The sequence below is a fragment of the Cyclobacterium sp. L-R genome (genome assembly GCF_056859355.1).
This window is the reverse complement of record NZ_JBSXOH010000086.1, coordinates 1-52,718: the sequence shown is the minus strand read 5'-3', so window position 1 is coordinate 52,718 and position 52,718 is coordinate 1. Positions and strand designations below refer to the sequence as shown.

48 protein-coding genes are annotated in these 52,718 nt (G+C 36.4%); 12 read left to right on the top strand and 36 right to left on the bottom strand.

From position 1 onward, the window contains the following. Nucleotides 1–319: 319 nt before the first annotated feature. From AC13EX_RS17370 to AC13EX_RS17290, 17 genes are all read right to left on the bottom strand, one after another. Nucleotides 320–1,288: a polysaccharide deacetylase family protein gene (locus tag AC13EX_RS17370; RefSeq protein ID WP_482893679.1), complete on the bottom strand. Its 969-nt coding sequence runs from the start codon at nt 1,286–1,288 to the stop codon at nt 320–322. Next, nucleotides 1,285–2,232, bottom strand: coding sequence for a hypothetical protein (locus tag AC13EX_RS17365; RefSeq protein ID WP_482893678.1), 948 nt, complete (start codon nt 2,230–2,232; stop codon nt 1,285–1,287). Before AC13EX_RS17365 ends, AC13EX_RS17370 begins: the two co-directional genes overlap by 4 nt. Nucleotides 2,233–2,450: 218 nt before the next feature. Then, nucleotides 2,451–3,653: a glycosyltransferase family protein gene (locus AC13EX_RS17360; protein ID WP_482893677.1), complete on the bottom strand. Its 1,203-nt coding sequence runs from the start codon at nt 3,651–3,653 to the stop codon at nt 2,451–2,453. Between the two features lie 51 nt (nt 3,654–3,704). Then, on the bottom strand, nt 3,705–4,778 hold the full coding sequence (locus AC13EX_RS17355) for a glycosyltransferase family 4 protein (protein WP_482893676.1): 1,074 nt from the start codon (nt 4,776–4,778) through the stop codon (nt 3,705–3,707). A 26-nt stretch (nt 4,779–4,804) separates the two neighbouring features. Beyond that, the gene (locus AC13EX_RS17350) at nt 4,805–6,040 is read right to left on the bottom strand and encodes a hypothetical protein (RefSeq protein WP_482893675.1); all 1,236 of its coding nucleotides are present in this window, start codon (nt 6,038–6,040) and stop codon (nt 4,805–4,807) included. A gap of 11 nt (nt 6,041–6,051) precedes the next feature. After that, on the bottom strand, nt 6,052–7,164 hold the full coding sequence (locus AC13EX_RS17345; protein WP_482893674.1) for a glycosyltransferase family 4 protein: 1,113 nt from the start codon (nt 7,162–7,164) through the stop codon (nt 6,052–6,054). Nucleotides 7,165–7,191: 27 nt separating this feature from the next. Then, entirely contained in the window at nt 7,192–8,271 is a 1,080-nt protein-coding gene (locus AC13EX_RS17340; RefSeq protein ID WP_482893673.1) for a glycosyltransferase family 4 protein, read from the bottom strand. Further along, entirely contained in the window at nt 8,268–9,392 is a 1,125-nt protein-coding gene (locus AC13EX_RS17335; protein WP_482893672.1) for a glycosyltransferase family 4 protein, read from the bottom strand. Before AC13EX_RS17335 ends, AC13EX_RS17340 begins: the two co-directional genes overlap by 4 nt. Before the next feature lie 92 nt (nt 9,393–9,484). Continuing rightward, complete coding sequence (locus tag AC13EX_RS17330; RefSeq protein ID WP_482893671.1) at nt 9,485–10,000, bottom strand: acyltransferase; 516 nt, start codon at nt 9,998–10,000, stop codon at nt 9,485–9,487. Continuing rightward, nucleotides 9,981–11,192 (bottom strand): hypothetical protein, encoded by a 1,212-nt coding sequence (locus AC13EX_RS17325; RefSeq protein ID WP_482893670.1) that lies wholly within the window; start codon nt 11,190–11,192, stop codon nt 9,981–9,983. Before AC13EX_RS17325 ends, AC13EX_RS17330 begins: the two co-directional genes overlap by 20 nt. A 165-nt stretch (nt 11,193–11,357) precedes the next feature. Beyond that, entirely contained in the window at nt 11,358–13,151 is a 1,794-nt protein-coding gene (locus tag AC13EX_RS17320; RefSeq protein WP_482893669.1) for an ABC transporter ATP-binding protein, read from the bottom strand. 22 nt (nt 13,152–13,173) lie between these two features. After that, nucleotides 13,174–14,403: a hypothetical protein gene (locus AC13EX_RS17315; protein ID WP_482893668.1), complete on the bottom strand. Its 1,230-nt coding sequence runs from the start codon at nt 14,401–14,403 to the stop codon at nt 13,174–13,176. Between the two features lie 3 nt (nt 14,404–14,406). Continuing rightward, a complete protein-coding gene (locus tag AC13EX_RS17310; protein WP_482893667.1) occupies nt 14,407–15,327 on the bottom strand; it encodes an O-fucosyltransferase family protein in 921 nt (306 codons plus the stop codon). Between the two features lie 4 nt (nt 15,328–15,331). Beyond that, entirely contained in the window at nt 15,332–16,324 is a 993-nt protein-coding gene (locus AC13EX_RS17305; protein WP_482893666.1) for a hypothetical protein, read from the bottom strand. 3 nt (nt 16,325–16,327) lie between these two features. Next, on the bottom strand, nt 16,328–17,059 hold the full coding sequence (locus AC13EX_RS17300; protein WP_482893665.1) for a GNAT family N-acetyltransferase: 732 nt from the start codon (nt 17,057–17,059) through the stop codon (nt 16,328–16,330). Nucleotide 17,060: 1 nt separating this feature from the next. Beyond that, nucleotides 17,061–17,990 (bottom strand): glycosyltransferase family 2 protein, encoded by a 930-nt coding sequence (locus AC13EX_RS17295; protein ID WP_482893664.1) that lies wholly within the window; start codon nt 17,988–17,990, stop codon nt 17,061–17,063. Next, on the bottom strand, nt 17,987–18,463 hold the full coding sequence (locus AC13EX_RS17290) for an ArsR family transcriptional regulator (RefSeq protein ID WP_482893663.1): 477 nt from the start codon (nt 18,461–18,463) through the stop codon (nt 17,987–17,989). Before AC13EX_RS17290 ends, AC13EX_RS17295 begins: the two co-directional genes overlap by 4 nt. 389 nt (nt 18,464–18,852) lie before the next feature. Between AC13EX_RS17290 and AC13EX_RS17285 the strand changes: the two genes are divergently transcribed. The 6 genes from AC13EX_RS17285 to AC13EX_RS17260 all read left to right on the top strand — a co-directional run bounded on the left by AC13EX_RS17285 (nt 18,853) and on the right by AC13EX_RS17260 (nt 26,657). Next, complete coding sequence (locus AC13EX_RS17285) at nt 18,853–19,998, top strand: Gfo/Idh/MocA family protein (protein WP_048643159.1); 1,146 nt, start codon at nt 18,853–18,855, stop codon at nt 19,996–19,998. Between the two features lie 77 nt (nt 19,999–20,075). After that, the gene (locus AC13EX_RS17280; RefSeq protein ID WP_482893662.1) at nt 20,076–20,585 is read left to right on the top strand and encodes a DUF2911 domain-containing protein; all 510 of its coding nucleotides are present in this window, start codon (nt 20,076–20,078) and stop codon (nt 20,583–20,585) included. A gap of 162 nt (nt 20,586–20,747) precedes the next feature. Continuing rightward, the gene (gene hrpB, locus AC13EX_RS17275; RefSeq protein ID WP_482893661.1) at nt 20,748–23,225 is read left to right on the top strand and encodes an ATP-dependent helicase HrpB; all 2,478 of its coding nucleotides are present in this window, start codon (nt 20,748–20,750) and stop codon (nt 23,223–23,225) included. A 198-nt stretch (nt 23,226–23,423) separates the two neighbouring features. Then, on the top strand, nt 23,424–24,986 hold the full coding sequence (locus tag AC13EX_RS17270) for a purple acid phosphatase family protein (RefSeq protein ID WP_482893660.1): 1,563 nt from the start codon (nt 23,424–23,426) through the stop codon (nt 24,984–24,986). 327 nt (nt 24,987–25,313) lie between these two features. Next, a complete protein-coding gene (locus AC13EX_RS17265) occupies nt 25,314–25,895 on the top strand; it encodes a DUF1572 family protein (protein WP_482893659.1) in 582 nt (193 codons plus the stop codon). Between the two features lie 9 nt (nt 25,896–25,904). Further along, nucleotides 25,905–26,657, top strand: a complete 753-nt coding sequence (locus tag AC13EX_RS17260; RefSeq protein ID WP_482893658.1) for an EcsC family protein — start codon at nt 25,905–25,907, stop codon at nt 26,655–26,657. Nucleotides 26,658–26,664: 7 nt separating this feature from the next. On the opposite strand, the gene AC13EX_RS17255 is transcribed toward AC13EX_RS17260, so the two are convergent. Both AC13EX_RS17255 and AC13EX_RS17250 read right to left on the bottom strand, forming a co-directional pair. Further along, nucleotides 26,665–27,759: a Gfo/Idh/MocA family protein gene (locus tag AC13EX_RS17255; RefSeq protein ID WP_048641271.1), complete on the bottom strand. Its 1,095-nt coding sequence runs from the start codon at nt 27,757–27,759 to the stop codon at nt 26,665–26,667. 2 nt (nt 27,760–27,761) lie between these two features. Beyond that, nucleotides 27,762–28,373, bottom strand: coding sequence for a hypothetical protein (locus tag AC13EX_RS17250; RefSeq protein WP_482893657.1), 612 nt, complete (start codon nt 28,371–28,373; stop codon nt 27,762–27,764). A gap of 518 nt (nt 28,374–28,891) precedes the next feature. Here AC13EX_RS17250 and AC13EX_RS17245 point away from each other — a divergent pair. Next, complete coding sequence (locus AC13EX_RS17245; RefSeq protein WP_339718097.1) at nt 28,892–29,638, top strand: hypothetical protein; 747 nt, start codon at nt 28,892–28,894, stop codon at nt 29,636–29,638. A gap of 163 nt (nt 29,639–29,801) precedes the next feature. Here AC13EX_RS17245 and AC13EX_RS17240 read toward each other — a convergent pair whose 3' ends face one another. Then, nucleotides 29,802–31,382, bottom strand: a complete 1,581-nt coding sequence (locus tag AC13EX_RS17240; protein WP_339718096.1) for an FG-GAP repeat domain-containing protein — start codon at nt 31,380–31,382, stop codon at nt 29,802–29,804. A 387-nt stretch (nt 31,383–31,769) separates the two neighbouring features. Further along, nucleotides 31,770–32,210: a response regulator gene (locus AC13EX_RS17235; RefSeq protein WP_339718095.1), complete on the bottom strand. Its 441-nt coding sequence runs from the start codon at nt 32,208–32,210 to the stop codon at nt 31,770–31,772. A gap of 281 nt (nt 32,211–32,491) precedes the next feature. Here AC13EX_RS17235 and AC13EX_RS17230 point away from each other — a divergent pair, with 281 nt between their 5' ends. The 3 genes from AC13EX_RS17230 to AC13EX_RS17220 all read left to right on the top strand — a co-directional run bounded on the left by AC13EX_RS17230 (nt 32,492) and on the right by AC13EX_RS17220 (nt 35,028). After that, nucleotides 32,492–33,256 carry a 4'-phosphopantetheinyl transferase family protein gene (locus tag AC13EX_RS17230; RefSeq protein WP_423779120.1) on the top strand — a complete coding sequence of 255 codons (765 nt, stop codon included), beginning with the start codon at nt 32,492–32,494 and terminating at the stop codon, nt 33,254–33,256. Nucleotides 33,257–33,415: 159 nt separating this feature from the next. Beyond that, a complete protein-coding gene (locus AC13EX_RS17225) occupies nt 33,416–33,787 on the top strand; it encodes a BlaI/MecI/CopY family transcriptional regulator (protein WP_048641276.1) in 372 nt (123 codons plus the stop codon). Continuing rightward, on the top strand, nt 33,784–35,028 hold the full coding sequence (locus tag AC13EX_RS17220) for a TonB family protein (RefSeq protein WP_482893656.1): 1,245 nt from the start codon (nt 33,784–33,786) through the stop codon (nt 35,026–35,028). Before AC13EX_RS17225 ends, AC13EX_RS17220 begins: the two co-directional genes overlap by 4 nt. Before the next feature lie 306 nt (nt 35,029–35,334). On the opposite strand, the gene AC13EX_RS17215 is transcribed toward AC13EX_RS17220, so the two are convergent. Together AC13EX_RS17215 and AC13EX_RS17210 are read right to left on the bottom strand one after the other, a co-directional pair. After that, nucleotides 35,335–36,168 (bottom strand): alpha/beta fold hydrolase, encoded by an 834-nt coding sequence (locus AC13EX_RS17215; RefSeq protein WP_048641278.1) that lies wholly within the window; start codon nt 36,166–36,168, stop codon nt 35,335–35,337. 150 nt (nt 36,169–36,318) lie between these two features. Then, nucleotides 36,319–37,521 (bottom strand): MFS transporter, encoded by a 1,203-nt coding sequence (locus AC13EX_RS17210; protein WP_482893655.1) that lies wholly within the window; start codon nt 37,519–37,521, stop codon nt 36,319–36,321. Nucleotides 37,522–38,225: 704 nt separating this feature from the next. Between AC13EX_RS17210 and AC13EX_RS17205 the strand changes: the two genes are divergently transcribed. Next, nucleotides 38,226–39,458 carry a DEAD/DEAH box helicase gene (locus tag AC13EX_RS17205; protein WP_482893654.1) on the top strand — a complete coding sequence of 411 codons (1,233 nt, stop codon included), beginning with the start codon at nt 38,226–38,228 and terminating at the stop codon, nt 39,456–39,458. A 275-nt stretch (nt 39,459–39,733) separates the two neighbouring features. On the opposite strand, the gene AC13EX_RS17200 is transcribed toward AC13EX_RS17205, so the two are convergent. From AC13EX_RS17200 to AC13EX_RS17185, 4 genes are all read right to left on the bottom strand, one after another. Beyond that, the gene (locus tag AC13EX_RS17200; protein ID WP_048641279.1) at nt 39,734–40,408 is read right to left on the bottom strand and encodes an ABC transporter ATP-binding protein; all 675 of its coding nucleotides are present in this window, start codon (nt 40,406–40,408) and stop codon (nt 39,734–39,736) included. Next, a complete protein-coding gene (gene modB, locus AC13EX_RS17195) occupies nt 40,401–41,075 on the bottom strand; it encodes a molybdate ABC transporter permease subunit (RefSeq protein ID WP_048644403.1) in 675 nt (224 codons plus the stop codon). The genes AC13EX_RS17200 and modB overlap by 8 nt, the downstream gene beginning before the upstream one ends. Beyond that, nucleotides 41,075–41,845 carry a molybdate ABC transporter substrate-binding protein gene (gene modA / locus AC13EX_RS17190; RefSeq protein WP_482893653.1) on the bottom strand — a complete coding sequence of 257 codons (771 nt, stop codon included), beginning with the start codon at nt 41,843–41,845 and terminating at the stop codon, nt 41,075–41,077. The genes modB and modA overlap by 1 nt, the downstream gene beginning before the upstream one ends. Before the next feature lie 200 nt (nt 41,846–42,045). After that, nucleotides 42,046–43,053 (bottom strand): helix-turn-helix transcriptional regulator, encoded by a 1,008-nt coding sequence (locus AC13EX_RS17185; RefSeq protein ID WP_048641281.1) that lies wholly within the window; start codon nt 43,051–43,053, stop codon nt 42,046–42,048. An 86-nt stretch (nt 43,054–43,139) separates the two neighbouring features. Here AC13EX_RS17185 and AC13EX_RS17180 point away from each other — a divergent pair, with 86 nt between their 5' ends. Beyond that, nucleotides 43,140–44,546, top strand: a complete 1,407-nt coding sequence (locus AC13EX_RS17180) for an RtcB family protein (RefSeq protein WP_482893652.1) — start codon at nt 43,140–43,142, stop codon at nt 44,544–44,546. 112 nt (nt 44,547–44,658) lie between these two features. Here AC13EX_RS17180 and AC13EX_RS17175 read toward each other — a convergent pair whose 3' ends face one another. From AC13EX_RS17175 to AC13EX_RS17135, 9 genes are all read right to left on the bottom strand, one after another. Further along, a complete protein-coding gene (locus tag AC13EX_RS17175; protein WP_482893651.1) occupies nt 44,659–45,765 on the bottom strand; it encodes a serine hydrolase domain-containing protein in 1,107 nt (368 codons plus the stop codon). 19 nt (nt 45,766–45,784) lie between these two features. After that, nucleotides 45,785–46,276, bottom strand: a complete 492-nt coding sequence (locus AC13EX_RS17170) for a MepB family protein (RefSeq protein WP_048641282.1) — start codon at nt 46,274–46,276, stop codon at nt 45,785–45,787. 18 nt (nt 46,277–46,294) lie between these two features. Further along, the gene (locus AC13EX_RS17165; protein WP_482893650.1) at nt 46,295–46,807 is read right to left on the bottom strand and encodes a GNAT family N-acetyltransferase; all 513 of its coding nucleotides are present in this window, start codon (nt 46,805–46,807) and stop codon (nt 46,295–46,297) included. Between the two features lie 312 nt (nt 46,808–47,119). Next, nucleotides 47,120–48,412, bottom strand: a complete 1,293-nt coding sequence (locus AC13EX_RS17160; RefSeq protein WP_048641284.1) for an alkaline phosphatase family protein — start codon at nt 48,410–48,412, stop codon at nt 47,120–47,122. A gap of 156 nt (nt 48,413–48,568) precedes the next feature. Further along, nucleotides 48,569–49,195 (bottom strand): hypothetical protein, encoded by a 627-nt coding sequence (locus tag AC13EX_RS17155; RefSeq protein ID WP_048641285.1) that lies wholly within the window; start codon nt 49,193–49,195, stop codon nt 48,569–48,571. A 388-nt stretch (nt 49,196–49,583) separates the two neighbouring features. Next, nucleotides 49,584–50,231, bottom strand: coding sequence for a DsbA family oxidoreductase (locus tag AC13EX_RS17150; RefSeq protein WP_048641286.1), 648 nt, complete (start codon nt 50,229–50,231; stop codon nt 49,584–49,586). A 41-nt stretch (nt 50,232–50,272) separates the two neighbouring features. Continuing rightward, nucleotides 50,273–51,079 carry an SDR family NAD(P)-dependent oxidoreductase gene (locus AC13EX_RS17145; protein WP_048641287.1) on the bottom strand — a complete coding sequence of 269 codons (807 nt, stop codon included), beginning with the start codon at nt 51,077–51,079 and terminating at the stop codon, nt 50,273–50,275. 69 nt (nt 51,080–51,148) lie between these two features. Further along, nucleotides 51,149–51,718 (bottom strand): carboxymuconolactone decarboxylase family protein, encoded by a 570-nt coding sequence (locus AC13EX_RS17140; RefSeq protein ID WP_048641288.1) that lies wholly within the window; start codon nt 51,716–51,718, stop codon nt 51,149–51,151. 62 nt (nt 51,719–51,780) lie between these two features. Next, entirely contained in the window at nt 51,781–52,344 is a 564-nt protein-coding gene (locus AC13EX_RS17135; RefSeq protein ID WP_048641289.1) for a TetR/AcrR family transcriptional regulator, read from the bottom strand. Nucleotides 52,345–52,718: the final 374 nt, after the last annotated feature.

Genomic DNA, 52,718 nt, shown 5'->3' with positions numbered 1-52,718 from the left:
CTATATTGTTTTTTAATAGTTTTAAAAAGTCCTTCGAAAAGGAAAAGGACTTGATTGTTGTTAGATTATTTTCAAAAAAACTACGCTCCCTTTTCTTTCCTAAAAATAATAAAAATTCCTTAACTAAACGACATTGATATTTCGGGTTAAAATCAGCTTGTTTAGAAGATGGACATAGCTCTGCTATGGTAAAACTGTCTAACCGTTAAGTAGAGACTAAAACAGTAATAAATCACTCATTTTGAACATGAACTGATTCATGTCCTAATAGAAAATCCATTGCCTAATACTTGCAAAGTTATTCTAAATAATAAAGGAATTATTGGGAAGGAATTAAGCTATGAGCAATGCCCTTCATGGATAGGGACTGCATGCCATATTGGTCTCTGCAGGCAGAAAAATGTTCCAGAATTTGTTTTACCTCATTTAAGCTTTGGTCGGGATAGTGACCATGATTGTGCGGATGCCACCATATATGGTATACTTCATCATTCTTAGCAGCCGTGGTAATTTCATCCTTTATACGATTAATTTTCAACTGGTTGAACCTTGCCAACTTTGGATTGAAAGGCCTCAAAAATCGAGAGCTTGGTATTAAAACTGGACTTGAAACCACCTTATTATCAAATTGATAAGAAGTACGTTTAGCCAAAGAAAGAACTGAATCCGAAGTTCTCCATATTTTTTTCAATAATTCACCTTTTTCAGGATCTTTCCAAAACCAATCACTGGGGTTAGTACGTAATGCGGAAAAACCCAAGGCACCTGCAAGTTTTATTGACTCAGCATTGTATTGATTCCTAGGAAAAACCAGTGAAGAAAGTTTTTTACCAAATTTCTCCTGTGCAATCCTTTTGGAGGCCATCAAATCCTCTCTAAATGCCCGGTCTTCATGCCCATTCTCCATAGTATAATAATGAGAGAATGTATGGCTAGCTAATTCTTGTCCAGGGGTATCAATAATATTATGAACCAATTCAGGTGCAAACAGACAACTATTATTTTTGGAGGAGGCATTAAACCAATCATAAGCGGAAAGCTTAATGTTTTTATAGATAGGCCTTAAAGTAGGACTGTAGTGTTCCCATTCTTCAACATTTTCGGCCATTAGCATCCCTACAGTTGCCCAAGTAACCTCAACCTCGTATTGTTTAAATAAGGATAGTAATTTAGGAACAACTTCCCTTGCTGTTCGGTAATAAGTTTCTCTATTCTGAATAGATACCTTATCAAAGCGTCCCCAATGCAACTCAAAATCCAATGATATGACTAAAGTCGGACGATTCATTTCTCTACCTTTATCTTGGCTACTTTATAAAATAAATGAAGGGCAATAATACTAAAAAAAGGAAAGTAAATACTCTTCATTCTCATAATGATACCTAAATTATTCAAGGTAAGACTAAATAGTAGGGATATTATTATTCCATAAATCAATACGGTCCAAAGGTACAATGAGATTTTAAATTGGCCTCTTAACTGAAAAAAGCTCCACACTCCTAGTAAAAAAACACTTAAAACAACCGCATTTTCCATCGCTGCAGCTAGGCTCCAAAACCCTTCAACTTCCCAAACAAAGGGTCTGAAAAATATTGTTATTAACTTTTCATACCAATTATAATCATTCATATTTATTGAACTAGCCCCACCAAAGGATGCCAGGAAATTTCTTTGCCAGTCTAACAGATCAGTTATCCATTTGAGATTAAACCCATAAATTAAACTTCCCTTTATATACCGGTAGGCAAATATCGAAAGAATTAATAAAATTGAAACAGGAAATACCTTATTACGGTAAGGTTTAAGTTTTTCGTGAAAAGGAATTACCATCAATACAGAAATACTTAATGCCAATCCTTGGATAGGTCTGGTCATTAAAGAAAGTAGTAATCCTAAAAGAATTAAATAAAATTTATTGGGAAACCTGTAATTACCGGCCAAAACTAAAACCAATCCCAGCCATAAAAAGGACTCCTTTCCTACTCCCACAGACCAAAAATGTACATTTGGTAATAGTAAGGTAAGAAATGCAGGATGTGCGTAAGTTTTTTTTGAAAATTGGGGAAATGATTTTTTAAGCAGATCAAAGGCGAGTAGAAAACCAAAGTAAGATAAGGAAGCGTAAAGAATTGTACCTGATAAATACCCTAGGCCTGCTATTTGAGAAAAAGGATAATTAAACCAATAAATAAATGCTGTTCCATTGCCAAATAAATGAAACCAATTTCCCATTGAAGTTTCTCCACTTTCAACAATATTCCAATATCGCCAACTATCCCCTCCATGAACCAAAATATATTGGTAAAAAACCAGGCTAATTGAAAGGTGGTAAAACCATAAAAAAAATAAACAGTTGGTTTGTATAGCAGTATAATTATGAGATTTAGCCCATTTTAGATTTATATAGAAAATGGCTGTCAATAAAAAACCGATAAAAGCTATATCCGCTATCAATCAACTATAGAATTAGATGCCAATATGGCTGTTTCATACTCCTTAAGGCTATTTTCTAATGCAAAACAAGCCACTGCTTTTTCACGAATTGATACTTTAGAAATGTGTTTCAACTCAGCAAGCCAATTATAGAACTTTTCTTCGTCTAGCACTGGATGCATAAAACAAAAATCTTCATGCCCTACTGTGTTTTCCAAATCCCCTATCCCTTTAGAAAGTAACAAGGGTAAACCTGAAAGCAAATACTCACCCACTTTTATAGGTGATATTCCAGAAAGGCTACTTGCAGTCTTTCTAAGGCTTACACCCAGATCAGCGGCAGCATAATAACCTGGGATTAAACTAAAATCAACAGATTTAATTACAATACTGGATTTCAAGTGATCTGGTATAGCTTGGGCAACCGCTGATTTATCTCTAACAAGGAAGAGAAACTTGCTATCCTTATTTTGATTGTGATAGTTTTCAAACAAATTTAACATTTCACTTAAAAGGTACTGTGGACCAACACTACCTGAATACAACCACAGCATACTTGATGAAGGTATCGAAAGCTCTTTTCTTATCTTTTCACGTAAAACTAAATCAGGTTTAAAAAAGTCTTCATTTCGTCCATTACTTACTTTGAAAAACTTATCTCTATATCGTAAACCAATGGTTTTCAGGTGGATATTTATAGATAAAAAAGTACGGACTAAGACAATATTTGAATGTTTTAGTATTTTAGTTTCTGCCTTTTTAAGGTATTTGTATTGGAAGCTATTTTTATTTAACCCCGAATAATCAATCCTTTCCTGCAAAGGAAAACCATCTGCATCAAAAATTAATTTAACATCTCGTTTTTTCAACCATGTTAGGAGAGGATTAACCATTATAGCCGGCATGGTAGAGCGGGGCATCAAATGTGTAATTTCAAATTTCTCTATTAAGTTTTTTATGACTTTTACAGCCTTTTTCGTTGTCAAAAAGCTTCCTATCACTGGGTGAGGTTTTCTCCATACAAGATGGTGCTGATAGACAATAGTCAATTGCCGAGCGAGAATTGAAATTCTTTCCACTTCCGTAGGATCTGCCCAGGAAAACTGCAAAACATAAAACTGGCATTCCATTCTATCCTGCAAACCTTTAAAAATTGGGAAAAAAAGATTTTCAAGATAATTTGTTTGATCAGAGTCCCAAGATATAAAAAGAATTTTCATAGGTCTAAAGTACATTGATAATGTAGAGAAGTTTTACCAACCCCAAAATGATTAATCTCCCAGTTCAAGTTCAACCAATTTTTTATACCTATAAAAATTACCATCCATAGTAAACTCCTTTAACACCTTCTCCCTTCCTTTATATCCAAACTCCTTCCTAAGCTGAGGGTCAGTTATTAGCTTTCCCAATGCGCTTATCCATTCTTCTTTTGAATTGGCCAAAAACCCATTTTCTCCGTGAATTACCACATCTTTGTTCATTCCTATAGGAGAAGCAACAACAGGTAAGCCACAGGCCATGTATTGAATTAATTTATAGGCACATTTGCCCCTTTCCCAGGGATTATCAGGCAATGGCATGATACCAATATCCATTTTTATAATGGCATCAACCTCTCCATCTTCTGTCCATGGAATTGATTCAATCCTACCTTTAAATTTCATTTTACTTTTCCCATTGACCAATAAAAACTTAATGGGGTAATGCTCGTGAATCCAGTTTAAAATAGGCACCATAGGATCCAGGTATTTTAGCGTACTTGGAGAGCCTATCCACCCTATGGTAATGGTATCTCTAGGTGAATAATCCTCCTTAACCTTATACTTTTTTGGATCAATGACTGTTGGAAAGATCTCAATCTTTTTGGCTCCTGCCGCTTTTGCTCTTTTTTTTAAGTAGTCATTCCCAACAATTACTCTATTAGCCATTTTCATTACATGATCAATTTTTTTTGGCATTAAAAGACTTACCATAAAATTGTCTTTTTGATCATAATTATGAAAAACAGCATCATCATAATCTACCCAGTAACTATTCACTTTGGATAAAAACCATTCAGCAAATGCCGGTAAATAAGGAAAGATTTCTTTCTCAATAATTATCAAATCATACTTTTGGACAGAAAAAAGTAGAGAAAACCTACGGAAATAACATTTTAAAACATGCCAATAACCGGGAGATTGATGCTTATAAATGGAATTCAAATATTCCTCTGTAAAAAAAGGGCTAACAGAAACAGCATATCCTTCCTTTTCCCACAGCGGTAAAAACTGAAAAGTCCTCAGACGACTACTTGCTCCTTTTCTGGGGTATTTTGGTAAAAATAAAAGTTTCTTTTTACTCAATTTAAAAATGCTTAGCCTTTATCATCTTATTCAACATTTTTCTTTTTCGCATCAATAATCGCTTGTCTTCTCTGAAAGAATTTTTTCCTGTCCAAACTTCTTAGATGAAGCGTATATTTTTTATGAACAATTAAATACAAACAAAAAAGCAAGAAATAAATCATCAGCATGTTTTTCATACGCATAGCTATTCCCAAGTTGCTTAAAGCATTCATAAAGGCAAAAGTCACCGGAATAAAAGTAACCATGCCCGCTTTTAAGAATAGAGGCATATCCCTCAATGCTTCAACAGACCAATTTTTATAAATAAAGAGACTTAACCACAAATAAAGTAAGTTCTCAAAAGAACTGATAAAACTAACAATATTATGTGCATCAAAAAACAAGGGTCTAAATAGGTAGGTAAACAACTTATATGGCCATGAATAGGCTGAAATATTAACACTCGACCCTACGTAAGCTTTATTCAATAAACCGGATTTTAGGGTAGAATAGGATTCCAAGGTTGATATATTAAAATCTTCCATTCTCAACGCATCAAGAGTAAATGTACTCATGTAAATTGAACCAATTAGTGCCAAAGCTGCCAAACCAAATTTGTAGGTTCTTTTAATATCCGTCCCCATAAGTATAGCAATCGCCGCACCCCCAATAAGTGCTTGCCCCATATGGGGTCTAGCCATGTAAACAAAAAAGAAGGCAATAGAAGCTTGCCACCATTTTTCCTTGTACTGCTGAATAGAAAATAAAAACCAAGAAATCGCCCAAAAAGCAATGGCATCTTTCCCTACTCCCGAAGTCCAAAAGTGTAAATTACTTATATAAAAAACGGTAGGGAAAAGTGGAACTCCAAGAATTTCATGATTTGTTGGGAAGTGTTTATAAACCAATAAGAAAATATAACGGATTCCAATAAACCCCAAAAACCCAAATAAAAGATTCCCAGTAGGATAGGATAATCCAAGTATCTTACTAGGGAAATAAGTTAACCACAATATAAAGGTTGTTCCCTCTCCAAAATACTTCATCCAAGTAGGATTTAATATATTGACCTGCTCCATTGTGAATAACCAGTATCCACGTGAATCACCTCCAAAATTAATGATGTACCAGCCATAAAACAGACTAAAAAACATATGGTAAAACAACAAATAATTAAGGTGATTGGCATATTTGGATGGCAATCCATATTTTCTAGAAAAAGAATCATTGGAATTAACCAATAAAACAACTATTAAAATTATAAAAAATAGATCTAACAAAAGTCGGTATTTTAAACTAAAATCTCGTTGTAAAGTTGCTTTACCTCGTCTGTATATCTTTTCACAGAATAATACATCGAAGCTTTTAGGAACCCCTTAATTCCCATACTAACTCTTAATTCTTCTTCCTGTTTAAGAATGGAAATTAAATCAGCTATTCCCTTTGGATTCTGCGGATCAACTAAAAATCCGGTTTCCTTATCATCAATAATGTTGACTATTCCGCCAACTTTGGTACCAATTACAGGTAATTTATGAAACATAGCTTCAACAACTACCAACCCAAACCCTTCCATATAAGAGGCCAAACAAAAGACATCCATAAGTTGAAAATATGGAGCTGTATCCATTTGGAGTCCAGCCATAATTAAATTATCCCCCAATCCCAAACCCTCAGCTGATTCCTGCAAAAAATCTTTATCTGGTCCATCTCCTACAATTAAAATCTTGGCATTAACGGTCGAAGACATTAAACTTACTGCCTTTATAATATCTGAAAAACGTTTATGAAAATCTCTAAGTCTACCTACACTACCTATAACAAAATCTCCATCTTTAATTCCTAATTCTTCCTTTAATCCTTGAACTTCATTTGCATCAACTTTTCTTGGAAAAGGAACGCCATTGGTGATTAATGCAACTTTGGAAACTGAAACCTTCAATCTATTTATTAGATAATCTTCAACTGAAGGTGAAATGGCAATAAACTTATCAGCTAAAATTGAATAAATCTTTAATAAAAAATGTGCTTTGCTTGATCTATTACGTGGATCAGAGGTTTCCTCTATAATAATTTTCATTTTTGGTATGAAAAGACTTGACAGAACAGCCATGGTATTCCCTTCAAATACCCCTCCATGTATTATTGTAGGATGAAACTTTTTAATTATGCTTCTAACATACTTAAGTTTTTGAAATTCAAAAGCACTTTTAAATTCTCCTACTTCATAAATTTCAATTCCTAGATCATTAAATTTTGTTTTATAAACCCCTAATGCCTTGGTGCAGATAATTTTGATCTCAAATTTATTTAAATCTAAAGATTGAGCAATTGAAAATCTACGACTCTCCACACCTCCCCAACCGATGGTTTCAAGACAATATAAAATTTTAATTTTCTCCATTTATATCGTAAAGTAGGAAGGAAATATTTAACATTTTTTTAATATTTTTAAATAAAGCTTTTCTATATTTTCAATATAGCGCTCTTCTGTAAAACACTCACTAACAGACTCTTTACCTCGCTCCCCAATTTCATTCCTCAATCTTTTATTCATTTTAAGAATGAATTTAAGTTTGTTTTGAAATTCGGTTTTATTATTTGGATCAAATAACCATCCATTTATACCGTCAAACATAAATTCAGGAATGCCCCCAACATTCGTACAAAGACAAGGAATACCTAGTTGCATTGCTTCAATTACAGCTATTCCAAAACCTTCAGAAATAGAGGGAAGGACAAAGAGATCTGCCTTGGCTAAATAATGTTCAGGATTTGAAACAAAACCAGTAATTTGAATTTGACTTTTTAATCCTAAACGAGAAATATGACTTTCTAAAAATTGACGATCATTACCATCTCCCACCAAAATCAACTTAAGGTTTATATCCTTAAGATTAGCCAAAGCTTCTATTAACAAATATTGATTTTTAACTCTGTCAAGTCGCCCAACAGAAACAATGGTGAAAACAGATTGGGGAATACGATTGATTTCTCCAACTTTTGAGACAGGATTATAAACTACATAACCTTTACTTTCAGTAATTTCACCAATTCTAATTAAATACTCTTTAACTGCCTTAGATACACATACTACAACATTAACAAACCTATACAAAAAGGAAAAAAGAAATTTCGCTTTTACAGAATGGTTTGGAAATCCAATTTCTTCAGAAACAATATATTTGACGCCAGCCAATTTTGCAGCTATTATTCCGTGAAAATTAGCTTCTCCTGCAGCAGAGTGTATTAAATCGGGATTTACTTCTTTAAGCCATTTATAAAAAATAAAGGTGAATTTCAAGTTTAAAAAGGAAGGATTTTCATTAAAAACCTTTACCTCAAATCCTTTGTGTCTTAAATTCCTTTCCGCATACCCACCCTTACCTATAGAAGCAAACACATAGCTAAAATTGTAATTACCTTTAGAATTAGTAAAGGAAATGTATTGCTTTTCCTGACCACCAAAATCAAGAAAAGTAGTGATTCTTAAAACTTTAATAGATTTCAAATACTACTATAAAATTGGTGCCACTGTAACATGATTTTTTCCTCAGAATAATCATCAGCTTTAATTCTTGAATTAATCCCCATTTCTTTCCTCAATTCAACATCTTCAATTAATAAATTTATTTTCTCTGCCAAAAGGTGAACATTTCTGTTCTCTACTAAAAAACCATTAATTGAATCATCTACTAATATTTTAACCCCTCCTACGGATTTAAAAGCTACTATTGGTAAACCATGTGCCATAGCTTCTAATATAGAATTACCAAAACCTTCATAAAAAGAGGTATGAACGTATATGGATGAATTTTGAAACTTTTCAAAAATATTACTTACAGCACCCTTTAGGAATACATTTTCAGTAAGATTTAAAGAAATAATCAAATCATTTAGGACACTCCTTAATGAACCTTCACCATAAATTTCTAATTTCCAATTGTTATGGTTTTTTGATACTAACTGGAAGGATTTAATTAAAGAAGCGAAATCTTTTTCTTTTTCTAACCTACCAACAGCAATTACAACTTTAGATTGAAGATTTGAACTTGATATTCCATTAAAATTGATAAAATTAGGCATAATGTGAACCTTCTTATGAAACATTCGCCAAAATCCTCCATCTTCCTCAGTAAGCGATATCACATAATCCATTTGCCTTAAAACATGAATTGAACTTGCTAATCTCACCAATCTCCATACTAATTTGGGAACATTAAAAATATTATCAGGTAAAAATCTTTTATATGTAAATCTACTTTCTTTAATTTTAATAAATGGATGATCCAAATTTGATTTATACAAGAAATTCATTGATCCCAGCGAAGAACAAATATCAAATCTATTTTTTATAATAAACTCTTTCAATTCCTTTTCTTGTACATGGGTGTTGTGAAAAATAGACTTAACTGTATTCCAAACTGTGCTTTTTTTTAATAAAACAGGTATATTTACAACTTTTATTTTAGGATGTATTTTATAAAAACTAGAGATAGCCCCTTTGTCAGTAGTGACAATTGTAATGTCATAATCAAATTCTTCAAGGAGATAATTTACACGATAAATTAGAGACCGTTCACTTCCACCGGAATTTTCTAGAGATGAAATAGTAAATAATAGTTTTTTCATAGTTATTAGTGGAGAAAAATTAACCAAATGAGTAAAAACAACATAAAATTGAACATAATATTTTTTTCATTCTTTAAATAAAATTACGATAGTTAAAGAAATTTCTTTTTTTTCTTAAGTTCTTGATAGTGTTGTTTATCTCTATATTTAAAAACTTTTGCAGGATGACCTCCTGCTATTCCAAAATCTGGAATATCCTTAACAACGACTGAACCAGCTTGAACTATTGCTCCTTCACCTATTGTTGTCCCACCTAAAATAATGACCCCATGTCCTATCCAAACATTGTCTTTTATAACTACATCTTGAACAATATAGGTCTCGTCATATGGAATTTTTTTTCCCTCGAAATTATGATTATCTGTTATCACAATACACTCCGCTCCAGAATGAAAATTATCACCAATCGTAACCTTACCTTTTCCAATAATTTTAAACCCATTAAAATTAACATTTTGGCCTAAAAAAGTATTTTTGGTAACAAAGGATGGTCCATTCACAGTTAGTGGAAGTATATAAGAATTTGCTACTTTCATTATATTCTGTCTATAATGATCCTTACGAATTTCTTTTATATATTTTATTATTTTAAAAATTATTGACCTCATTTACTATCTTTTTTGTGGATTTATTTTGATAATCTGTACCTATTGATTCACAAAATTCCTTAGCTCTGTAATAGACGTCATCTCGATCAGAATAATTTTCAATTATTGAAACAATTTCATTTTCATCAGTAGAAGCATATGATATAAGCCCCATTTTAAGAAATCCATAGTAATCCCATAAATGAGAAGTTGAAAAATATATGGATGGGACATTGGTAATAGCAGCTTCAAGATGAACATTGGAATCCCCACCTATCATAAGGTCTATCCCATTCAAAGTTTCCATAAAGGTATTTTGATTAAGCAATTCTACTTTATCTTCATTTAAAAAATTATAATTTACATAAGGGTGTTTTCTTAAATATATTTCATACTTTCTTTGTAACAATAAATCAATTAATTTATCAAACTTTTGAAAATCATCAATATTATTTACACAGATCAATATTTTAAGAATTGGAATATCAGGTGTATATCTATTAATCCACCCATCCATTTTTGGAATTCCATATAAAAACACTTTTGTTCCACAAATCCCTATTTTTTTATAAGTATTATATGCAATCCTTCCATCAAGAAATGCATAATCAAATCTTAGACTGGGAAATATAGGAGATACGGAAGCATGCTGAATATAAACTGATGGTATAAGTAGCTCTTTTGAAGCAAATAAAAATGCTACATTGTTATAAGAGTGATCATTTGATAGCCATAAATATTTAGGATTTGAAAGGCTTAAAATAATTTTATTTAAATAATAATGCCCTAAAATAATGGAACTAACATACTTAATAGAAGTATTTCTATTCTGAAAAAATAATTTCTTATTAATATTCGATATTAATTGATAGTCATAAAAATAGGCTACCAAGCTGAAAAAGTATGAAATCCAAAAAGGGTACTTTCTTAAATATTTATTGGAATCAAGGCTTAAGTCATATCCATGATAATAAGCAATAGAACTTATATTTAGCTCATTATATATATATTTTAAAGCTTCAAATTGATTTTTTGTGTTAAAGAAAAAAAAATGTTTTTGCTTATAAAAAGCTAAACTATATAGCTTTAATGAAAATATTGATTTAAGGAGTTTAATTAAAATTGTTAAAAAGTTTCTCTTATCATATATCATATCACGCTTAAGGTCCACATGCATACCATGATAGATCATTTTTACTTTGTTAATTCTCATAAAATCTGATCATATAATTGATTGTTCAATATCAAATTTTCATTTTTAGCACTATGAAAATATTCGTTTACACTTCATATAAAAAACTGATAAACAGTTGAATTAAGTTTAATGAAAAGTTCAGAATTGGTATTTTATTAAATTTGAATAAAACAACTTTTCAATTCAAAAACCTTGAAGAGCTACCATTTTTTTAAAGTCTATTGATTTAGCCACAAGTTCTTTAAAATTTCCAGAGGCTTGTACATTACCATTTTTCAATAAAATAATTCTGTCAGCATTTTTTATTGTAGAAAGTCTATGAGCTATAATTACAATGGTAACCTGACCTCTCAATTCCTCTATATTTTCCTGAATACCTAACTCAGTCTCAGAGTCCAGTGCTGAAGTTGCTTCATCCATCAGTAATAAATCAATTCCCTTATAAAGTTCTCTAGCAATGGATAATCTTTGTTTTTGACCTCCACTCACCATAACACCATTAATACCCAGTCTACTATCCTCTTTATTCTCCAAAGTCTCCACAAAATCCAAAACAGCTGCCTTATTTAGTGCTCGTTTACATTTTTCTCGATTTTCTATAGTATCTTCATCCCAAAAACTAACATTATTGAAAATGGTATCGTCAAAAATTACTGGTTCTTGAGTAATATATCCTATCATTTTTTGAAAATGATTACGGTCTATTTCATTCATATCAATTCCATCAACTCTTATGGAACCACTATCCGGCAAAAATAACCCTGCCATAATATTCATCAAGGTTGACTTTCCTGCCCCACTATCACCAACAATGGCAATAACTTGATTTTTTCTAATTTCAAATGAAATGTTTTTTAAAATCTTAGTTTCTCCAAATCCAAAATTCACCTTTTCAATGGTAATTCCTTTCTGTATGGAATCAACCTTATAGGTTCCCTGAATTTCTTTTCCCTCCCTTAGTTCCTTTGAGAAGTCCCTGATGTTTTCTATGGAACCATAATTAGCCATAACCGCATTCCAAAAAGCTTGCAAAGACAGCAAATAGGTAAGTGACCTATAAAAAAACAATAAACTTAAGATAATACCTGAAATACTTCCTCCAATAACATTGACTTCAAAAAGAATAACCGTGACTATGATAATAATAATAATAGGCTCTCTTAATGCCGTGATTATTGAAGACAATAAGCCAAGTTTCTTGTAATGATATTCAATTCTATTGATTTGATTCCTCAGCTTATCTCCAAAGGTTACTAGAAGCCCACTTGCTTTTAAATATTTAAAATATGCTATTTTTTGAATCAATAGGCTTTGGAAATAATGGTTGTCTTTTGCCACATCCATAGAATGCCTTTTGGTTTTTTTGTATATGGCCGAATATAGAAAATTTGAAAGGATGCCTCCAATCATAACAAAAAGTGAAAACCTTACATTCACACTAAAGGCCATTGCTACATATACAAATATCATAGAGAATGACTGCAAAACGTACATATAACTATTAAAGGCAATCACAATTTTATCTATTTCACCTGTTGCCGTATTTTGAATTCTTCCAGAATCTTGTTTAATGAAATTTTTATAGGAGTAATTTTCAAATAAATCTATGATAGACAGCCTCGCTTTTTTAATAAAAAACCTTCTTAACAGCAAACTGTAGTACTGCTCAATAAATTTCATAACTCCTTTAAGGGAAAAAAAGAAACCCATCAAAAGAAGTATTGCTGTTACTGTTATTGGAATACCTATCTTTAGCAATCCATTTAAGACTATTTCAAGCTTGCCTAATCCGTCTCCACTAGCATTCCCACCATCTACCATTTCCAATAATGGTAAAAACATAGTAATACCCAAGCCATCCATTAAGGCCACTAGCATACTTAATCCAAATGCTATAAAAATTCTTCCTCGAACCGCCTGATAGAAATAGGAAAAATAGTAAAAATATTTTTTTATAAATGCCTTTATTGTCTTCATTAAAAATTCATTCTTTTAAGCATTATACTGATTCCATATTTCGCTTCACAAAATCAAATTTCTTCACCAGGCTAACAACATGTCTGGAAATCAATCCTGCACCGGCATATTCATCTACAAACCGCCCTAGGAAATGGCTTAACCTACTGTTATGTGATTGTGCGATATCCTCCGTCAAATGATCAATTTTATACCTTGGTAATATTTCAATAAATCCTGCTGCTAAAGTAGAAGGTATCAGCATATGGGACCCATGCACACCAATTATAACATGCGTTTTACTGAAAATTTGATTCCATTTATGCTCAACTTTCAGGTCTATAAACTCATGTCTTTCGTCCTTAATTATTGATGGCAAATTCCCAAGCTTCCCTTTCCCTGTAATGGTAAAACTAGAGCTAGGAAGGTTGCGCTTGATTAATTTAACTACCCTCTTTATTAATTGCTCTTGCCTCCAAATGAAAAATGGTGAGAAAAGGGTCTCCAGTTTATATTTTTTTGAAACTTTACTTAAGAAATAAAGGAATCGGTTACTTAACCAAAACCTATCCTCTCTCCATACAAAAGTAATTTGCGGAGATAAATTTGTAAATTGTTTTAAGTCAAATGGCGCAACACCTAAAATTTGTTTAAAATCCAAACTCTGGTGGTTTAGGTGAATATATGTAGGATGCAGTAAAACTTTATTGAACCTTTGAAACTGATTCCTTATCCATTCATCAAGCCCTTTAATGCCTTGTTTGATTTGTCCTAACGCTAAATTTACAGACCAAATTTCAATTCCTGTTGAAGGCAATAGCCATAGGCATTGTGCTGGAATTAATACAGCTATCGTCTTATTTTGACGATTTTGTAGCTCCAAGTAAACATTCCAAACTTTAGTAAATACATGTCCAAAGCAATCATCCAAACAGTTAATCAAAATTAACTCTTTCTCCCCCCCTAGGTTATAGCGTTTAAAAACCCCTTCAACACTTAATCCCTCACAGACCGAGCTAATGAGAGGTAATGCCATCCAACTCCCTGATTCTTTATCAAACCTTTGGTGTCTTTTGTCTAAGGTAAAGGAAACAGGAAAAAAGGTGGAATGCCCTGTAGGAATTGTTGATATATATTCGGTACCACATGCATTGCAAACATTTTTTCCCAACACATGTATCCCTTGAAAATACACTTCAGATTCAAAATTTGCCTTATTCAAACACTTAGGACAAATGCTTTTAATATCAACTATTTTTGGGATCTCAATCATTACCTACCATTTTCTAATCCCTAACCTGTCCAAATGAAAAGCCGATAAGGTTTTTAACCGGTTCCATTTGGCAGCATGACTTTCGACTATTGTATAGTTTACTTCCGGATTGAATACCAACGCAGCATAAGAAAGGTTGGAAGGGGATAAAATAAGTTCATCACAGTTAGAAAGCGTAATGCAGTCAATTAAGGCCTCCTTCGCTAGTAATAATCCATCTTTTTGTCCCTCTTTATGATGGATGGGTTGAGATCCTACGGACCTAACACAGTCATTAGCCATGATTTTATCGGGAAATTTACCCTTTAATATTGCTAACATTTCACTGTCATCTGTGGCTACAAATAACCTGTCATAATCCGTTATTTTTTTTTCTATCTGACGAAAAAAAACTTTATCCTTGACTGGAGTGACTTCTTGAAAATGATCAGTTTTCCGAATATGAACTCCAAGGGTCTTTAGCTTAGCCATTCTAATTTTGACCTCATTTATATCCGCTCTTAGTTCTTTTCTAAACTTGATACCCGAAAGCATTAACTGATGTAAGTAACGGTAGTGATTTCTGTTCCAAATTCGTAAAGGGTAAACTTCATATTCCTTATTTGGAACAGGTACATCCTTTGATGTAAGTGGTGGCTGATCTACTAGCTTTTCCCAAAAATTGTTCGGTTCAATACTTACCTCACATTTAGAATAAGGGTAAGTAACATTCCCAAAATCAACATATAATGGCAGACCGTGTTCTTTGGCAAACCCTATTCCATAAACAGCTTGTAAAAACAAAGAAAAGAAACCACGAGTACATTTTCCTTTTGGATGATTTTCACAAAAAAATTCATTCTGGTAACAGGTTACAATATATTTTACATTTTTTTGCTTCAGAAGCTTTAACCTATCAAAAGATGGCAATGACCTTTTAGGCATACTATTAATTAGAGGGCTTGGTATATACTGTATCTAAAGCATGCCAGGCATTGGTTGGGACAAGTAAATGCTTATGGACATAAGGCTTAGCCCCAAAACTCTCTTTCCATCGAAAAAGGGACTTATTAATACTCAATCCGTTATTTTCATTTGAATGGCCAAAGTCCAACAACTTCCTTTGGTCTGAAAAATTTTCACTTAGGTATTTAATTAAAAAGTCGAGTGCATGTAACTTTCTTCCTTGCTGGTTACTCGCCAAATATTGGGTATGTAAACAATTAGATGTGAGGTATACTGTTGCTCCTGCAATAATATTTTTATCCTTGTAGACATTGAATTGTCGAATATTATGAGGAAAGCACTTCATTAAATAACCCATTTCCTCTTTAGTATGGGTTGGTTTCTTATTGTATCTATTGGCAAGGTTTGGCAAGAGCAATTCTTCCCAAAAAAGATCAGGTTCGCTTGACTCAATGATTTGCAACCCAACAAATTCAGCCTGTTTAATATTGGCTTTCCTACCTTTATGGGTAACCCTCAATGGTAAATTAATTGCCAAAGAGAGCTCCATCTGAATAATTTTAGCTTGGGCAAGGTGCATTATATAAGCTGTAGACTCCTCCTTAATCAGCTCGTAAATGGAAGGTGTTTCTTTTATTTCAAGGCTTTCTATTCCCAATGAATCATAGAACTTCAACAAAACTTTAAACTGTTCCAACTTCTGATTGATAGAACAAGGTATGTGAATTAGTCCGCCATAACTTAAGCCCTTATGCGAATAAACCACGCTACCTTCCTTATGGGCAGCAAACACTGCTTTCGGCAAACTGTTTTTGTATAATATTACTGAAAAATCTTGAAACTTTGCTGAAGGATGATAAGCCAAAAAATCTCTATCATGCATTAAGGTGGCATTCGTAGCCCCATGAAGCACCTTTTTCCAATCTCCACTTAGCTCTGGAGAATAAAGCCTTACCTCATAATTATCCGAAACCAAAGATCAATTGATATTTTGTGGCTTTAAACCGGGGCGCCAATGCGCTATCAAGGTTTCCTTTATAGGTTGAAATCCAATTTTTTTATAAAATTCCATGGCTCTTTTATTGGCCTTTTGTGTGGAAAGCCCTATTAGGTCAAAACCTAATGAATTAAGTTTCACAAAGACTTTATACATCAATTCCCTTCCTATTCCCCTTCCTTGTTCGCTACCTTTAACGGCAAAAAGATCAACATGCCCTCGACCACGCAGTAGCTTAAAAGTTATAAAGCCAACTAACTTACCCGATATTCTTGCGACAATTACACTATGATTTTGTTCTTTAATCGTTTCCCACCAGGTACTATACAATTTTTCATATTCCTGATTACCTAATAGCAAATCTTGCTTAAACCTTGACCATTGCCCGCTTGTGAAAACAAGCTCTCTCAAGTCTGTTTGGTCTGTTTGGGAAAGTTCTCCAGATATAATCATTTCTGAAATTTCAACTTCATTATGAAGCGTTGAATCTTTAATAAAATCCGATTTTATTATGTTTTTTACTAAATCAACCCGAGTACTGATTGGAGACCAGCCACCCAATTTGACCAAACCAGGCTTACCCATCACATATATTAAATCAAAATTTTTGGCTTGGTTATTTACCCTATCCAAATCAGGCAGACATCTTCCCAATTGAAGTTTACCTACTCTGTAACCAAATAAAGATGTGTCAAAAGGTAAGAATTTTATCATTTTAGGTTTTTTGATCTATAATATAGCGTGGACGTTTCTTTACTCCCTCAAAAGTTTTCCCAACATACAGTCCAACTATTCCTATGGTCGTGAGTAAACAGCCAAAAAGAATCCAAAGCGATACGATCATACTCGCATAACCAGGAACCTCAATAGCTCCTGAAAAATAACGGATCAATGTGATCAATGCAAACAAAAAACCAATAAAAGCTACCAATAAACCAAATTTTACAGTCAATCGTAGGGGTTTGTCAGAAAAGGCTAGCAAGGTATTAAGTCCTAAGCGAAATTTAGATTTGAAAAAATAATTGGATCTTTTGTTGGTTGAAATACCATGTTTTACGTTAAAAGTACTTTGATTAAAACCTACCCAATGAACCATTGTGGGGAAATACCAATTATTTTCCCTCATCTTTAAAATACTGTCTATTATTTTTCTATTGTAAACACCGAAATTCCCAATACTTGGATCCTGCTTGATTCCAGACATAAGGTAAAAAACTCTGTAATAAAGTGTTGATAAAATTTTACTCGCCCAACTATCTTTTCTCCCAGTTCTTCTAGCCAATACCGCCTCATAGCCATATCGCACTTTAGTTAACATCATCGGGATTTCTTCTGGAAGATCTTGTAGGTCAGCATCCATTACCACAACCCATTCTCCTTGAGCCATATCTAAACCTGCAAATATGGCATGATGTTGCCCAAAATTCCTACTAAAGCGTATTCCTTTAATAAACGATTCCTCCAAAGCTGCTTTTGCAATCAACTCCCAGCTACCATCAGTGCTACCATCGTCGACCAAAATCAATTCAACATCTGGGCTAATAGAAAACAAAACAGCCTTAAGTCTCTTAATCAATTCATATAATCCTACCTCAGATTGAAAAACAGGTACCACCACAGAAAGGTATTTATTTGTTTGACTCATTCTCGCTCTTTCTCGTAGACTACCAAACCCAAGATGCCCTCTTTGGGCTCCCTTTCTACAATATTTACTTTTAATTTCCTATTGATTTTCCCTTCCGTTGTCTGGATCAAAAAGTCTAAATAATCCAAATCAATAGAACTTGCAATTATAGTTAATTCAATGGTGCCTGTATCCTTTCCTTCAGCATAATCCCCTTGAATTATCGCTTTATTTACACAACCTAACCCCTGAACCACTTGCTCTATTAATGTATCAAACCCTAAATATTTACTTACAATACTTTTAAGTTCTAGGTAAAGTGGATGCACTTCATTGGCTTGGTAACTTTTGGTTTTTCCATCATTTTTCCAACTAAGTAATCCTGCATTGGAAAGGCGATTAAGTTCAACTCTGATTGAATTGGTAGATTCACCAAATTCTTCTGCCAAACCTCTTAAATATCCACGATTATCAGAATTAGAAAAAAATTTCACCAATAATTTAATCCGTGTTTTGGAAGTAATTAGAGCGTCTAGCAAATCAAAAATTTAAAAAAGGAAAAGATCAACATGGTACAAAATACACATAAATAGAAGCAAAAAACAAAATCACTACTACTTACCGAAGGTCTATCATTGTGCTCTCATAGCTTCGCCACGTAACACACATACTGGGAGTAACAAAATTACTCGATAGTCACAAATTCACAAGTTTTATTTAAAATTTTATTGGAGGTCAGCTCATTTTGTCCACTTATTTACAATTGGCTTGCGCATTTACACGCAAAAACAATACAGGTAAAAATTACGAATCATTGAAAAATACGAATGTACCTTCTATCTTTAGGGCTAATCTTTTTAAATAAATCGAACACAATAACCTTATGGAAAAAATCAAAGTAGCGGTTGTAGGAACAGGATTTATAGGCCCTGCCCATATTGAAGCCCTAAGAAGAAACCCGAATATTGAAGTAGCTACCCTTTGTGAAGTCAGTGAAGAACTTGCAAAAGAAAAGGCGGCTCAACTAGGTATAGAAAAAGCCATGCTTTTCGAGGATATGCTAAAAGATCAGGAAATCAAAGTGGTCCATATTTGCACCCCAAATTTCCTGCATTATAGCCAATCAAAAGCCGCTTTGGAAGCTGGTAAGCATGTAGTATGTGAAAAGCCACTTGCTACCAAAATTGAAGATGCTGAGGAATTAGTAGCTATTGCTAAAAAAACAGGTTTGGTCAATGCTGTCCATTTTAACCTGAGGTATTACCCTATGGTTAGACAAATGAAAACCATGAGGGAAAGCGGCGAACTTGGGGACGTCTATTCTATTATGGGTTCCTATTTACAAGATTGGTTGTTTTTACAAACTGATTACAATTGGAGATTAGAACCAGATAAATCCGGAGACTCTAGGGCTATAGCTGATATCGGTTCTCATCTATTGGATTTAACTGAATATGTTACAGGTTTAAAGGTTACCGAGGTAATGGCTGACTTTTCAACAGTACATAAAACCAGGTTGAAACCGCTTAAGCCAATAGAGACCTATAGTGGAAAAAGTCTAGATGAATCCGATTATGCTGAGGTTCCGATCAATACTGAAGACCATGCTACGGTAATGTTAAGGTTTGACAATGGAAACAAAGGTTCTGTAACTGTCAGTCAAGTAAATGCAGGCAGAAAAAACAGGTTAAATATTGAAATTGCAGGATCAAAGGCAAACTTTGAATGGTGCAGCGAAAAACCAAACGAATTATGGATTGGGAAAAGAGAAACTGCTAACCAACAACTGATGAAGGATCCATCATTATTTAGCCCTGAAGCTGCAAAACTTATAGGTTTTCCAGGAGGTCATAATGAGGGTTTCCCCGATACTTCTAAGCAAATGTTTAAGGAGGTGTATGCTGCCGTTAAGGAAGGTAAACAACCTGACAACCCTACTTTCCCTACCTTTGCTGACGGGCATAGGGAATTGTTAATTTGTGAACGAATTATCGAAAGTCACAAAAAACAAGCTTGGGTGAAAATTTAATGGTGCAATAAACAAATTTCGGTTTTGTCCGTTCATTTAGTTATTCGATTAGTCATAACCTAAATCACAACCAAAAAATGAAATCATCAACTATGAAAATGTTTGGCCTATCTGCCTTGCTGATGCTCTCAGTAGTTTTTATGTCCACTGCTCAGAAAAGAGCAAGTCCTGCAAAAACAGCTGAAGGCACCATAAATGGGGCTAAAATCACTGTTAATTATAGTAGTCCAGCAGTTAAAGGACGTACTATTTTTGGTGGACTTATTCCATTGGGAGAGGTTTGGAGAGCAGGAGCTAATGAAGCCACTATCTTTGAAACCAGTAAAGATATTGAAATAGAAGGTAAAAAATTACCTGCTGGTAAATACAGCTTCTTTATCATCCCAGGAGAAAATTCAAGTACTTTTATTTTCAACAAGCAAACGGGACAATGGGGAACCAAATACGATGAAAGCAAGGATGCTTTAAGAGTATCTGTAAGTTCCAATCAAACCAGTAGCCTAACAGAACATCTAACTTATAATGTTCTAGATGATGGCCTGGAGGTAAAATGGGAATATGGACGCGCTAAAGCTTCTATTAAATAATTGTATCGAAAGGGCTATTTTTAAGAGAATAGCCCTTTTTTTTGCTTTTTTTATCATAATTACCTAGCAATTTTTTCGCCATTACTAATCCCCTCTGCCACTCATTGAATTACCTTTCCAGACCCCATTGTTTTATTTACCTTTGTAAAAAAGCAATTACACTTGAAACCCTTACCACAACTTCCCATTTTAGAGGTAATCCCTCAATTAAAAAAACAGCTCCGTCTAAACCCTATACTCTTATTACACGCTCCTCCGGGTGCTGGTAAAAGTACTATTGCACCATTAGAGTTAATGGATGAGCCTTGGCTGGAGGGCAAAAAAATAATAATGCTTGAACCTAGGAAACTAGCGGCTATCAGTATTGCTCAGCGTATGGCCCAGCTACTAGGAGAACCTGTTGGGGAAAGAATAGGATACAGGGTAAGGTTCGATACCTGTGTAGGAAAGCAAACCCGAATTGAGGTAATCACTGAGGGGATCTTAACCAGAATGATGCAGCAAGACAATGCGCTTGAAGAAGTAGGCTTAATCATTTTTGATGAATTTCACGAACGTAGTATCCACACAGATCTTGGACTGGCCTTTTCCAGAGAAATCCAACAAGTTCTAAGGCCAGACCTTAAGTTATTGATAATGTCAGCTACCCTCGATAGCAAAGACCTCTCAAAGAATTTACAAGCCCCAATGGTTGAAAGTATGGGCAAAGCATTTCCAGTGAGTATTAAATACGGAGAAGGAAATGATTTATTTACCTTACCTGAAAGCATTAGCCTTACAATCAAAAAAGCCATTGCTGACCACGATGGAGATTTGCTGGTATTCCTACCAGGACAGAAAGAAATAAACAAAACTGCCGAAATATTAAGCCTTAGATTTCCCCAATTGGCCATTTACAAACTATATGGACAATTGGCCTTTAGCCAGCAACGAGCCGCACTATCCCCTCATCCTGAAGGTAAGAGAAAAGTGGTTTTGGCTACAGCTATTGCTGAAACCAGCCTTACTATTGAAGGTATAAAGATCGTAGTGGATGGTGGTTTTATGCGTACGAGTAAATTTAATCCCAGCACCGGATTAAACCGACTCGTCACAATCCCTGTTACACAAGATACCGCTACCCAAAGAGCAGGAAGAGCTGGGAGAGTAAGCGCAGGAGTCTGTTTCAGGCTTTGGTCAGAAGGAAGTCAGGAAAGATTGCTTTCCTTCAGACAACCTGCGATTTTAGAAACTGATCTTACCTCTTTGGCTTTGGAACTTTATAAATGGGGCATCAATGATCCATTAAAATTAAGCTGGGTAACTCCTCCCCCACAAGGAAATTGGGCACAGGCCATAAGTACTTTGGAACATCTGGGGGCAATAGCAAAAGGTAGAATAACAACACATGGTAATGCTTTGCACGCTTTTCCATGTCATCCTAGAATTGCTCATTTACTTGTCTGTAGTCAGGAATTAGAGCTAGAAGGCTTGGCAACTGACCTAGCTGCTGTATTAGAGGAAAAAGACCCCCTACCTCAGGGAGAAAGTTTGGATATTAACCTTAGAATTGAAGGACTTCGCAGGTTTAGGTCCCATTCTTCAAGTAATTTTAATTTTAAAAAAATTGAACAAGTAGCGAAAGCCTATAGACAAATTCTTCACAAAAAAGTTGAGAATACCCCCATAGACCCTTATGCTACTGGTATGCTAATTGCACAGGCATTTTCAGAAAGAATCGCTTCCGCCAAAACCGGAAATCAAGTTCAATTTCAATTGGCAAATGGGAAAATTGCAGACATGGACAGAAAAGATGACCTTGCCCATGAGCCTTGGATTGCAATAGCCCAAATGGATGAAAGGGCAGGTGTAGGCAAAATATTTATGGCCGCGCCTCTAAACCCCAAAGATCTTAATTCAATGGTAAAATCCTCACAAAGGGTCTTTTGGAACGAGGAAGAAGCCACAATCCAAGCCATTGAAGAGTGGAAAATTGGCCAAATCGTGCTACAAAAAAAACACCTTCAAAATCCTGACAAGGAGCTGCTCTTACAAACCCTACTGAATATGATCGCCCAATCAGGGGAAAAATGGCTCCCCTTTGATGAGAATTTTAAACGATTGCAGCATAGAGTCATGAGTCTTCGGGCCTGGAATGGTCCTGAAACATTACCCGATTTCAGTACTTCCGAGTTACTTAAAACTGCTAATGATTGGCTATCACCCTACTTAACCGACATTAAATCCGGGCAAGATTTAAAAAAGCTTCCATTGGTTAATATTCTAAAAAACAGTTTTTCTTATTCACAACAGGAGGAAATAAATCGACTGGCTCCAGAAAAAATAGTATTGCCAAGTGGTTCATCCATACCTATCCAATACAGTAAAGATGGTGAACCTCCTATTTTGGCAGCACGGCTTCAGGAGCTTTTTGGATGGGCTCAAACCCCCAAAGTCAATAATGGAAATATACCTTTGTTAATTCATTTATTGTCTCCCGGCTATAAACCTGTACAAGTAACACAAGATTTAAAAAGTTTCTGGGACAATACCTACCATGAAGTCAGGAAAGAACTAAAACGAAGATACCCCAAGCACCACTGGCCTGATAATCCTTGGGAAGCAGAGGCGGTAAAGGGGGTAAAACGGAAACAAAAATAACACAATAAACTATTAATCAATAATTTAAATCAACGCCTGATAAACTAAAGTACAAACCTTTATACCCACAACCATACAACAATAAAAAAGCAGTATTAACTCTATTAGCCATTTGATAATAATATAATAATCATCAAACTTGAAGTTATATATTGTTTTAACTAGATTTACAAAATTATTTCCAATAAACCATCCACAATGAAACACATTTTCTTTTCCTTCTTTTTATTCCTAATAATAAACGCTTCTATTGCTCAGGAATACAAGGTTTACAAAGCCCCTACTTTTAGGGAACAATGGAGCAAACCCAGTTACTACCCTGACAGGGTAGTATTAAATTTCGGTGCAGATCCTGCCTCTGAGGCTAATGTAACCTGGAGAACAGATACTTCTATTTCCAAAAGCTATGCTGAAATTGCCATCGCCGACGGCGCACCAAAATTCTGGAGAAATGGCAAGACAATTGAGGCAAAAACCGAAGTGTTGGATGGTTTGATAGTAGAAGATGCCAAGGTCAAAGCCAACTACCATTCTGTCCAATTTAAAAACCTAAAACCAGACACCATGTATGGCTACCGGGTTGGAGATGGTGAATCATGGACCGAATGGATACAGTTCACTACTGCTTCTAGAGACGATGACAAGCCTTTTTCTTTCCTATATGTAGGAGATGCACAAAACTATGTTCTTGAGTTATGGGCCAGGTTAATACGAGAAGGATACAGAAAGGCACCCGATGCAAAATTCATCATCCATGCAGGTGACCTGATCAATCGAGCCCATAGAGAACAGGATTGGCATGAATGGTTTACAGCAGGAGGCTTTATCCATAGTATGGTCCCTTCCATGGTTACACCAGGCAACCACGAGTACCGTAACATTCCTGAAATATATGGAGAAGATTCGGAAAGAAGGCTTTCCTTACAATGGCGCCCTCAATTTACACTTCCTGAAAATGGACCCAAAGGACTAGGTCTCGAAGAAACTGTTTATTACATGGATTACCAAGACGCGCGGATCATCTCTCTTAATAGCAATGTTAAGCAAAAGGAACAAATACCTTGGTTAGAAAAAGTACTTTCAGAAAACACAAAAAAATGGACCATTGTAACCTATCACCATCCCTTGTTTTCTGCCTCAGCAGGCAGGGACAATGATGAATTAAGAAAAGCATGGAAGCCAATTTTTGACAAATATAAAGTTGATTTGGCACTACAAGGACATGACCACAGCTACGCGAGGGGTCGTGTTTCACCAGAAGACAATGTCATGGATGGAATGAATGCCAGAGATAAAACAGGAACTGTTTATGTAGTTTCGGTTAGTGGTGGAAAAATGTATGGTGTGAGTGAAAAAGGATGGGATGGCTTAGGTGCAGAAAGGGATCGCAAAGCTGAAAACACCCAATTATTTCAGGTGATTAGAGTAGATGGGGATAAGCTAAGTTTTGAGTCCTATACAGCTATAGGTGAATTATATGATGCTTTCGATTTGGTAAAACAAGAAAACGGAATCAATGAATTCATCGAAAGAAAAGCTGAAGCAGGAGACGAAAGAAGATTCTCAAACACCATTCCTTATGAAGACCCATTGCCGGAAAATCTTCAAACAATCTTGCTCTCAAAATATCCTGGTAATGAAATTACAAGGGTTAATGCCTCCAATACGGATACAGGTCTATTGATTTTCAGTGTTCGCTTGGAAAAAAATGGAGAAAGAACTATGGTTACCATTGATGAAAAAGGTAATATATTGGAATAGAATTACCAGAATTGGGTAATTAATCAATTAAAGAAATAGGGCCACAACCTGAATAATATCAGAAAGTGGCCCCTTTTTAACCCGGATTATGTAATATAATTTCTCCGTCCTGACAATAGTCAGGGGTGAAGCCTGTCCCGTGTTTACGGGAAGTGTTGCAATCGCAAGAAAATCAGACTGTTTGGATATTTTAGCATAGCACCGCTTTGGTGAAATTGAAAACAGCAACGAAGTGACTGATTTTAAAGCGATTTCAGCACGTAATAGATTGTCTATTGCATATTTCGGGTTTAACCTAAGCTGTCAAATTCCGTTTAACTAACTGATATGAAAACTCCACAGCAAGAATTTCTTGAAAGTACTATTCAGCTATTCCGCTATTATAAAAGTCAGGGCGAAAAAGCTTTGGAACAAATTCCTGATGAGAAACTTTTCTGGCAATTTAATGAGGACTGCAACAGTGCGGCTACTATAGTCAAACATTTGTCCGGAAATATGCTTTCAAGGTGGACTGGGTTTTTAACTTCAGATGGAGAAAAACCTTGGAGAGACCGCGAAGGGGAATTTAGAAATGACTTTAAATCCAGAACAGAAATAATGAAGGCCTGGAAAATTGGTTGGGATACCCTATTCGATGCCTTGGATCATTGTACCGAAGATGATTTCAACAAACAGGTATATATCAGAAATCAATCCCATTGCTTGATAGAAGCTGTTAATCGTCAACTTGCACATTATTCTTCACATATTGGCCAATTGATCTATCTGGCAAAAATGTTGCATACTGGTGCTTGGAGAAGCCTCAGTATTCCCAAAGGTGAATCCATATCATTCAACAAAGAAAAATTTGCTCAACCAAAAAATGATGTGAAGTTTTCTGATGAATTTATAAAAAGAGATAATAAATAAAACATGCCTATGAATAAAGAATACATAGACCAACAATATGAATCTCTCGCCAGAAAGGAGTTAAAAATCTGGTTAGATAAACAGCACCAAAGCCCTTCGATAATTAGCAGAATAACTAGCGGCACGCAAAGGTCTATAAATAATATCATACCTGATAAAATTCATCAAGCGGTAACATTTGCCATCGAAAAAATGGTAAAAGGAGTATTGATTGGCAATAAATTTATCTCCACTAAGCCTTACCTCTACGGACAACTTAGGCATAGGGAATTAAAAGCCCGAAAAAGTATAAAGGCTTACACTAGAACAGCATCTGTCGAAGGAGCTGTCACCGGAGCGGGTGGTATATTAATGGGTTTTGCAGACTTACCGGCTTTCTTGGCGATAAAAATGAAAATGCTCTTCCAGATTGCTGCTGCCTTCGGTCATGAAACCAAGGAATTTAAAGAGCGGTTATTTATTCTCTATGTATTTAAGCTTACTTTTTCAACCCAAAAAACCAGAAATGAAACCATAAACATTATAGAAAACTGGGACACTTATTCCCAAACCCTGCCAGACAATCTAGATGGTTTTGATTGGAGACAATTTCAATTGGAATACAGAGATTTTATGGACTTGGCAAAATTGGCGCAAATGATCCCAATAATAGGCGCAGGAATTGGTGCGGTGGCCAATTACAAACTAAGTCTATTGCTTGGAAAAAACGCCATTCAAGCATACCGACTGAGACATCTTCAAAAGAATAAGGAATTGACTTGAGCCTCTATTATTTAAGGTAAATTCGCTTCCCTTTCTTTGCACTTTCCTTCGCAGCATCCAGGATCTCCACAACCACAAGATTGTTTTCCAAAGAAGACAAATCATCGGCTTCAACTTTTATTTTCCCCCTAACAACAGCCGCCAAATAGGAAAAAGGATCGTTATAAGGGTTTTCCCTGGGACTTAGATTTTCAGCTTTCTCTTGCTTTTGCCCTTCTTTTCTGCTTAGCAATAAGGTATTATTTTTGGCAAGCAAATACCCTGTTTTACCATATACCTCCATGTCTTTTCTGCTAAAAGGCCAATTCCATGATGCCTGAATCACTCCCTGTGTATTGGGATACTCCAGCAAGATGGTAGCCTCATCATCCACTTTTGGATATATATCAGGTTTGATTTGCTTAAGCTCCGCAGTAACAGAAATGGGTTTTTGACCATCCATTAACCAAGTCATCAGGTTGGCGCCATAACAACCAAAATCAATAACTGCTCCGCCTCCATTTAACACAGGATCGGTCAACCAATCCAAAAACTCCTGATTGACCCCGATTTCCATAGGCCCTTCATGACCATCATTCACAATGACCCTCCTCACCGGCCCAATTACATTATCCTTTAGTTGCTTTTTAACTTCATGATTACTGGCATACCAGGTAGTTTCATAGTTGGTCAGCAGATGAATTTGATGTTTCCTGGCCAGATCAGCCATCTTTTTTGCATGTTCCATACTGACAGCCAAGGGCTTCTCAACCATCACATGTATGCCTCGAGGGGCACAGGCCTCCACCACTTCTAAATGTTGGTAAATGGAGCCAAAAGCCGTAACAGCTTCGGGCTTTACAGCCGAAAAGAGAGATTCCATATCTGGATAAAGCAGCTCCTCACTTAAATTATGACGGGACATCAAGCGATTGGCCAAAGCATTGTCAGGTTCCACAATACCTACAATCTCAACATCACCTTTAGCCTCCCTGCCCAGTATCCAGTTAACATGCGAATGAGTAAGCCCAACTACGGCGATTTTTACTGGAGATTGACCAAATAATAATGGAACGGGGAACATTAATACAAGTGTAAAAAATACAACTAGTGATTTTCTCATGGTTATTTCTTTTTAATAGAATCAATTAAATTATGAAAATATCCTTCTTGATTACCGCGTCTTTTATTCCTTGCTTTTTGTCTTCTCTTCTTGTTTTGTTTATTCCCTTTTACAAGAACTGACCTTGCTGAAATACCAACCTGCCCATGGTACCATGGCTGTCTGCCAACGATATTTATATTTGGCTTATAATCCACTGAGAAATTGATCCCAAGTAAGGTGAGTTCAAGTCCTGCAAGTAAATCCACCCCTACGGTTCCGTTGCCATACGTTTGTATGATCTGCATGCTTTCAGGTATTTTTTGACGGCTTTCTTCTATTCCAAAAGAAACACCCGCACCGTAGTAGTAATTTAATCTTTTCGTCACCAATGGGCGATGCCTTTCTAATATGGCATGGGCAGTGGTATTGTAAACAAAGTCACTTTGAAGAATCCCTTCCACCGTAAGCCCCTTTTTGATACGCTGCTGTAAAGTAAATCCCAGCATACGACCCTGATTACTATTGCCCAGCCTAAGACCAGCACTCGTGCCATAACTCTGCCCTGAGACCATGGGAACCTGGACAATAAGTAACATTATCGTTAAAATAACTATAAAATTGTTTTTCTGCATTACAATAAATTAAATATCAGGTATATACACCAAAAAGCCAGCCAAATCCTCACATAATTCATCAAAATGTTTCAATCCGCTTATTTTGTAAAGGCTAAATCTCTGATTCCCCTCTACCTGAAAGCTTTAACCCGGATTATGTAATAGGATTTCTCCGCCCTGACAATGTCAGGGGTGAAGCCTGTCCCGTGTTTACGGGAAGTGTTGCAATCGCAAGAAAATCAGACTGTTTGGAGATTTTAGCATAGCACCGCTATGGTAAAATTGAAAACAGCAACGAAGTGGCTGATTTTAAAGCGATTTCAGCACGTAATAGAATGTCTATTGCATATTTCGGGTTTAACCATAAGCCTAATCTACCCCAATGAGGATGCGCTAGATTAAAGCATTGTATAGATTAAAAACAACTTCTACAATATCCTCCAGTATATTTATTACTAAAACAAGAATTATATCGATGTGTTGTGATATTGTATCAATAAATAATTAAATTTAAGTTTAACAATAAAGTCTGAGTTATGAAATCAATCCTATTAATGATCTGCTTTACCATTACTACTGGACTTATGTCTCAGGAATTGGAAGGTGCATGGATTTTAACCCATCAAAATGGAGAAGCGATTACTGACAAAGAATTTATAAAAATTTACCAGGATGGTTACTTTTCCTTTGGAGCCAAAGAATTAAAAGGAGATAAATTTCTTTATGCCGGTGGAGGGGAATACACATTGGAAGGAAATGTTTACGATGAACACTTGGACTTTTTGACTCTTGATCCTGAACAAATTGGAACCACCAATCGATACACATTGGATTTTGCGAATGACAGGCTGATTATTTCTACAAAAATAAAAGGAGAAGACCTTATTGAAATATGGAAGAGGGTCTCGCAAGAAACTGATGATCTTACAAGAAACTGGGTAATTACCGGAAGAAAAAGAGGGGATGAACTTTCAGAAATGATTCCAGGAGCCAGAAGAACAGTGAAAATCTTAAGTGGGGGCAGATTTCAATGGATTGCCTTCAATTCTGAAACAAAAGCCTTTAGTGGTACAGGAGGAGGTGAATATGAAGCAAAGGATGGGAAATACACTGAGAAAATCACCTTCTTTTCAAAAGATGACAGTCGCGTGGGTGCAAATCTTGAATTTGATTATAAAGTCATTGACGGAAAATGGCACCATTCAGGTTTAAGCTCAAAAGGCGATCCAATCTACGAAATCTGGTCTCCATACGAGGAAGCTTATAATTCCAAGAAAAAATAATTTGACCCAACTTTCCCTTTGGAAAAGCTAGTATTTAACCTGGATGTGGCAATACTTTCTTCAGAGGGGAATACCTAAGCAAAGTAAATCGAGGCATTTGAATACATAGGCCTAGTAAGGCAGTAGAGAAAAGTAAACTAAACCCTACCCTTTTAGGCCCATTCTATTTCGTGCTCGTATTTTCAAGCCAGGCAAAGGGAAGGGTTCCATCTGACCATTTTTCAAAATACCGTGTATGATCTGTGCCGAAAATCATTGAGCCCAGCAAAATATCAAGGTCTCCATCACCATCCATATCTCCTGCATCCATGGCCATCCATCTCCCATCGGTACTTCCGGCAAAGGTTTGGGCCTCAAAATTCATTTCTCCCTTATTTTCTAAATAAACAAAACTCTCCTCTGGACTTTTTTCATAGTCTGGGAAAAAGCTTATTGCAGCGATATCTATGTCTCCATCTTGATCAAAATCTGATGGAATAGCCTTGTAAGCCCCATTAAGGGGATAAAAAAAGGATTCTTTAAAATGGTTGCTACCATCATTCATAAATATCCTAATGCCATGATAAGGCTTACTGATAGGATCATAATCTGCATTGTCCCCGGCAGTATAAATAATATCATCGAAACCGTCCTCATTAAAATCAAACAGTTCAAAATAGCTTGATCCATAGGTAGGAGGGAACCTCAATACAGGCTCTTCTGCAAATTTACCATTTCCCTGGTTGTGATAAATAAAAATACCCTCATCTCCTTGTCCAAAAAGCGCAACGATGTCCTTTTTACCATTTTTATTTAGGTCACGGATATAGGCGTTGGTTGCCCCGGGTTTGTTTCTTAACACAAATTTCTGAAGGTTTCCTGAAGGACCTTGTTTCCACCATCCAAGGCTTCCTGTATTTTTCCCATATTCAGCGATGACCATGTCTTCCAATCCATCCCCATCAAGGTCTCCCATGTCCATATGTACAGGTCTTTGTAAGTCTTTGGCCATGATTTTTGTTACCTGACCAGGAGTATTGGGCAGGCGCATGACAAATCCAAGGTCCATATCTGTTGGGTTAAATGTGCCTATAACCAGCGCATAAGAATATTCCTTACCTTGATGTACCCATACCGTACCTTCAGGACTAGAGGCTGTTTTCTGAACCTTAAACTTATTGTCCATAATCGAAAAAGTAGACCTTCCTGCATCACTGATGTACCATTGGTTAGGCCCAATTATCCTAACCATCAAGTGCATGGGGTTCTTTGTTTTACTAGCAGGCTTATGCAGCTTAAAATAATCCAGGTTTTTTTTAATTTCCTTAATAGGAGAATTGGGAAGTTGCTCAGGTGCCTGTTCCAGGTAAAAGGCTTTAATTTTATTGAAAATCAAAGTATCTATGGTAGGGCTTTTTGGAAAAACATTTGCACGCTCTACAATTACTCCTGCCCGACCACCTTCTAATAGTCCTGGCCTGGTTGTGTCCGAGTCATAAATACCAAAAAAATGACCCATTCTAGGAAGTATGGTTTCCCATGTCTTTTTATCCAGCTGATTCGGTTCGGGATACAAATGGCAGCCCGCACAATAAGTCTTGGCCAAAACATTTGCCGGCTTATCTAATGGGTTTTGTAACACCTCTTTTTTCTGCTCAATTTTGGGAGAGGCTTTGTCCTTGTTTTGATTTTGATGGTCGCTCCTATTACAGGCCTGTCCTAACACGATAAAACTAAAAACAAGGATGTAACGCACTATAGACATGAACATTCAGGGGTTTGAATATTAATAATATTGATTAGCCAAAGATAACCAAGCCCTAACAATATAGAATCATTTAGGACAGATAATGAAGAAGGATTGCCCAATTCCATCAAGAAGTTAGCTAATAAGCTAAGCTTGTGCCCTAGGACTTTCTCTAAGATGACCTTTATTTGGTCAGACAGCTATCAAATGCCACTATAAAAAATCAGCATTACCATTCATTCCATTCTAAAACGGAACTCAAGTTAATAGCATTACAATTTGATTTTTTGCGGATAGAAATTGGTTTCAAACCAAGTATTACCTGATGAATAATCACGTTTTTACGTGTCTTGGTTTTCTAAACCCAAGGAACATAAAGCGCTTAGTAGTTCTATCCGCTAATTCTTAACCCATCTTCCTGCTCATATTTGGTTCGGAAAAAAGACAATTCCGAATCGCCGTTTGCAGGGAGTCATTGTTAAATGGCTTTGTCAAAACATTGTCCATCAAAAGGGTCTGTGATTTGGCAACCTCAGAAAGGTCAGCCGTAACAGCAATAATGGGGATCTTTTTGTAAAATTCACCACAAACTCCTCCACGAATTGCTTTGGCTGTTTGATAACCATTTAAAACTGGCATCTGTAAATCCATAATGATAAGGTCGAAATAGGCTTGCTGTAATTTCTCGAGTGCCTGCTCTCCATCAACGGCCATTTCTACAAATGTATTATGCCATTTTTTAAACATTGATCCCATTACCATTCTAATTATGGGATCATCGTCTACAATTAAAAATTGTTTACCTTCCAGGCTTGTACCCCGGATGCTAGTATCGCTGTTGTTCATTTTAAAAAAGTAAGCTTTAGGCTTAAAAACAATATAATATTAAAAATATAATATCAAAATACCTAGAAAATACTTTAAGAAGCAAAATTTTAGCAATAAAATTCAATTTTCAGATTATGATTGTTTTATAATTTGATAAATTCATCATAATACCAAAATATAAGACAATTTTATCCCTTAAAGCTTAATTTCTCTAACTTGAAATGAAGGCAATATTTTATTTATATTTAATAGGGATTTCCTGAAAATCAAGCTGTAAATGTAAAGTTACCCAAGGCTAAATGAAACCCTTTATGAATCTGGCAACCATAAATTGTGAACAAATTCCTTCCCCAATTTGGAGCCCAGGCACATGCTCTAAGCTTCATAGCAAGGAAGTTCACTTATGGCGAATAAGACTTAACCTCCCTCTAGTCGAACTGTCACATTTAGAAAAAAAACTGACAGCTAAAGAAAAAATGAAGGCATCAAAGTATTTACATGAAAGGGATAGAAATAGTTTTATTATTGGACAGGCCTGCACAAAAATGCTAGTTGCACAATATTTAAATATTGAGGCCTCTCAGGTTATTTTCCAAATTGGCATGAATGGTAAACCCTATATTCCCATTCATCATAAGCTACATTTCAACCTTAGCCATTCTGGAGAATGGGTTTTTATTGCATTTGGTTCTCAGGAATTAGGGATTGATTTGGAGAAAATAGCAGGAAATTTCATTACTGACTCCCTATTGGAACAATGTTTTCACAGCAATGAACTTAAAGTAATTAAGGAGTCCTATGACCCAATTGCCGAATTCTATAAATTTTGGACAAGAAAAGAAGCTTTTTTAAAAGCAACAGGCATAGGCATAGTCGAAACCCTAAACCAATTCACTTGCTTAGACCAGTACCAAGAATTTATGTTCCCCTCCCTTTCCAACAAAACCAATTGGCAGCTCAGAAGCTTTTTTATGGATCAATCCTATGCAGTGAGTATTTGTACTTCTCCCCTTCCCAATAGGGTGCGCTTTTTTGACTATGAATCAGAGATCGATCTAACCTAAGACTACTATTTATAAGCGATTAGGCCAAACATTGTAACACACATTAATAAAACTCGAAATTTTACTAAAACAAGCATGCTCAAGACATATTTTACGTATTTTTCGTAGATTTACGATTTTTACGTAGATAAACTAATTTTTATTTACTACATTTAAATTATGGAAGCATTAACGAACAACGAGGAACAGGTGATGCAAATCATTTGGGAACTGAAAAAAGCACTTGTCAGAGATGTTTTGAATCAATTCCCTGAACCGAAACCTCCTTATACGACCCTAGCCTCAGTGATCAAGCAACTGGAGAACAAAGGCTACCTGGACCATAAGACCTATGGCAATACCCATGAGTATTTTCCAATAATAAGTAAAAAGGCTTATCAGCACAGCAGCTTTAACCTTCTAGTGAAAAACTACTTTGAAGGTTCTGCCAAAAATGTTTTGTCATTTATGGTAAAAGAGGACAAACTATCGGATAAAGATATTCAGGACTTAGAAAAAATGGTAGAGAACCTTAAAAAGAAATCATCATGACAAACCTTATCAATTACTTGTGGGAAGGCAGCATATGTTTAACATTACTTTGGGTATTTTACAAAGTTTGCCTCGAAAGAAACACCTTTTTTGCATGGAATAGGACATTTCTACTCTGCTCACTGCTTGTAGCTTTGGTTTTTCCTGCATTAAACTTTGCGGGAATCAATGGTATAAATTTGCCCAATGAAACCATTTCTATACAATTGCCAACATTTGAATTGAATAGTTCAAATCAGTTTCAAAACTCCTTTAAAGCCTTTTCAATAAGCAATTTGATAGTTGGTGTTTACTTTATAGGAGTAATATTGGTCCTTGGCCAATTTCTTTTAGGCTTGGTTTCTATAATGGTTCAAACCAAAAAAGCCAAAACTACTTATAAAGGAAAATACCTCCTTTTAGAGCACCCTACTTTTGAGCCCTCTTCATTTTTCCACTTTATCTTCTTACCTGAAGGCGCACTTCAGTCCCAACAGAATGTCGATTGGGTCATTGCCCATGAGACCACACATGCAGACTACAAGCATAGCTGGGACAGGTTGTTGCTACAGGTAGTAAAAGTAGTTTTCTGGTTTTACCCTATATATAGCAAGTATGAAAAGGCCCTGGAGGTATTGCATGAATACCAGGTGGATGAAAAGATGACAAAGTCCTATCCTTTAGAAGAATACGCAAGGCTTTTACTCAACCTTACAAAGACAAAAAATACAGGTTTACTAGTACATTATTTCAATCAATTTCAAATCAAAAAAAGACTTACAATGATGACACAACCCAAATCAAAATGGACCGCACGAAGTATATATGCTTTGGCATTACCAGTATTTATATGCCTGTTTGCCTTGGTTTCATGCGAGCAAAAGGATGAAATAATAGAAGTAGCAATGACAGCAAATGAAGCAAATACCAAGAATTTGCTTCCAAATGAAATATTTGATATTGTTGAGGTTATGCCTGTTCCTCCACAGGGTATGGAAGGCTGGAACAATTATTTAAGCCAAAACCTTAAATACCCCCAGTCCGCTAGAGATAAAAAAATAGAAGGAACGGTTTACTTGGAGTTCATAGTCAACGAAGAAGGAAGAATATTAAATCCATCCGTAATTAAAAGTATCGATCCAGACTTGGATGCGGAAGCTCTTAGGGTAATTAAAAATTCACCCGATTGGACTCCCGGAATCCAAAGAGGACATAATGTAAATGTGAAATTGAAACTTCCTATAAGGTTTAAACTGGAGTAAAACAGAATTGCTAAGGTGAATTCTCCTGGCCAAAGGCAGTAAACGCCATTGGCCAGGTTTTTTATCCTGACCAACAGGCTTTAAACCCGGATTATGTAATAGAATTTCTCCGCCCTGACAATGGTCAGGGGTGATAGCCTGTCCCGTGTTTACGGGAAGTGTTGCAATCGCAAGAAAATCAGACTGTTTGGAGATTTTAGCATAGCACTGCTATGGTGAAATTGAAAACAGCAACGAAGTGGCTGATTTTAAAGCGATTTCAGCACGTAATAGAATGTCTATTGCATATTTCGGGTTTAAAGCTTACTAATCAATAAATTCACCCACTGCATTAACCACATCAAGAGAACGTAATCGGTGACCCAATCCAGTAGTGGTCATGAGCTCAGCTTGTGGCCAGTGTTGATGAAGAAGACGGGCATTACTAAAATCAGTTAATGCGTCTTTTTGGTCATGTACAATAAGACCAGGAATGGATAAACTCTTTGCCAAATAAGGAAGACTAACCTTTTCTAGATCCTCCTCAGCAACATTTTGAAATTCCTCAGTTATGCTTTTTACTGTAGCAGGTTTCAATTTCAATGATTTTTTATAAAACCCAATAAATTCAGTAGCACTACCGGGAGTTGACAAAGCAATAACCTTATTGATAGTTGGTAATTGGTGTTTCGCTTGGGCATAAAAAAAAGAAAAACTTCCAATAGAATGGGATACTATCGCATGAACAGAACCATATTCATTCAATAACTTATTTATAAGCGATGCATGATCGGGAACAGTAAAATGCTTGCCTTCACTCTGCCCATGCGCTGGTGCATCAAAGGCCAATAAAGTATATTCAGGTTTTTTAGAAAGTAATTCAATATATTGTTGCCATCTATAGGAAAAGCTTTGCCATCCATGAATAAATAAAATTTTCTTTGGCCCATTCCCCCATCGATAGTGACGGATTAATTTCCCTTTGAACATAATATCTGATTCTTCCCCAGTACGAAGAAACTTGTATTGAGACTTCGTGATCTTGCGACGTGAGGGTGAACAAAAAAACTTAAAGCCTAATTTACCACTTAGAGATGGCGCAACACTATTCATGGTATTCAGGAAAAATCCCAAACCCCGATAGTAAAATCTTCCGGTCATTTATAAATAAAGGTTAGCTGTTTGTAGGGTGGGTTAAAAATTATTCCTATTACCCGTTACGTAAATGTAAAATATTATTTTTAATAATTCATTAAAATAATAACAAACTTATGACTTCTTCTTACAAACAACATTTTAACTAAAAACTCATTATTTAGAAGATGAAGCATCAACCACCCTAATTCTCCTTATAAGCGGAATACATAATAAGCTAATTATTATGGCAATATACCCTATGTACTCAAAGTTTAGTAGTTTTCCATCCGTGTTTTCAACCAGTATCATCCCTCCAAAAAAGGATGCAAGCCCAGCGCTTAATTGTTGCACTGCAGAATTAAAACTTAGGAAACTACCCCGATTTTCGGACTTAGCTGTGCCGGTAATCAAGGCAGCAGCAGGCACCATCCGTCCATTTGAGGTGACAAACAAGAGGGTTGATACCGCCAATGCCAACAAAATAGGAGTAGGCCCCAAATGGGTTATTATGGCAATTGGAACTACATTTAAGCTCATAAATATGGTAAAAATTTTAACCTTGCCATATTTATCTGTAAGCCGGCCGACCCAGGGTGATGTAAAAACAGTGAAAAACCCTCCTGCCATATAGATATAAGTCAATTGAAGTTCAGAAAAACCAACATTGGCCACCATGAATGGGCTTAAAAATGGGATAATCATAAACTGCCCAAGCATCATGAGTATTGTTAGGAAGATGGCCCTCATCTGATTTGAATTGCTGGTAACCCGTCTAATCACTTGTTGTGGACTGGGCTTGGCTTTTCCTTCAATTTGCGGAACCTTTATGGAAGGTACAAATCTATAAATCAAGAATAAAATCACCAATGCCAGAAAAGCAAGAAAGAAAAAAGGAGCATGCCAATTGGAAATACTGGCTATAAAAAGACTGAATGGCACACCTACCACAGAGGCTACAGAAAAGGCTGCCATTACCAAACCCATTGCCCGACCTCTTCTACTATCCGGTATGGCATCACCAATAATTGCAAAGATCAAGGCCGAAGTCAAACCACCAAAAAGCCCAGATAAGATTCTTGAAAACAATAAAAAAAGATAATTTGGTGATAAAGCACAAGCCAAGGTCCCTACTAGAAAGCCAAGAAAAACCCACATTAAAATGCTCCTTCGATCGTATTTATCCAAAATAAAAGCGCCAAAAAAACTACTAACACCTGCGCTAAAAGTATAGGAAGACACCAAGAGCCCAAATTCCTGAGGAGAAATTTCAAAAATACGCATCAGTTGAGGACCTAGTGGCATCAAAATCATAAAATCTACGATATGCGTAAAATTGATGGCCGCTAATGTCCAAAGCAATAATTTCTCCTTTTGCATTCTTTTGAAATTTATCCCTTTAAAACCCATATAAGGCATCGAAAGTTCTTAACCTGTATTTTTAAAAATAAAGCTACCAATGAAGAAACCTTGACATCTCCATTCCTCAAAAAGTCAAAACCGAATATTCAACGATATACCTCAATAATCAATATCAGATAGATCTTCAGGTATTATTGGTATACATTTCATTATAATAATAAATATACCGAACAAAGTTAGCCCCCTTGCGTTTAAATACTTAATCTTCCCGAATCAGGTGTACCATTAATTAGCACAAAACACCAAACCAATAAGTTGTAGATAAAAGCTGTTTGGGTGACTACTTTATAAGAAATTCAATTTTTAACATTGTCATAGATAGCTTGTTCTTGATTTAAAACGGTTTAAGATTCCATCAATCCAATAAATCTACCTACCTTTACAAACTTTATTAAGTCCCAATTTGCAATTGCTTTTATAGTGAATGTTGAAATAACAGGAGAATAAGACAAGTTGGAGGACCAAAAAAAGGAATCCCCCAAATATGAAGTCGGAGCTGGTCCTCATTTTCGGCTTTAGTTTTTATTTCAAACATTAAAAAAACAACTATTGTAAAAATGGGCAAAACCGGCCTTATGGGCCAATTATTTATTTGCACTCTAAGAAATTATTAAAGAGGGGTGCAAAATACCGGCACCAAAGGCCATTATAAAAAGTTAAGCATGACATTCGAAAAATTAGAACTTATATCCCCTATCCTGAAAGCACTTCAGGAAAGAAACTACAAGGAACCCACTGCCATACAAGAGCAGGCAATTCCAAAAATCCTCGCAAAAAGAGATATTTTAGGAAGTGCGCAAACAGGTACTGGTAAAACAGCAGCCTTTGCTCTTCCTATCATCCAACTGCTCCATACGGAAAAAAACAATGACAAAGGAAGATTAGCCATCAAGTCACTCATCGTCACTCCAACAAGAGAATTGGCCATTCAGATTGATGAAAATCTTGAATTTTACGGAAAATACACAAAATTAAAGCATGCTGTTATTTTTGGCGGTGTGAAACAAGGCGCTCAAGTCAATGAAATCAGAAGGGGTGTTGATATTTTAGTAGCTACTCCCGGCAGATTACTTGACCTTATTAACCAAGGTTTTATAAAACTGGATCACATCAAGATATTTGTTCTTGATGAAGCGGACCGCATGCTGGACATGGGCTTTATCAATGACATCAAAAAACTTTTGAAGTTATTGCCAAAGAAAAGACAATCCTTGTTTTTTTCCGCAACCATGCCGGACAATATCGTTTCATTGGCTGACAATATCCTTACAGATCCTGTCAAAATTGAAGTAAACCCTGTTTCTTCTGCCGCTGATACGGTAAAACAGAAAGTCTATTATACCAATAAGGACGCTAAAAAGGACTTGCTTTTCCATATATTGGAAAACAAGGATATCGATCAAGTATTGCTTTTCTCCCGAACCAAACATGGTGCGGACAAGATCACGCGAAACTTAAAAAGCAAAAACATCAATGCCGCAGCCATACATGGTAATAAAGCGCAAAATCATCGACAAAAAGTCTTGAGTCAATTCAAGGAAGGCACCATTCGTGTACTTGTTGCTACTGATATTGCGGCCCGAGGTATAGACATCGACAAGCTACAGTACGTGATCAATTATGATGTGCCCGAAGATCCTGAGACCTATGTTCACCGAATCGGTAGATCAGGAAGAGCTGGAGAATCTGGAACTGCCATCTCTCTTTGCGAACCAGAAGAAAACGGGTATGTTCGCTTGATAGAAAGACTTATCAACCAAAAAATCACTGAGGTAGACAACAATCCTTTTCCTCAAACTGAGAAGCCAATGTCAGCAGTGGAACGAAAAGAATTTAACAAGGAGAAACAGCGTAAAAAGCAGGCATTTTTCAAAAATAGAAAAAAGTCTAGATAAAGATAGCCTTGATTTTAATCCGGATTAGGTAATAGGATCTCCACGCCCTGCCAATAGTCAGGGGTTAAGCCTGTCTCGTATTTACGAAAATTGTTCTAATCTCCAAACAGCAAGGAAGTGGCTGAATCTGAAGCGATTTCTGCACGTAATAGAATACATATTTCGGGTTTAATACCAATACCATTGTCTTCACTTAGACAATGGTATTGTTTTTTTATCTTAACAACTTAAATAGTTAAGCAGTTGTCTTCTTAAAGTGAGCTAAAACCAGATTGTCAAGTCTTAAAAAATGCCTCTGGCTTACCATCAAAGCTAAATTGTCCATTTTCCAAAACCAATACCCTCTGAGCCATACGGGTAATTTCAGAAGCATCGTGACTCACCAACAAAGTGGTCAACCCATATTCATGGTGAAATTTAACGATGTATTCTTGCAGGCTTCTCCTCATCTCCATATCCAATGCTGAGAGCGGTTCATCCAAAAGTAGAATTTTAGGCTTCCTTACCATTGCCCTAGCAAGGGCTACACGCTGCTTTTGGCCACCTGAAAGTTTCATGGGGAATTGCCCTGCCATCTTTTCCATGCCTATACTGACCAATAATTCATCCACAAAACCCTTGTCCTGACCTTTATCCAAAGCGAAAACAAGGTTTTCGTAAACCGTCATGTTGGGAAAAATAGAATACTCCTGAAAGATCATGCCTATGTTTCGCTTTTCAGGTCTCAAAAACAGCTTCTTTTCAGTAGATATCCAAGTTTCCTCTCCAACCCTTAATTCCCCTTCATCAGGACGCATCAAGCCTGCAATCATTCGCAACACACTAGACTTACCAGCACCAGAAGGCCCATACAAGCCAACCAATTCACCAGGCTGGATTTGGCAGGATATAGCTAGTGCTATTTTTCCTTCTGCCCCGGAAAGGGATTTTTTAAGCGATAGCTCAATCATAAGAGAGCATGCTGTTTTTGCGATGATTGATCAAATAGGTGAGCAATAAGACGGTGAAAGAAAAGGCGATCAAGAGTAAACTGTATTGATTGGCCATGGCATAATTCATTCCCTCCACCTCATTGTAAATGGCAACAGAGATCACTCTGGTTTCCTCAGGGATATTTCCTCCCACCATCAATACAACTCCAAATTCTCCAATAGTGTGGGCAAAAGTGAGCACCCCAGCAGTGATCAAGGCATTCTTCATATTGGGTAATAAAATCCGGAATAGCGTAGCCCAAGAACTTTTACCCATGGTCTTAGCTGCATCCAGCCAGGCATTAGGTATTCCTGAAAAGCCCGACCGCAAAGGTTGAACCATAAAAGGAAGGCTGTAAATCACCGAGGCCAACACCAGACCATGAAAGGTAAATACCAAGCGAAGATCAAAATACTGGTCAAGGAATTTACCAATTTGGTTTTCGGGACTAAATGCCAACAAAAGATAAAAACCCAACACGGTGGGAGGCAATACCAATGGCATGCTTACCAAGGCCTCCACCACATATTTAATGCGATATTTGCTATAGGCAAGCCAGTAAGCAAGTGGTATTCCTACCAAGAAAAGGAGGAAAGTAGTCAAAGTCGCCAGCTTTAGGGTCAATATAAAGGGTGCAAAATCCATCATTTCACTTTTTGGGTAAAGCCATAAGCCTTAAATATTTTTGCTGCACTTTCAGACTTCAAGAACTCAAAAAAGGAAGTGGCATCGGCATTTCCTTTACCAAATTCGGTAATCATTGCTCCCTGAAGCAGGGGCTCATGGCTGTTTTCAGGTAAAAGAAAATACCTTTTACCATACTTTTTCATGCTTGGTGAAAGGGCCAATGACAAAGCAACAATGCCAATATCCGCTGCTCCAGTAGATAAGAATTGAGCCGTTTGAGAAATGTTTTCGCCCATCACCAATTTAGACTTGACCGCATCATAATGACCATAAAACTGAAGGCTCTCTTTTGCACGCATTCCGTAAGGTGCATGATCCGGATTGGCAATGGCTATTTTTTTAACATTTAAACTCCCAAGACCTTCCATAGTTGACGCATTACAGTCCATTTTTCTGCTCCATAGCACCAACCTGCCTTCTCCATAAACATGGAGATCAGATCCGTTCATTCTTTTAGCGATAAGCATTTTGGGATAGGCAACATCAGCAGACATAAAAAGGTGAAAAGGAGCCTTGTTGGAAAGCTGCTCGAAGAGTTTACCCGAAGACCCATATATGGGCACTATTTCTTTTCCCGTAGCCTCAGTGTAAACCTCAATGATTTCATCCAAGGCAAATTTCAAGTCAGAGGCCGCTGCTACTCTTATAGCTCCCTGCGCATTTACAGGGTAAATACCAGGTAAAAAACACAGGACAAAGGAAGCAAGAAGAAGGCAAACACTTTTCATTTTATAATGGTCTGGGATTAATCCCTAATGTTATAGCTTGGTTAGTTCGATATTATTTTAAAGATATACCGAATGCCTTTCTTTTCCAATCCGACCTAATCATTTCCTAATAATTCAATAAATGTCAGAAAATTGACCGGTAACTAATATCAGAAAAATAGGTTCAAACTAGCACTCTTTTACCATTACACTTTGTCTGATTAATATTGACTTGCAGCTTTTATTAGTTTCCTTTTAATACGGTTTCTTAAAACTTTAGGCTTCAATACCTCTATCGAATCCCCAAACCCCAGAATTAACCTATCAAACTCCAAATTCAGATGAACCCTCAAATGAATGATTACACTTCCATTGGCCAACCGATCGATTACTTTTTGAGAATGATGAAATGGTTTGGTGATCACATAGGGAGCATTGTTTTTATCAATTTTAAGTTCCACTTCTTGAATTTGATCATCATTTAACACGGTTACACCGATTGTATCTTTATAATATGCATCTCCATCAAAGTCTTCATCTAGGTAAGGAATAGCAAGGTTTTTGTCAATGGACAAAATTCTATCCATAGCTAAGGTTAAGATGGGTTCCTTTGCATTTTTCCGCCCTACCACAAACCAACGATTATTAAACTGCTTTAAAATAAATGGGTGGAAAGTAAAGGTAGAAGAATCCCGGGCTTTAAAGGATTGGTAAGTAATCCATAAACAAACCTTTTTCAATATAGCCTGATACAAGACATCTATGTTTTTGAGGCCTTTTAAGTTCTCATTTTTATCCAAATGAATGATGGAAGTCTGATGCGTTTTCTCGGAATAGACCTTGTCTTCTAAACGCTGTATGATTCCGTCTAGCTCCGAAAACAATGAGAAATCCTTAAATTGTTTGAGCATCTCCACTGTTTCAGAAAGTATGCCCATATCATTTTCTGTTAATGGTATATTTGTTATAGAATAGTTTTCATCTTCATATCGATAGTATTTTTTATCGTAGACGACTATGGGCGCATTGTATCCAAGTTTATCGCTTCGCATTAACTGTAAATCTAATTGAATGCATCTTTTACTTACATTGAAATCTCTCCCTTCGTATTCATTCAGTGCATCCGAACATGCCTCAATAAGATTTTCAAGTGTCCACCTACGGTACTTGTTCTGCAAGCATTTGTCAATGGTCTTGTACCGAATAAGGGCATTTTTATTTTGTGCCATTCTACTAAAGTATTTATTTTTTTTAAACTACGCAAAATGATTGCGCAGTTTAAAAAAACCTTTGTTAGGTAATAAAAAAACAAATCATGTCGGATAGAATTAACATCAACGGAAACACCCTAATTAAACTAGGGTTTAAGCCAAAGAAATGGTTTAGTACTGCGATTGATCATATCAATGAAACCCAAATGTCTGAAAAAGACATGATGATATATCTTGAGCAATTCAAGGCTGAACCAATGATCAAATTACATACTGAGGTCATTCCATTTGCGATCAACATCAAAGCTGAAAATGAACTGGAAGAGAGAAATATCCAAACAGTGATTGAATCGATGAAGGCTGTAATGAAAACACCAACGGTGGTAGCCGGATCAATAATGCCTGATGCTTGTCCTACAGGAGCCATTGGAACAATCCCTGTGGGAGCTGTAGTTGTCACAAAAAATGCTATCCATCCAGGCATGCACAGTGCGGATATCTGTTGTTCAGTAATGTTGACCGATTTTGGAGAAGTTGATCCCAAGGAGTTAATGGATGCCGCTCATGCGTCCACTCATTTCGGAGGAGGTGGTAGGGAGAGAAATGAGCAATACAGATTTCCTGAATCTATGTTAAAAGCCTTTGAAGGAAATAAGTTACTGAATGACAAGCACCTAATTCAAGTTGCGAAAAAACACCTGGGCACCCAAGGTGATGGGAATCACTTTCTATTTATCGGGAAATCAAAAAAGACAGGAAATACCATGATGGTAACACATCATGGTTCAAGAGGTGTTGGAGCTAAATTATATGGTAAAGCCATGAAAATAGCTGAAAGGTTTAGAAATGAAATTTCAAAAGAGACCTTGATACAAAATGCTTGGATTCCATTCGAGACAGAGGATGGTCAGGAATACTGGAATGCACTGCAAATAATTAGAGAATGGACAAAACAAAACCACATTTGTATCCACGATGCAACCGCTCAAAAGGTGGGTGCAACAATAAAAAACAGGTATTGGAATGAACATAACTTTGTATTTAAAGAAGGTGACTTGTTCTATCACGCCAAAGGCGCAACCCCATTGGATGATAAGTTTATGCCAGACATTACAGGGCCAAGGTTGATCCCTTTGAACATGGCTGAACCTGTATTAATCGTTGAAGGGACATCTGCTGAAAATAATTTAGGTTTTGCACCACACGGAGCTGGAAGGAATTTAAGCAGGACAGCACATAAAAGAAACAAAGGAGACACCCCTATTTCAGCGATTTTTGCTGAAGAAACCAAGGGACTAGATGTTCGTTTTTTCTCCAATGAAATTGACATTTCAGAATTGCCCTCAGCCTATAAAAACGCAGAGAGTGTAAGATCTCAAATGGTTGAGTATGGATTGGGAACAGTGATTGATGAAGTGATTCCATATGGTTCAATTATGGCCGGGAATTGGAACAAGAACGCCCCTTGGAAAGTAAAGGCAAGAATAAAACGTGCTGGAAATGGAAAATAATCACCTTTTTATGCTCAAAGTCTGAAGAAGACGATTCAGCCTTAGTAATCAAAGCACAGGCATCTCTTTAGGGAGATGCCTGTTTTTTCTCAAGTTTGTCTTCCATAGGGAGCTAGTCATTAATCACCGCATTCATCTTTTCCCACATTTCATCATGAAAAACTATGGGAACCAAGGCATCATTAGGGGCTTCACCCATTCTTATTACTACTAGATTTTGACTTGGTACAATTTCAACAAACTGACCATTTTTACCCATTCCTGCAAATAAATCCTCAGGGGCATGGCTAGACAACTCTATATTAAAGGTTGTTTCTGTACCAGGAAACTGAATCTTACTTTTACCATTCAACCACCACAAATAACCATAAGATGGATTGAGAGTTTGTGAACTATTCACCATTTGCTCGTAGTAATCCGAAGCATAGACTGCCTCATTGTCCTTCCAGATTCCCTTGTTCAATGTCAACAAACCGAATCTTGCCATGTCCCTGGCTGTGCTCCAATACACATTGTTATATCCAAGAGGGATCCAGCGACCATCCATTCCTGTGATGGATTCAATTTTCTGATCGGTATAACTGTTGTAATCTATCCCTGTGGCATTACTCACTACTTGTTCTAGCCAAGTATACGGAGCATTGTGATAGTACCATTGTGTGCCAGCATCAGCCCTATACTCCAAACAGGAAGGCTCTGTACAGTCTAAATCCGACACCTGGTAATCTAACCCAGTAGTCATGCTTAGCTGGTGCTTGATGCTTATTAAATCCTCCTTGTCTGAATTTAAGGAACTCCAGCCGGCACCTAAATAATCCGATGTTTTATCACTGATATTCATATGCCCCTCTTTTTCTGCCACACCCACAAGCGAGGCGGTCAATGCTTTCCCTGCTGAAGCCCAATACCACAAACTGTTTGCCTCAAAAGCCCCAGTATTTAGAATATTGTTTCCCCAATATTTTTCTATGGCAATTTTACCATCCTTTAGGACAATAAATGCCCTGGTTTTATTGTCTTCCAGGTAGGTGTATAAATTTTCTAAGGCATTTTCATTCCAATTCAAAGAATTAAAATCAATGGATTCCCAATTATTTCCATTGTTAGGGGGGAAATACAATTCTTCTTCTGCCGCCTTGTCATCAGGAATCATCTCTGTGTTATCGCATGACAGGCAGGCAAGAATTCCAATTAAAAATAGAAAGGTATTCTTCATCATTAATAAGTATTTCTGTTTTTTAAACACGATACAATTCTAAAACTGCTTTCAAGTCCATATCCGGAGTAATTTCGTAAAAATAATTCAATTGCCATTTCTGGGTCTGTTTAGCTTGTTGGTTAGCGGCCTCTTCCCAACATGGATATACCCTAAAGGCCCTTTTACCTTCTTTTCTGCTGGTTGTAAGCACTCCTTTATTTATCAATATACTTTTCGGAAATACAAATTGACCAAACCTACTTTCATCTCTTATGTTCACGATGAAAAAGTCAATATTATCCCTTTCATTAAATGGCTCAATTGGCCCATTTTCAAAACGTTTCCAAAAAGTCACAAATTGCCCTTGCTTTTTGGGTGTTATTTTTGCCTTTCTGCTTATTACCTGACACCCGTTTAATTTGAATTGACAAGCCGCGTACTCCTGACTTTCAGGCTCCATTTTAAAGTCAGCTATTTCAAGGCCACATTTATTGTAAACCTCTTTTTCTATATAGGCTATAGTATTGTCCATTTCAATTTTATAGGTATTTCAGATTTTAAATTTGTATAAATACATTTGCTCCGGCATTTCTTCATTAGACCTATAAAAACCATTTTTCTCCAAGACCCTAATTGATCCCTGGTTCTGTTTTTCAACTCCCCCAGCAATTGACCCAATTAACTTTGTCTGTCTGGCCCATTCCACCAATTCATTGATTAACTCAGTCCCAATTCCCTTGCCCCACACTTCCTCGCGAAATAAATAGCCAAGTCTTAATTCCCCCAAATCTTTGGAATCTATTACAGTGTATAAAAATAAAAAGCCAATGATTTCAGTTGTTTCAGAAAGTACAATATCATAAAAACCCCCTTCACTTTTGCGTTGTTGTATCCAATCTTCCGTTTTCTCAATGCTGCCTATATTTTGCCAACCATCAGGAACGGCCTTGGTGACTTTGGGCGTCAAAATCTCCAATACACTGTGGATTCGGGATAGCTCAAATTCTGAGGCAGATACAATATGATTCCAATGGAAGACTGAAACCCGATTGCTTGTGAACAAACAATTTTGATTTAACCCGGATTATGCAATAGGATTCGTAATAGCCTGTCCCGTGTTACGGGAAGTGTTGCAATCGCAAGAAAATCAGGCTGTTTGGATATTTTAGCATAGCACCGCTATGGTGAAATTGAAAACAGCAACGAAGTGGTTGATTTTAAAGCGATTTCAGCACGTAATAGAATGTCTATTGCATATTTCGGGTTTAATATTTGGGTTAAGGATTTGGTCATTCAGGACTTAAGGTCATAGGAAAAACTATAGTAGATGCAGCAATTTCAGCAGGTAATAGATTGTCTATTGCATATTTTGGGTTTAATCACTTATTAAAACGTCTTTGATCTTATTGAGTTTACCGTCAATATGCTTTGGTATGGGTAGGCCTAAAATCTCACACATTAATGGGTAAATATGAATATTTTCTAATGACGGAATACTGTATCCATTTTTTTTAAAAGCAGGGCCATTTGCATAAAATATACCATGCATTTCTTTGTTGCTGGCATCATAACCATGAACACCTATGCACTTGACCTCCCTTTTTATAAATGATTCTTTACGCGCTTTTGGCAAAAAATAATAGCCATAATCTGCTACCAATTGGACGGATCCCCAATTTTCATTCTTGGGTTTATATTCAAAACCTGGTGTGTTTTCAGTTTTATAAACTTTAAAATGAGCTTCTTTTGGCTTTAAATACGCTATCACTTCTTCTATATCAACCCCTTCATTAGGATGGATATTTACAATAGTGCCATTGTCTAGGTATGAGTATAAACTGTCGTTTATAATGGTTTCTGTGGGAATAATTTTAGAGGTAGATAGATCTGACATACCATGATCAGAAACAAGCAGAATATTTACAGGAAGACCAGTAGCTTCAACTCTTTTAAATAAATCTCCCAGGCTTTTATCCAGTTCAAACAGCGCTTCTTTTATTTTCTCTTCATTCCCTGGTCCATAATCATGGCCAGTTTTATCCATGTCACCAAAGTACATCAAGATTAAATGCGGCTTCTTTTCTTCAGGCATTTCCAGCCAATTTATAGCCTGATCAACTCGATCTTCATTTTTAATACTGGGATCAAATGTATGGTAATAGGTAGGATATACACCTTGGATAGCCGCTTCTGTGCCTACGAAAAAGTAACTGGCAGTAACCATATTGGCTTTATTTGCCTCCAGCCAAATTGGGGAGCCCTTATAAAAGCGCCCGTCCGTAGCCGTTGTTTTATCCTTATAACTAAAATTCACTCCATACTCATAGCTGCTAAAGACATTGCCCAATATACCATGCTTGTCAGGATACATACCTGTAGCAATGGAATAATGATTAGGAAAGGTTTTCGAAGGGAAAGTTGGCAGCAGTGATTCCGCTTTCACTCCCTTATCTACAAAAGCACTCAGGTTTGGAGGCCGGTATTTCTCCACATAATCCCATCGAAAGCCATCCAAAGATATCAATAGTAAATAAGGCTTTTTTTGTGCGCTCTCTGAATTCAAGGTGGTAAGCGATAAGGTTGAACATACCATCTTTTTATTGCAGGAAATGAAGAATACCATCCCCACTAAAAAAATCAATCCTATACCTGTAATTCGTTTTTTCATGTTCTAGTTTACAGTTTGCGTTATTCTTGGGGATAGGTTAAAAAAACCTCTAATGGTGTTACAAATTTATCCCTAAAAGCCAAAAGTCCATGCCTATTTCCCATTAATACACCTAAGGCTAGTAGTACTTTAATGCTTGATGTAAAATGATAAAATTTATTCATTAATTTTTTTAAAAATATAACCAGAAGGACTTTTCGTATAGGCTATTCCCCTCATGGTTTTAAGCAATTGCTCCCTGCTTGGCAAAGCGCCCTGCTTAGGTATGAGGTAATCTTCCAGGTTTTTCTCTGAAATGCTGAATTTGTTATCCGCATATCTTCTATAGACGGCGACCAATTCAAAGTCAGGGTCCAATGAAGCCATTGAGGCATCTCCATGGGAATTGTTACAAACCAACAGGCCACCTTTTTTCAGATAAGCCTTTACTGCCTGCCCTACAAATCCAGCATATTGGGAAATTACAAGATCAAACTCTTTGCCTAGTTCCTCAAATGGAGTATTGTAGTCTTGCTGGTAAAAACGAAAAACCGGCGGTGCTGTATACTTTCTATTTTGCTCGATAAAAGCAGCCGTCTCTTTATCCTTAAAAAATTTGTCTGTACCCTTAAAAGAATCCGCGTAGATCACCTCCCGAAAAATCAACGAAGGGGTAATGTGAACATGGGAACCTGGGTAGAAAACCTTTTTAATGGTGTACTTTTTATCAAGCGCTTCGAAAAGGCCAATGGAAGTATGTTCCTTATCTACATGGTGTTTTTTATAAAGCTTGGGTAGCGGCATAGTACTAGAAACTTATAATGAGCTACCTGTATCAAATCGAATAGCCCATTGTTTTCACTACTAATCTATAGGCTTTTTCGCGGTTTAAAAAGTCTTGCCTACTAATCATAAAAATAAGAGAGAGGAACTGTCGCAACAAGAACAGCCTGACTCCAACCGAAGGTGATTCTCTCTAATCCTTTAAAGCTTAAAATAATTTTCTATGTTAAATAGAATGTGAGATTTAATCAACCTAAAAACCCCAGAAGGGGTGATTTTTTTTTAGCCAAGGGCTTTTAGCCCCTGCTTAGGTTCCTGAACGTAAAATGATTTTGGCGGTATTGTTGCTTATTTTCTGCACCAATACTGACAAAATCATTACCTATCGCTACTTGTTAATGTATGAAAATTATGCAATTGCCAACATTTCGGTCAACACTTTCTTAAACACATCAATAGGCTGCGCACCTGTTACCGCACTTTTCCTATCAAATACAATTGTTGGCACCGATCTAACACCTATATTTTGCCAATAGGCCTCTTTATCCCTTACTTCTTTGCGTGCTTCCTGATCCTCTAATTTAGCCAAGGCCTCTTCAGCATTTAAACCAACATCCAATAAAGCTTTCTTTAAAACCGCTCTATCGGACACATCCTTCCGCTCACTAAAAAAGGCTTTGGTAAGTCGCATTTTTAGCTCTGTTTGCTTGCCGAATTCTCTGGCATACTCCAATAAAACATGCGCTTCAAAAGTATTCGACATGCGCATGCCTTCAAAATAATCGAAGGTAAACCCTAATTCCTCTCCTGCATCTGTCATGGTTTCCTGAGACTCCTTCTGCTGCTCCATTGTGCTCCCATATTTTTCAGCAATATGCTCATAAAGATCCTGTCCTTCGGCAGGCATATTAGGATTTAATTCAAAGGGTTGCCATTCCAGATCTATTTTGTCCTCTATTCCTAGTTCAGATATGGCTTTTTCTAAACGTTTATAGCCTATGGTACACCATGGGCACACCACATCTGATACGATATCTATTTTTAATTTGTCTTTCATTACCTTACTGTTTTAGGTTCTTCCTTGCCTTTTTGGTTCGATTAAAGTTTCTCGCTATTAATCGCCTTTTTCATCAACATCCCATTCATTGCGCCAAAACTTTTGATAGAAAAAAGTCTTTTGGCCATCATCACCATCATTTTATTCATCCTACCTGGAATGATCGTTCCCTTCTTTCCAATACTATTCAAGGAAATCTGAGCAACTTCAGAAGGATCCATGCTTGACATTGGGACTTTTGACCAGTCCACACCATTGTCTGCCGTCATATTGGTTTCTGTTAAACCGGGAGCCAAGACGCTTATGTCAACATTATTGGCTTTGAGTTCAGAATACAAAGAAAGCCCTAACTGATGCACATAGGCTTTTGTAGCCGAATAGTTACTGAAATAAGGGGTCGCCATCAAACCTGCCATACTAGAAACCAAAAGTATGCCCCCTTTTTTAGCGGCTGACATTTTCTTAGCAAAATGATTGGTTAACAAATAGGTAGAGGTAATGTTTAATTTGATCATTGACAGCTCCTTTTCAGGAGAAATCTTGATAAAACTCCCATTGTTTTCCATACCAGCACTATGAATAAGCATTCCTATATCCTGTTTGTCAATCTCTTTAAGAAAATTAACTGTTGCCTCTTCATCAGATATATTCACAGAAAATGCTTGTGCCTTTACCTGATATTTCGCCCAAATTTCCTGAGCTAAGGCGGTTAACTTATCCTTACTCCTGGCAACCAAAATAGGAGCGATGCCTTGTTTTGCTAATTCTATAGCGAATGCTTTACCAATCCCTGAAGAACCTCCAGTTATCAAAGCCTGCTTACCATATTTTGATTTTAAATCTTGCATAATTTCCGGGAGTTAACTTCAACCTTTAGTGTTTTTAACCAAAGGCCCTTAAAGATTAACGTTGATTAATTAAATGGCTTCTGCATTCTCTTTTTCCCAAGCAAATTTTTGGAAAGGGGCATCCACTGGTGTATTGGCAATATGGTTGGTATAGTTACTAATTACCTTTTGAGACAATCCCAAAATGATTTCTAATACTTGTCTTTCTCCATAACCTACAGCATAAAATGCCTTCAAATCCTCAGGACTTACATGGCCACGGTTTCGAACGATAGTAAGGGTTAATTTCCTTAAGGCTTCTAATTTTGGATTTTCCAAAGGTGTTTCGTTACGCAATGCTTCTGTTATGGCATCATCCACCTTCATCATTTTGGCAATACCTGTATGGGCTGGTACACAATAATGACAGGCATGCTCCACATTAATCGTCTGCCATACCACAGTTAGTTCATCCTTATCGAATGAAGAGGAATCCATAAACAATTTGTGTAAAGTTTGATAAGCTTCAAGTAGGCCTGGAGCTCCAGCCAATACCCCATGCAGCCCAGGTATCATTCCGTTTGCTTTAAGTGAATTTTCTAATAGTGCTTTGCTACCTTCTGGTGCAGTTTCTAAGTTGTGAATTTTTAAAGTTGTCATCGTGTAATTATTAATAGTTTATAAATTTCTAAACGTTTGTTTAGTTATAGGCCAAAAAAAGGTCAAATATTACTAAAGGTCATTTCTATATAGTCTTCTATTTCCTTTTCACTGTTAACTCTAGTGGCGGCAGCCAAACCGTGTTTTGCAACCACTAAAAAGTTAGCTTGCTTTAGCACTGTCTCCTCATCCTTAGAAGGGTCCATTCTTAATTTTTCAATAAACAATTCTTTCAAATTGTCCATAAATAGATCCACCTGGGATTTTATCAAAGGGTCTTCACTTTCTGAAAACTCATTGTAGGTATTGGTCAACAAGCAACCTTTTACATTGTCCGGCTGATATCCTACTGCTACAGAATCATAAAAAAACTGTTTGATGTCTTCAACACCATTCTGGGATGCCTTAAACTTCTCAAACATGTCACTTACTTTTTCTTTGTAACATTTTAAGCTTTCAATAAAAACGCCATGCTTGCTTCCAAAACTAGAATAAATAGAAAACTTATTGATGCCCATCTCTTTCTCAAGCATTTGCATAGAGGTACTCTCATAGCCGTTGCGCCAAAACAAACGCATCGCTTTTTCAATAACCTCTTCTTCTTTATATTCCTTTTTTCTTGCCATTGTTTTTTACTACACTACAAAGCTAACCATTCGTTTAGATATAAAAAACTTTTGCAGTTTTTTTTTAACCCGGATTATGTAATAGAATTTCTCCGTCCTGACAATGTCAGGGGTGAAGCCTGTCCCGTGATTACGGGAAGTGTTGCAATCGCAAGAAAATCAGCCTGTTTGAATATTTTAGCATAGCACCGCTATGCTGAAATTGAAAACAGCAACGAAGTGGCTGATTTTATAGCGATTTCAGCACGTAATAGAATGTCTATTGCATATATCGGGTTAAAGTTTTAGCTGAGTTGGGCCGGCTATTGAGCCATCCGTAATTTTTATGTATTTTGTTTATCATTATAAGCGTTTGTTGATGAGTAATATACCAA

Excerpts from the sequence above, each read along its gene's own strand:
- AC13EX_RS17370 (WP_482893679.1), bottom strand. The coding sequence starts at position 1,288 with ATGAATCGTCCGACTTTAGTCATATCATTGGATTTTGAGTTGCATTGG.
- AC13EX_RS17365 (WP_482893678.1), bottom strand. The coding sequence starts at position 2,232 with ATGGGAAATTGGTTTCATTTATTTGGCAATGGAACAGCATTTATTTAT.
- AC13EX_RS17360 (WP_482893677.1), bottom strand. The coding sequence starts at position 3,653 with ATGAAAATTCTTTTTATATCTTGGGACTCTGATCAAACAAATTATCTT.
- AC13EX_RS17345 (WP_482893674.1), bottom strand. The coding sequence starts at position 7,164 with ATGGAGAAAATTAAAATTTTATATTGTCTTGAAACCATCGGTTGGGGA.
- AC13EX_RS17335 (WP_482893672.1), bottom strand. The coding sequence starts at position 9,392 with ATGAAAAAACTATTATTTACTATTTCATCTCTAGAAAATTCCGGTGGA.
- AC13EX_RS17330 (WP_482893671.1), bottom strand. The coding sequence starts at position 10,000 with ATGAGGTCAATAATTTTTAAAATAATAAAATATATAAAAGAAATTCGT.
- AC13EX_RS17325 (WP_482893670.1), bottom strand. The coding sequence starts at position 11,192 with ATGAGAATTAACAAAGTAAAAATGATCTATCATGGTATGCATGTGGAC.
- AC13EX_RS17320 (WP_482893669.1), bottom strand. The coding sequence starts at position 13,151 with ATGAAGACAATAAAGGCATTTATAAAAAAATATTTTTACTATTTTTCC.
- AC13EX_RS17315 (WP_482893668.1), bottom strand. The coding sequence starts at position 14,403 with ATGATTGAGATCCCAAAAATAGTTGATATTAAAAGCATTTGTCCTAAG.
- AC13EX_RS17310 (WP_482893667.1), bottom strand. The coding sequence starts at position 15,327 with ATGCCTAAAAGGTCATTGCCATCTTTTGATAGGTTAAAGCTTCTGAAG.
- AC13EX_RS17300 (WP_482893665.1), bottom strand. The coding sequence starts at position 17,059 with ATGATAAAATTCTTACCTTTTGACACATCTTTATTTGGTTACAGAGTA.
- AC13EX_RS17295 (WP_482893664.1), bottom strand. The coding sequence starts at position 17,990 with ATGAGTCAAACAAATAAATACCTTTCTGTGGTGGTACCTGTTTTTCAA.
- AC13EX_RS17285 (WP_048643159.1), top strand. The coding sequence starts at position 18,853 with ATGGAAAAAATCAAAGTAGCGGTTGTAGGAACAGGATTTATAGGCCCT.
- AC13EX_RS17280 (WP_482893662.1), top strand. The coding sequence starts at position 20,076 with ATGAAATCATCAACTATGAAAATGTTTGGCCTATCTGCCTTGCTGATG.
- AC13EX_RS17270 (WP_482893660.1), top strand. The coding sequence starts at position 23,424 with ATGAAACACATTTTCTTTTCCTTCTTTTTATTCCTAATAATAAACGCT.
- AC13EX_RS17265 (WP_482893659.1), top strand. The coding sequence starts at position 25,314 with ATGAAAACTCCACAGCAAGAATTTCTTGAAAGTACTATTCAGCTATTC.
- AC13EX_RS17260 (WP_482893658.1), top strand. The coding sequence starts at position 25,905 with ATGAATAAAGAATACATAGACCAACAATATGAATCTCTCGCCAGAAAG.
- AC13EX_RS17255 (WP_048641271.1), bottom strand. The coding sequence starts at position 27,759 with ATGAGAAAATCACTAGTTGTATTTTTTACACTTGTATTAATGTTCCCC.
- AC13EX_RS17250 (WP_482893657.1), bottom strand. The coding sequence starts at position 28,373 with ATGCAGAAAAACAATTTTATAGTTATTTTAACGATAATGTTACTTATT.
- AC13EX_RS17245 (WP_339718097.1), top strand. The coding sequence starts at position 28,892 with ATGAAATCAATCCTATTAATGATCTGCTTTACCATTACTACTGGACTT.
- AC13EX_RS17240 (WP_339718096.1), bottom strand. The coding sequence starts at position 31,382 with ATGTCTATAGTGCGTTACATCCTTGTTTTTAGTTTTATCGTGTTAGGA.
- AC13EX_RS17235 (WP_339718095.1), bottom strand. The coding sequence starts at position 32,210 with ATGAACAACAGCGATACTAGCATCCGGGGTACAAGCCTGGAAGGTAAA.
- AC13EX_RS17230 (WP_423779120.1), top strand. The coding sequence starts at position 32,492 with ATGAAACCCTTTATGAATCTGGCAACCATAAATTGTGAACAAATTCCT.
- AC13EX_RS17225 (WP_048641276.1), top strand. The coding sequence starts at position 33,416 with ATGGAAGCATTAACGAACAACGAGGAACAGGTGATGCAAATCATTTGG.
- AC13EX_RS17220 (WP_482893656.1), top strand. The coding sequence starts at position 33,784 with ATGACAAACCTTATCAATTACTTGTGGGAAGGCAGCATATGTTTAACA.
- AC13EX_RS17215 (WP_048641278.1), bottom strand. The coding sequence starts at position 36,168 with ATGACCGGAAGATTTTACTATCGGGGTTTGGGATTTTTCCTGAATACC.
- AC13EX_RS17210 (WP_482893655.1), bottom strand. The coding sequence starts at position 37,521 with ATGCAAAAGGAGAAATTATTGCTTTGGACATTAGCGGCCATCAATTTT.
- AC13EX_RS17205 (WP_482893654.1), top strand. The coding sequence starts at position 38,226 with ATGACATTCGAAAAATTAGAACTTATATCCCCTATCCTGAAAGCACTT.
- AC13EX_RS17200 (WP_048641279.1), bottom strand. The coding sequence starts at position 40,408 with ATGATTGAGCTATCGCTTAAAAAATCCCTTTCCGGGGCAGAAGGAAAA.
- modB (WP_048644403.1), bottom strand. The coding sequence starts at position 41,075 with ATGGATTTTGCACCCTTTATATTGACCCTAAAGCTGGCGACTTTGACT.
- modA (WP_482893653.1), bottom strand. The coding sequence starts at position 41,845 with ATGAAAAGTGTTTGCCTTCTTCTTGCTTCCTTTGTCCTGTGTTTTTTA.
- AC13EX_RS17185 (WP_048641281.1), bottom strand. The coding sequence starts at position 43,053 with ATGGCACAAAATAAAAATGCCCTTATTCGGTACAAGACCATTGACAAA.
- AC13EX_RS17180 (WP_482893652.1), top strand. The coding sequence starts at position 43,140 with ATGTCGGATAGAATTAACATCAACGGAAACACCCTAATTAAACTAGGG.
- AC13EX_RS17175 (WP_482893651.1), bottom strand. The coding sequence starts at position 45,765 with ATGATGAAGAATACCTTTCTATTTTTAATTGGAATTCTTGCCTGCCTG.
- AC13EX_RS17170 (WP_048641282.1), bottom strand. The coding sequence starts at position 46,276 with ATGGACAATACTATAGCCTATATAGAAAAAGAGGTTTACAATAAATGT.
- AC13EX_RS17160 (WP_048641284.1), bottom strand. The coding sequence starts at position 48,412 with ATGAAAAAACGAATTACAGGTATAGGATTGATTTTTTTAGTGGGGATG.
- AC13EX_RS17155 (WP_048641285.1), bottom strand. The coding sequence starts at position 49,195 with ATGCCGCTACCCAAGCTTTATAAAAAACACCATGTAGATAAGGAACAT.
- AC13EX_RS17150 (WP_048641286.1), bottom strand. The coding sequence starts at position 50,231 with ATGAAAGACAAATTAAAAATAGATATCGTATCAGATGTGGTGTGCCCA.
- AC13EX_RS17145 (WP_048641287.1), bottom strand. The coding sequence starts at position 51,079 with ATGCAAGATTTAAAATCAAAATATGGTAAGCAGGCTTTGATAACTGGA.
- AC13EX_RS17140 (WP_048641288.1), bottom strand. The coding sequence starts at position 51,718 with ATGACAACTTTAAAAATTCACAACTTAGAAACTGCACCAGAAGGTAGC.
- AC13EX_RS17135 (WP_048641289.1), bottom strand. The coding sequence starts at position 52,344 with ATGGCAAGAAAAAAGGAATATAAAGAAGAAGAGGTTATTGAAAAAGCG.